Source organism: Pandoraea sp. ISTKB (genome assembly GCF_001721285.1).
GTDB lineage: Bacteria > Pseudomonadota > Gammaproteobacteria > Burkholderiales > Burkholderiaceae > Pandoraea > Pandoraea capi.
The window spans coordinates 57,672-115,342 of the sequence record NZ_MAOS01000021.1 but is presented as its reverse complement, the minus strand read 5'-3'; the positions used below and the strand labels follow the sequence as shown (position 1 = coordinate 115,342).

Annotated in this window: 53 protein-coding genes (2 of these 53 cut by a window edge); 21 read left to right on the top strand and 32 right to left on the bottom strand. The window is 62.9% G+C overall.

Features of this window, described 5'->3' with window-relative positions; translation table 11 throughout:
- From A9762_RS05395 to A9762_RS05350, 10 genes are all read right to left on the bottom strand, one after another.
- Positions 1-2,168, bottom strand: the 5' portion of a protein-coding gene (locus tag A9762_RS05395; protein WP_069341033.1) for a molybdopterin cofactor-binding domain-containing protein. Its footprint begins 85 nt before the window's first position; the window shows 2,168 of its 2,253 coding nt (coding positions 1-2,168); the start codon lies at positions 2,166-2,168; its stop codon lies beyond the left edge, outside the window.
- Between the two features lie 7 nt (positions 2,169-2,175).
- The gene (locus A9762_RS05390; protein WP_069341004.1) at positions 2,176-2,619 is read right to left on the bottom strand and encodes a (2Fe-2S)-binding protein; all 444 of its coding nucleotides are present in this window, start codon (positions 2,617-2,619) and stop codon (positions 2,176-2,178) included.
- 154 nt (positions 2,620-2,773) lie between these two features.
- Positions 2,774-3,715: an AraC family transcriptional regulator gene (locus tag A9762_RS05385; RefSeq protein ID WP_069341003.1), complete on the bottom strand. Its 942-nt coding sequence runs from the start codon at positions 3,713-3,715 to the stop codon at positions 2,774-2,776.
- Between the two features lie 311 nt (positions 3,716-4,026).
- Positions 4,027-4,662, bottom strand: coding sequence for a HutD family protein (locus tag A9762_RS05380; RefSeq protein ID WP_083253652.1), 636 nt, complete (start codon positions 4,660-4,662; stop codon positions 4,027-4,029).
- Positions 4,663-4,752: 90 nt separating this feature from the next.
- Positions 4,753-6,021: a glutamate-5-semialdehyde dehydrogenase gene (locus tag A9762_RS05375; protein ID WP_069341002.1), complete on the bottom strand. Its 1,269-nt coding sequence runs from the start codon at positions 6,019-6,021 to the stop codon at positions 4,753-4,755.
- A gap of 213 nt (positions 6,022-6,234) precedes the next feature.
- Positions 6,235-7,314: a DNA polymerase III subunit delta gene (gene holA, locus A9762_RS05370; RefSeq protein WP_069341001.1), complete on the bottom strand. Its 1,080-nt coding sequence runs from the start codon at positions 7,312-7,314 to the stop codon at positions 6,235-6,237.
- A 57-nt stretch (positions 7,315-7,371) separates the two neighbouring features.
- A complete protein-coding gene (gene lptE / locus A9762_RS05365; RefSeq protein ID WP_069341000.1) occupies positions 7,372-7,887 on the bottom strand; it encodes an LPS assembly lipoprotein LptE in 516 nt (171 codons plus the stop codon).
- 125 nt (positions 7,888-8,012) lie between these two features.
- The gene (gene leuS / locus A9762_RS05360; RefSeq protein ID WP_069340999.1) at positions 8,013-10,604 is read right to left on the bottom strand and encodes a leucine--tRNA ligase; all 2,592 of its coding nucleotides are present in this window, start codon (positions 10,602-10,604) and stop codon (positions 8,013-8,015) included.
- A gap of 372 nt (positions 10,605-10,976) precedes the next feature.
- Complete coding sequence (gene dapB / locus A9762_RS05355) at positions 10,977-11,774, bottom strand: 4-hydroxy-tetrahydrodipicolinate reductase (RefSeq protein WP_069341031.1); 798 nt, start codon at positions 11,772-11,774, stop codon at positions 10,977-10,979.
- A gap of 62 nt (positions 11,775-11,836) precedes the next feature.
- Positions 11,837-12,544, bottom strand: a complete 708-nt coding sequence (locus A9762_RS05350) for an outer membrane protein assembly factor BamE (RefSeq protein WP_083253664.1) — start codon at positions 12,542-12,544, stop codon at positions 11,837-11,839.
- A gap of 164 nt (positions 12,545-12,708) precedes the next feature.
- Here A9762_RS05350 and fur point away from each other — a divergent pair, with 164 nt between their 5' ends.
- Entirely contained in the window at positions 12,709-13,140 is a 432-nt protein-coding gene (fur, locus tag A9762_RS05345; RefSeq protein WP_039393197.1) for a ferric iron uptake transcriptional regulator, read from the top strand.
- 183 nt (positions 13,141-13,323) lie between these two features.
- Here fur and gap read toward each other — a convergent pair whose 3' ends face one another.
- Both gap and tkt read right to left on the bottom strand, forming a co-directional pair.
- A complete protein-coding gene (gene gap, locus A9762_RS05340; protein WP_044457102.1) occupies positions 13,324-14,334 on the bottom strand; it encodes a type I glyceraldehyde-3-phosphate dehydrogenase in 1,011 nt (336 codons plus the stop codon).
- 28 nt (positions 14,335-14,362) lie between these two features.
- Entirely contained in the window at positions 14,363-16,375 is a 2,013-nt protein-coding gene (gene tkt, locus A9762_RS05335; protein ID WP_069340997.1) for a transketolase, read from the bottom strand.
- Positions 16,376-16,572: 197 nt separating this feature from the next.
- Here tkt and A9762_RS05330 point away from each other — a divergent pair, with 197 nt between their 5' ends.
- The 4 genes from A9762_RS05330 (at position 16,573) to A9762_RS05315 (ending at position 19,601) form a co-directional block, all read left to right on the top strand.
- Positions 16,573-17,526, top strand: coding sequence for a hypothetical protein (locus tag A9762_RS05330; protein ID WP_083253650.1), 954 nt, complete (start codon positions 16,573-16,575; stop codon positions 17,524-17,526).
- 144 nt (positions 17,527-17,670) lie between these two features.
- A complete protein-coding gene (locus tag A9762_RS05325; RefSeq protein WP_069340996.1) occupies positions 17,671-18,093 on the top strand; it encodes a glyoxalase/bleomycin resistance/extradiol dioxygenase family protein in 423 nt (140 codons plus the stop codon).
- Between the two features lie 88 nt (positions 18,094-18,181).
- Positions 18,182-18,919 (top strand): 16S rRNA (uracil(1498)-N(3))-methyltransferase, encoded by a 738-nt coding sequence (locus tag A9762_RS05320; protein WP_069340995.1) that lies wholly within the window; start codon positions 18,182-18,184, stop codon positions 18,917-18,919.
- 49 nt (positions 18,920-18,968) lie between these two features.
- Positions 18,969-19,601: a YidB family protein gene (locus A9762_RS05315; RefSeq protein WP_069340994.1), complete on the top strand. Its 633-nt coding sequence runs from the start codon at positions 18,969-18,971 to the stop codon at positions 19,599-19,601.
- A gap of 207 nt (positions 19,602-19,808) precedes the next feature.
- On the opposite strand, the gene A9762_RS05310 is transcribed toward A9762_RS05315, so the two are convergent.
- The 3 genes from A9762_RS05310 to A9762_RS05305 all read right to left on the bottom strand — a co-directional run bounded on the left by A9762_RS05310 (position 19,809) and on the right by A9762_RS05305 (position 23,367).
- Complete coding sequence (locus A9762_RS05310; protein ID WP_069340993.1) at positions 19,809-20,357, bottom strand: barstar family protein; 549 nt, start codon at positions 20,355-20,357, stop codon at positions 19,809-19,811.
- Between the two features lie 7 nt (positions 20,358-20,364).
- A complete protein-coding gene (locus A9762_RS28000; RefSeq protein ID WP_083253663.1) occupies positions 20,365-20,760 on the bottom strand; it encodes a ribonuclease domain-containing protein in 396 nt (131 codons plus the stop codon).
- Positions 20,761-21,063: 303 nt separating this feature from the next.
- Complete coding sequence (locus tag A9762_RS05305; protein ID WP_069340992.1) at positions 21,064-23,367, bottom strand: NADP-dependent malic enzyme; 2,304 nt, start codon at positions 23,365-23,367, stop codon at positions 21,064-21,066.
- 348 nt (positions 23,368-23,715) lie between these two features.
- Between A9762_RS05305 and thiL the strand changes: the two genes are divergently transcribed.
- The 3 genes from thiL to A9762_RS05290 all read left to right on the top strand — a co-directional run bounded on the left by thiL (position 23,716) and on the right by A9762_RS05290 (position 25,911).
- Positions 23,716-24,720 (top strand): thiamine-phosphate kinase, encoded by a 1,005-nt coding sequence (thiL, locus tag A9762_RS05300; RefSeq protein ID WP_069341029.1) that lies wholly within the window; start codon positions 23,716-23,718, stop codon positions 24,718-24,720.
- Positions 24,717-25,238 (top strand): phosphatidylglycerophosphatase A, encoded by a 522-nt coding sequence (locus A9762_RS05295; RefSeq protein ID WP_069340991.1) that lies wholly within the window; start codon positions 24,717-24,719, stop codon positions 25,236-25,238. Before thiL ends, A9762_RS05295 begins: the two co-directional genes overlap by 4 nt.
- A gap of 169 nt (positions 25,239-25,407) precedes the next feature.
- Positions 25,408-25,911 carry a CinA family protein gene (locus A9762_RS05290; protein WP_069340990.1) on the top strand — a complete coding sequence of 168 codons (504 nt, stop codon included), beginning with the start codon at positions 25,408-25,410 and terminating at the stop codon, positions 25,909-25,911.
- Positions 25,912-26,127: 216 nt separating this feature from the next.
- Here A9762_RS05290 and pyrF read toward each other — a convergent pair whose 3' ends face one another.
- Together pyrF and corA are read right to left on the bottom strand one after the other, a co-directional pair.
- Entirely contained in the window at positions 26,128-26,940 is an 813-nt protein-coding gene (gene pyrF / locus A9762_RS05285; RefSeq protein WP_069340989.1) for an orotidine-5'-phosphate decarboxylase, read from the bottom strand.
- Between the two features lie 203 nt (positions 26,941-27,143).
- Positions 27,144-28,106 carry a magnesium/cobalt transporter CorA gene (corA, locus tag A9762_RS05280; RefSeq protein WP_069340988.1) on the bottom strand — a complete coding sequence of 321 codons (963 nt, stop codon included), beginning with the start codon at positions 28,104-28,106 and terminating at the stop codon, positions 27,144-27,146.
- A 367-nt stretch (positions 28,107-28,473) separates the two neighbouring features.
- Here corA and A9762_RS05275 point away from each other — a divergent pair, with 367 nt between their 5' ends.
- Positions 28,474-29,349 (top strand): mechanosensitive ion channel family protein, encoded by an 876-nt coding sequence (locus A9762_RS05275; protein WP_069340987.1) that lies wholly within the window; start codon positions 28,474-28,476, stop codon positions 29,347-29,349.
- On the opposite strand, the gene mtgA is transcribed toward A9762_RS05275, so the two are convergent.
- The 7 genes from mtgA to mpl all read right to left on the bottom strand — a co-directional run bounded on the left by mtgA (position 29,350) and on the right by mpl (position 37,401).
- Complete coding sequence (mtgA, locus tag A9762_RS05270) at positions 29,350-30,108, bottom strand: monofunctional biosynthetic peptidoglycan transglycosylase (RefSeq protein ID WP_069340986.1); 759 nt, start codon at positions 30,106-30,108, stop codon at positions 29,350-29,352.
- Between the two features lie 9 nt (positions 30,109-30,117).
- Complete coding sequence (gene aroE, locus A9762_RS05265; protein ID WP_069340985.1) at positions 30,118-30,990, bottom strand: shikimate dehydrogenase; 873 nt, start codon at positions 30,988-30,990, stop codon at positions 30,118-30,120.
- Between the two features lie 92 nt (positions 30,991-31,082).
- On the bottom strand, positions 31,083-31,979 hold the full coding sequence (lpxO, locus tag A9762_RS05260) for a lipid A hydroxylase LpxO (protein ID WP_069340984.1): 897 nt from the start codon (positions 31,977-31,979) through the stop codon (positions 31,083-31,085).
- 162 nt (positions 31,980-32,141) lie between these two features.
- Positions 32,142-33,101 carry an energy transducer TonB gene (locus tag A9762_RS05255; protein ID WP_240493452.1) on the bottom strand — a complete coding sequence of 320 codons (960 nt, stop codon included), beginning with the start codon at positions 33,099-33,101 and terminating at the stop codon, positions 32,142-32,144.
- Positions 33,095-35,287 carry a ribonuclease catalytic domain-containing protein gene (locus A9762_RS05250; protein ID WP_083253649.1) on the bottom strand — a complete coding sequence of 731 codons (2,193 nt, stop codon included), beginning with the start codon at positions 35,285-35,287 and terminating at the stop codon, positions 33,095-33,097. Before A9762_RS05250 ends, A9762_RS05255 begins: the two co-directional genes overlap by 7 nt.
- A 77-nt stretch (positions 35,288-35,364) precedes the next feature.
- Positions 35,365-35,976, bottom strand: coding sequence for a YqiA/YcfP family alpha/beta fold hydrolase (locus A9762_RS05245; protein ID WP_069340982.1), 612 nt, complete (start codon positions 35,974-35,976; stop codon positions 35,365-35,367).
- Between the two features lie 42 nt (positions 35,977-36,018).
- Positions 36,019-37,401: a UDP-N-acetylmuramate:L-alanyl-gamma-D-glutamyl-meso-diaminopimelate ligase gene (gene mpl, locus A9762_RS05240; protein WP_069340981.1), complete on the bottom strand. Its 1,383-nt coding sequence runs from the start codon at positions 37,399-37,401 to the stop codon at positions 36,019-36,021.
- Positions 37,402-37,541: 140 nt separating this feature from the next.
- Here mpl and A9762_RS05235 point away from each other — a divergent pair, with 140 nt between their 5' ends.
- The 10 genes from A9762_RS05235 (at position 37,542) to A9762_RS05190 (ending at position 45,782) form a co-directional block, all read left to right on the top strand.
- Complete coding sequence (locus A9762_RS05235) at positions 37,542-38,189, top strand: UDP-N-acetylmuramate--alanine ligase (protein WP_069340980.1); 648 nt, start codon at positions 37,542-37,544, stop codon at positions 38,187-38,189.
- Positions 38,190-38,321: 132 nt separating this feature from the next.
- Complete coding sequence (locus tag A9762_RS05230; RefSeq protein WP_069340979.1) at positions 38,322-38,846, top strand: thioredoxin family protein; 525 nt, start codon at positions 38,322-38,324, stop codon at positions 38,844-38,846.
- Between the two features lie 133 nt (positions 38,847-38,979).
- Positions 38,980-39,426 (top strand): type II 3-dehydroquinate dehydratase, encoded by a 447-nt coding sequence (gene aroQ, locus A9762_RS05225; protein WP_069340978.1) that lies wholly within the window; start codon positions 38,980-38,982, stop codon positions 39,424-39,426.
- 72 nt (positions 39,427-39,498) lie between these two features.
- Positions 39,499-39,957 (top strand): acetyl-CoA carboxylase biotin carboxyl carrier protein, encoded by a 459-nt coding sequence (gene accB, locus A9762_RS05220; protein ID WP_069340977.1) that lies wholly within the window; start codon positions 39,499-39,501, stop codon positions 39,955-39,957.
- A gap of 97 nt (positions 39,958-40,054) precedes the next feature.
- The gene (accC, locus tag A9762_RS05215; protein WP_069340976.1) at positions 40,055-41,416 is read left to right on the top strand and encodes an acetyl-CoA carboxylase biotin carboxylase subunit; all 1,362 of its coding nucleotides are present in this window, start codon (positions 40,055-40,057) and stop codon (positions 41,414-41,416) included.
- 28 nt (positions 41,417-41,444) lie between these two features.
- Positions 41,445-42,338: a 50S ribosomal protein L11 methyltransferase gene (prmA, locus tag A9762_RS05210; RefSeq protein WP_069340975.1), complete on the top strand. Its 894-nt coding sequence runs from the start codon at positions 41,445-41,447 to the stop codon at positions 42,336-42,338.
- A 65-nt stretch (positions 42,339-42,403) separates the two neighbouring features.
- Positions 42,404-43,555 (top strand): DUF3426 domain-containing protein, encoded by a 1,152-nt coding sequence (locus tag A9762_RS27995; RefSeq protein ID WP_083253648.1) that lies wholly within the window; start codon positions 42,404-42,406, stop codon positions 43,553-43,555.
- A gap of 32 nt (positions 43,556-43,587) precedes the next feature.
- Positions 43,588-44,088, top strand: coding sequence for a thiol peroxidase (gene tpx / locus A9762_RS05200; protein ID WP_069340973.1), 501 nt, complete (start codon positions 43,588-43,590; stop codon positions 44,086-44,088).
- A gap of 259 nt (positions 44,089-44,347) precedes the next feature.
- The gene (locus A9762_RS05195; protein WP_069340972.1) at positions 44,348-45,283 is read left to right on the top strand and encodes a carbohydrate kinase family protein; all 936 of its coding nucleotides are present in this window, start codon (positions 44,348-44,350) and stop codon (positions 45,281-45,283) included.
- A 19-nt stretch (positions 45,284-45,302) separates the two neighbouring features.
- The gene (locus tag A9762_RS05190; protein WP_069340971.1) at positions 45,303-45,782 is read left to right on the top strand and encodes a hypothetical protein; all 480 of its coding nucleotides are present in this window, start codon (positions 45,303-45,305) and stop codon (positions 45,780-45,782) included.
- A gap of 285 nt (positions 45,783-46,067) precedes the next feature.
- On the opposite strand, the gene A9762_RS05185 is transcribed toward A9762_RS05190, so the two are convergent.
- The 3 genes from A9762_RS05185 to A9762_RS05180 form a co-directional block, all read right to left on the bottom strand.
- A complete protein-coding gene (locus A9762_RS05185; protein WP_069340970.1) occupies positions 46,068-46,724 on the bottom strand; it encodes a histone H1-like DNA-binding protein in 657 nt (218 codons plus the stop codon).
- Positions 46,725-46,747: 23 nt separating this feature from the next.
- The gene (locus tag A9762_RS28850) at positions 46,748-47,053 is read right to left on the bottom strand and encodes a hypothetical protein (RefSeq protein WP_150719927.1); all 306 of its coding nucleotides are present in this window, start codon (positions 47,051-47,053) and stop codon (positions 46,748-46,750) included.
- Positions 47,054-47,441: 388 nt separating this feature from the next.
- The gene (locus A9762_RS05180; RefSeq protein WP_069340969.1) at positions 47,442-48,584 is read right to left on the bottom strand and encodes a ribonucleotide-diphosphate reductase subunit beta; all 1,143 of its coding nucleotides are present in this window, start codon (positions 48,582-48,584) and stop codon (positions 47,442-47,444) included.
- 567 nt (positions 48,585-49,151) lie between these two features.
- Between A9762_RS05180 and A9762_RS05175 the strand changes: the two genes are divergently transcribed.
- Positions 49,152-50,141 (top strand): aldose 1-epimerase, encoded by a 990-nt coding sequence (locus A9762_RS05175; RefSeq protein ID WP_069340968.1) that lies wholly within the window; start codon positions 49,152-49,154, stop codon positions 50,139-50,141.
- A 136-nt stretch (positions 50,142-50,277) separates the two neighbouring features.
- Here A9762_RS05175 and A9762_RS05170 read toward each other — a convergent pair whose 3' ends face one another.
- The 5 genes from A9762_RS05170 to A9762_RS05145 all read right to left on the bottom strand — a co-directional run bounded on the left by A9762_RS05170 (position 50,278) and on the right by A9762_RS05145 (position 56,752).
- Complete coding sequence (locus tag A9762_RS05170) at positions 50,278-53,229, bottom strand: ribonucleoside-diphosphate reductase subunit alpha (RefSeq protein WP_069340967.1); 2,952 nt, start codon at positions 53,227-53,229, stop codon at positions 50,278-50,280.
- A gap of 402 nt (positions 53,230-53,631) precedes the next feature.
- Entirely contained in the window at positions 53,632-54,261 is a 630-nt protein-coding gene (gene ampD, locus A9762_RS05165) for a 1,6-anhydro-N-acetylmuramyl-L-alanine amidase AmpD (RefSeq protein ID WP_069340966.1), read from the bottom strand.
- Positions 54,262-54,808: 547 nt separating this feature from the next.
- The gene (locus tag A9762_RS05155; RefSeq protein ID WP_069340964.1) at positions 54,809-55,321 is read right to left on the bottom strand and encodes a DUF1269 domain-containing protein; all 513 of its coding nucleotides are present in this window, start codon (positions 55,319-55,321) and stop codon (positions 54,809-54,811) included.
- A gap of 228 nt (positions 55,322-55,549) precedes the next feature.
- Complete coding sequence (locus A9762_RS05150) at positions 55,550-55,861, bottom strand: PP0621 family protein (RefSeq protein WP_069340963.1); 312 nt, start codon at positions 55,859-55,861, stop codon at positions 55,550-55,552.
- A 6-nt stretch (positions 55,862-55,867) separates the two neighbouring features.
- Positions 55,868-56,752 (bottom strand): inner membrane protein YpjD, encoded by an 885-nt coding sequence (locus A9762_RS05145; protein ID WP_069340962.1) that lies wholly within the window; start codon positions 56,750-56,752, stop codon positions 55,868-55,870.
- A 112-nt stretch (positions 56,753-56,864) separates the two neighbouring features.
- On the opposite strand from A9762_RS05145, the gene ffh reads away from it, so the two are divergent.
- Positions 56,865-57,671, top strand: partial view of a signal recognition particle protein gene (gene ffh, locus A9762_RS05140; protein WP_069340961.1) — the 5' portion only. Its footprint extends 558 nt past the window's final position; the window shows 807 of its 1,365 coding nt (coding positions 1-807); it begins with the start codon at positions 56,865-56,867; the stop codon falls past the right edge of the window.

Here is a 57,671-nt window from a genome sequence, read left to right as displayed (position 1 = left end):
CGTACACCTGTGGCCCGGCGAATCGCCTGCGCGACCGCCGGCGCCATCGGCGGCAGCGATACCTCGCCGCAACCTTGTGGCGGACGGTCGCTGGGCAGGATCACCGTCTCGATCTTCGGCATCTCCACGAGATACAGCAGCGGGTAATCGCCGAAGTTGCTTTGCTCCACGCCGCCGTTCGCAAACGTGATCTGGCTCTTGAAGGTGTTGGTCAACGCGAACCCGATGCCGCCTTCGATGTTTGCGCGGATGAGGTTGGGGTTGATCGACCGGCCGCAATCGACACCACACACCACGCGTTCGATCTTGAAACGATCGTTCACGATGCGCAGCTCCACAGCGACCGCGACGTATGTCGAGAAGGCCGCACCACGCCCGGTGTACGTGCAGTAGCCGAAGCCGCGATGCACGCCGGGCCGGGGCTTCGCGTGCCATCCGGCGGACGTCACGGTCGTCTCGATCACCCGGGTGGCCAGCGGATCGTGCCGGAGCAGACGTTTGCGATAGTCGATGGCGTCGATGCCGGCCGCGTCCGCCAACTCGTCGATGAAACTCTCAAGGAAGAAGACGCTCGACGTCGACCCGACCGATCGCATGAAACTCACGGGAATGTTCGGTTGCGGCACGTCGATGCCTTCGACCAGCAGATTCGGTACCGCGTAGACGAGGTCGTAAAGCCCGTCGAGCATGGTCTCGTCGTAACCCGCCTTCTCGTAGTGATCCTTCTTGATCACGTTGTACATCGACTGTCCGGCCACGCGCAGGTGCATCGCCCTGGGCAATCCGTCGTTGCCGAGCACGGCCTGGAAGCGACCCGAGGCACAGGGGCGATAGAAGCCGTGACGAATGTCGTCCTCACGCGAGCGAATCACCTTGACGGGGCGCCCTACGGCCGCCGACGCCACCGCCGCGTGAATCACGAAGTCGGGCACGTACTTGCGTCCGAAACTGCCGCCGAGGAAGGTCGTGTGCACGATGACTTTCTCCGGCGGCAGCTTGAAGATGCCGCCGAGCGCCCAGCGCACTTTGTCCTGCCCCTGAATCGGGCCCCAGACTTCGATTTCGCCTTTGTCCTTGCGTACGTGCACCGTGGCATTCACGGGTTCCATCGTCGCGTGGACGATGTAGGGCGTGTGATATTCCGCCGTCACGACCTTGCCACCCGCGGCGATCAGTCCTTGCGCGTCGCCGATGTTCGTGGCGACGCCGCCCCGGGCATGCATCAGCGCCTCGCGACGCTGCGCGAGAATCGTCGTGCTGTCGGCGGCAGGGCCGGCGTTCCATTCGACGTCGAGCGCGTCGCAGGCCCGCTTCGCGCGCCAGTAGTCGTCGGCCACCACGATCACGGCATCCTTGGCCAGCACTACGCCGTGCACGCCTTTGCGCGACTGGATCTCGTCGCGGTTACGCACCGACAGCGGCACGCCACCGGACGTCGGCGCCATGCGAATCGCGCCGCACAACATGTCCGGCACTTTCACGTCGATGCCGAAGACGGCCGAGCCGTCGACTTTCGGCGGAGTATCGAGACGCGCCACCGACTTGCCGATCAACGCATGCGCGCTATCGTTCTTCAGTCGCGGATGCGGGTTGAGTGGCAGTTTCGCCGCCTCGGTGACCAGTTCGCCGTAGCCGAACGAGCGGCCGGACTGCGGGTGCAGCACGCGGCCGTCTTTCGTCACGCAGTTGGTCGTGCGAACGCCGAAGCGCCGCGCAGCCACCGTGACGAGCGCTTCCCTCGCCTGCGCCCCGGCAATGCGCAGGCGCTCGTAGAACAGCGTCGCCGACATCGATGCGCCGACGAATTGCTGCAAGGCTTCGTTGGCGGCAGCAGTGCGATACGCATCGCGCGCCGTCACGAACTCAACGCGCACGCGCCGCCAGTCGGCATCCAGTTCGTCGGCCAGCACCTGAGGTAATCCGGTGTACACGCCCTGCCCGACTTCGCATTGCGACAGGCCGAGCACGGTCGTGCCGTCGGCATCGATACGAATCCAGTCGTTGATCTCGACGAGGGCGTCACCGGCGGCACGCGCTTCCGGGCTGGCGAGCCACGATGCGGATATCGGGATCATCAGACTGCCGACAGTCAGCGACATCCCCTTGAGCCAGTGACGTCGCGACGGCGAGGTCGGGGCATTCGTCGTCGCGCGCTCGGCGGCGATCATCGTCGGTTCAGCGTTTGGCTGCGTCATGGATCGCCTCGCGGATACGGTGATAGGTGGCGCACCGGCAAAGATTGGTCATCGCCTCGTCGATTTGTGCGCCGGTCGGCTTCGGGTGCTTGTCGAGCAACGCAGCGGCGGCCATCACCATGCCGGACTGGCAGTAGCCGCATTGCGGCACGTCCTTGGCAATCCACGCCTGCTGAATCGGATGCGAACGCGCAGGCGACAGGGCTTCGATGGTTGTGATGCGCTTGCCGGCCACTGCCGAGACCGGCAGGACGCAGGTGCGCGTGGCCACGCCGTCGAGATGTACCGTGCAGGCGCCACACGCGCCGATGCCGCAACCGTATTTGGTGCCGGTGAGGCCCGCCGCGTCGCGAATCACCCATAGCAATGGCGTGTCGTCTTCGCCGTCGAAGACGAAGGGTCGCCCGTTGAGCTGGAATTCCATTGACTCTCCCGTTGTGACTGCCGCCGGCTGCGCCCGAACGCTCGGGGCGCTGACAGATGGCGAGTGAATTCTCACAACGAGGAAATTGCCGGACAACGGCCGTGCGGCCCGAAAAGGATGCCGTTCGTCCAGAGACGGGAAAACCCTCAGGCGCTCAATGCCCCAGCTCGCAGCTCCGGAGATACTCGCGCGGTGGCAGGCCGTAGCATCGGCGAAAGGCCCGCGTAAAGGCTTTCTCGGAGGCGTAGCCAACGGCATCGGCCACATCGGAGACACGCGCACCAGCGCCCGCCAGACGCTCTGCGGCGAGATACATTCGGTGCGTGGTGAGATACGTCATCGGCGACTCGCCGACGAGTTCGCGAAAGCGCAGACAGAACTTCGATCTCGACATGCCCGCGATGGCAGCGAGTTGTTCGACGGTCCACGAGCGTTGCGGCGCCTCGTGCATGGACGCGATAGCCCGCCCCAGTTGCAGATTCGTCATCCCGCGCAGCCAATGCGTGCTCGCGCTGCCGTGCTTGCCGAGATACGCGCGCAGAATCTGCACGAACAGTACGTCGGCCAGACGCGCCACGGCCACCCGCCAGCCGGCGCCGCGCTGCATCGACTCTTCGATGAAACCGGCGATGGTCGTCGTCAGCAATGCCGGCACGGCGGGGTCGCCGGCACGAATGTGGATCACCGGCGGAAGCGATGCCAGCAGCGGATTGCGCACCCGCTCGCGGAACATCACGACACCGGTGTAAAGATCGCTCACTGCGCCGTCGCCGCCTGCGCGAAAAGCCAGTGGCGTGTCGAGGCGTGGCTCGATCCCCTGTGCCGACATCATGGCTTCGAAGACGACGGGCGTCTCGTCGAGCGACGAACACATCACATGCTCATGGCCGTGGGGCAACAGTACGCAATCCCCCGGTTCGACGCGCAACGGCGCCATGCCCGCCACGACGAGATAGAACGGCTCGCCCGTTGCCGTGCGAAACGGCGCGCCGTCGAGTGCCGGTTTGCGCAGTGACCACGGTGCCCCGAAGGTGAAACGGCCGGTGACGACAGCATCCGCGCGCAGGTCACCAAGGACGTCGCTCAGCGGGTCCATCGCGCCCTGCCTTGCGCAAAGTCATCGCTTAATTGTTTCATGGGTGGAACTTTGATTTATGGATGGATAAATCGAAGTATGCCGTTTTGCTGATCGGAAAAGTATTGGGATTGACCTGAGGGGCGCAAGGGAGCGCGTAGCCCGAAGCGGCTGATGTGCTTGGCGTCGGGATAGGGGGAATCGAGGAAGCGGGGAAGCGGGGAAGCGGCCGAGCGGCGAGTGACGTTGAGCAGTCACGTTGCGCAGCTTCGGCCTGTGCCATCGCTATGGCGCCGCATGGGCGCTCCGGCAAGGCCGCCGGATATCGAAGACTAGCGGCGAGCGACCGTCGTCAGGAAGACGTCTGCCAAAGGGGTGACCGCGCGCAGTTCGCAGACATCGGCGTCATCCGCGATCCCATCCGTCGCGCCTGCGTCGATACGGAGGGCGTGGCCGGCCGGCACGACAAGCGTCGGCCCATCGCGGAACGACACCTGCACGTCGCCTTGCGCGCAGTAGAGAAACGCGACGGCATCGACGGTATTCGGTAGCGTCCACGTCAGCGCTTCGCCTTCGAGACGATGCTGCGCCAGCGTGTGCTGCCAGCCGTCGCGACGCGTCATGACGTTGAAGTCGTCGATCGGCACGCCGTCCACTTCGAGCGACGGCGTGCTGCTGACCGCCAACTCGCCAGGGAAAGCATACGGCGACGTGCGCGTCGTGAGCGTGACGCCCGAACGCCCTTCGACCGCCAGCGTCAACGTGCCGCCACGCACGATGGCAAGCGAGCGATCGATGCCCGCGAACACCGAGAACGGCCCCGGCACGGCGACGGTCGCCGTGCTGATGCGCCAGTCGAAGCCGTCCTCACCTGCGCGACGCGATACCGCCAACTCCGTCGTCACACCCTGGCCGTTCTTCCACGGCATCTTCAGAAAATCGGCCGGGCCGAGTGCTTGCAGTTTCATTCGACGTATCTGGAAAACGAAGGGATCGACGCTGTGGCCGACACGGGGGTCGTTGATCGTGTCGACGAGAATGTCGGCGGTCGTGTCGAGTTATTGACGGACTTCGCCGTGACCGAACACGACATACTTCAGGCTCGTCAGCCCTTCGAGACCGACCGGGCCGCGCGCGTGAAGCTTGTCGTTCGAGATACCGATCTCCGCGCCGAGGCCGAACTCGAAGCCGTCCGCAAAACGCGTGCTCGCGTTGATCATCACGCTGGCCGAATCGACTTCACGCAGGAACTGCATGGCGTCGGTGTAGTTCTCGGTGACGATGGCGTCCGTATGGTGCGAACCGTAGCGATTGATGTGCGCAATGGCCGGGGCCATGCCGTCGACGATCTTGATCGCGAGCACCGGTGCCAGATACTCCGTCGACCAGTCCTCTTCCGTGGCGGCGATGGCGCCGCTCACACCGGCGTCCTGGAGTGCGGCGAGCGTGCGCTCGCAACCGCGCAGCTCCACCTGCTTGCTCTGGAACATGCGCGCAATGGCCGGCAACTGATCGATGGCCTGCTGATCGACAAGCAGCGTCTCCATCGTGTTGCAGGTGCCGTAGCGGTGCGTCTTGGCGTTCTCGCAGATCGCCAGCGCCTTGGCCGGATCGGCGAGACCGTCGACATAAACGTGGCAGATGCCGTCGAGGTGCTTGATCATCGGCACGCGCGCGTCCTGCATCAGACGGGCAATGAGGCTCTTGCCACCGCGCGGCACGATCACGTCGACATACTCGGTCATGGTGATGAGCTCGCCGACGGCAGCACGATCCGGGGTGCTCACGACCTGCACGGCGTCGCCGGGCAGACCGGTCGCGGCCAGTGCATCGGCGATGAGCGCCGCCAGCGCCGTGTTGCTTTCGATGGCTTCGGAGCCGCCACGCAGAATGGTCGCGTTGCCCGACTTGAGGCAAAGTGCGGCGGCGTCGATGGTCACGTTCGGACGCGACTCGTAAATGATGCCGATCACCCCCAGCGGGACACGCATCTGCCCCACCTGAATGCCGCTCGGCTGCACACGCACGTTGCTGATTTCGCCGATGGGATCGGACAGCCCGGCGATCTGGCGCAGGCCCTCGATCATCGTGCGCAGCGCTTTGTCGGACAGCGTGAGGCGGTCGATGAACGCCGCGTCCTGACCGTTGGCGCGAGCGCGTTCGAGATCCCGGCGGTTCACTTCCTGCAATTTCGCACCGTCACGCTCGATGGCGTCGGCAATCGCTAGCAGCGCGCGGTTCTTGGCAGCGGTGTCGGCACGCGCCATTGCGCGCGATGCTTCGCGGGCGCGTTGGCCCAGCGATTGCATGTAGGCTTTGATATCCATGTCGTCGGTTTCGGTTCGGCGAACGTGTCGCCAGAGTGTTCTGCGGATGGTCGAAGCGAGCGAGGCTCGCCAATTCGGGCGCCCCGGCATCGCGCATCACCGGTGTTGCGTCAGATTGTCCGTCAATTGCGGCAACCTTGCTGGCGCATCTCCCGTCGTCCGGGAGCGGAGACCTCGCGAAGCTTGCGGGGATTTGCAGGGGATGGGCGCGATCTACGCGTGTGCCGGACGCCCGGCACGGGTAGAGCGCGCCATCGGCGGTCGCTCGCCGGCGAGCAACAAGCCGAGCTGCAGCATGCCGTCCCAGGGATCGCCCGGCAAACCGTCGGCACGCAACCCCTTGACCTGCCGGTCCAGACGCGCAGCCAGTTGCAACGCCTGAGCGAGCATGGGCGCCGTGACGCGATTGGCCGCCTGTTCCATCAGCCGTTCGCGCGGCCCCCAGACACGATATTCGCGCAGCAGCATCGCGAGCGGTTTGCCCGACGCCATACCGCGTGTGATCTTGGCGAGCGTGCGGACTTCCTCCGTCAGCGCCCACAGCACGAGCGGTGCCGCCTCGCCCTCACCGCGCAGGCCATCGAGCATGCGCACGAGACGCGCCACGTCACCCGCCAGCACGGCTTCGCTGAGCTTGAAGACGTCGTAACGCGCCACGTTCAGCACGGCATCCTGCACCTGTTCGAACGTCAGCGCACCCGACGGATACAGCAGACCCAGCTTCTGAATTTCCTGATGCGCCGCGAGCAGATTCCCTTCGACGCGATCGGCAATGAACTGCAACACACGTCGCCCCGGCTCACCGGATTCGACACGTTGCCCCTGCGCACCGAGACGCTGGGCAATCCAGTCCGGCAGTCGGGCCCGGTCGACGGGATCGACCTTCACCGTGACGCCGACACGATCGAGCGAAGTGAACCAGTCGGACTTGTTGGCCGCGGCATCGAGCCGGGGCAGCGTGATGATGGTGAGCACGTCGCTGTTGGCGGCGTCGGCATGCGCCTTGAGCGCTGCGCCACCGTCCTTGCCCGGCTTGCCGCCAGGAATACGCAGCTCGATGAGCTTGCGATCGCCGAAGAGCGACATCGACTGCCCGGCGTTGGCCAGCGCGCCCCAGTCGAAGCTGCGCTCCACGCTGAGCACGTCGCGCTCGGTATAGCCGCCGGCACGCGCCGCAGCACGCACGCGATCTACCGCCTCCTGCACAAGCAGGCTCTCGTCGCCGTAGATCGTATAGATCGGCGAGAGTGTCTTGGCGAGGTGCGCGTCGAGCGCGTCGGGGCGCAGTTGCATGGCGGCGGGGATATCGTCCTGAGAAAGATTCGAGCGAAAGATTCGAGCGTTAGGGCGTTACTCTTCCGGCTTGACGTCAGGCATCTCCTTCACAGCTTCCATGCGACGGATGATCTGATCGACGGCATCTTTTTGCATATCGCGGTTGAGCAGCGCAGCTTCCGCGTCGCGCGCATTCGATTCGCTATCGCTATACGGGAGATTGCGGACGAGGCGGATCGTCGTCAACGGAATGATCGGTCGGCCATCGGGCGTGACAAGCTGGAACGTAAAAGCGCTGCGCATCTCGTATTCGCGCGCCTGACCGTTCGAGTCGAGGCTCACCGCCGTACGCGTGTTGGCAACGCTGATGATCTCCAAACGAGCGTCCGCATCCTTGGGATCGGTCACGACGATCGTGCCTTTACTGCCATAGCGGATATATCGGGAGATATCGACGGCCATCTGCCCACCGCCGGAAATGAACAGGCGATGGAACGCATACTCGCTCGCGCCGCGCAACTGGAAGCCGCAAGCGCTCAGCGCCAATGCAGTCGCCAGCAATGCGACCCAACCGAAAACCCTGCGCGTCATGCCGACGCCTCGTTGCGCGGATGTCATTTGCACGTGATGTGCCCTCTTCTCACCAAACGTCGTCAAATCGTCCGGGGCGGTATTCCACCGCCCCGTTTATCGGATCACACGGATCGCGATATGCCTCAGACCACCACGTTCACGAGTCGGCCCGGCACGACGATCACCTTCTTCACCGGCTTGCCTTCGCCAAACTTCGCCGTCATCTCGTGTGCGAGCGCAGCCTGCTCGATGGCCTCGCGCGAGGCATCCTTCGCCACGCGCACCGCGCCGCGGACCTTGCCGGCCACTTGCAACACGAGCTCGATCTCATCTTGCACGAGCGCCGCTTCGTCGACTTCCGGCCATGCGGCGTCGAGCAGATCCCCCGCTTCGGCGGCGTATCCCAGCTCCACCCACAGACCATGCGTGACGTGCGGCACGACCGGATACAGCACGCGCAGCAGAATGCCGTAGCACTCGCGCACAGCACCGGCGCCTGCGGCACCCTTGTCGCTTTCGATCGCGTTGAGCATCTTCATCGCAGCCGACACGACCGTGTTGTACTGCACGCGCTGATAGTCGTAGTTGGCTTGCTTGAGCACGCTGTGAATTTCGAGACGCAGTGCCTGCGCCGCAGGATTCGCCGTATCGATGGCCGCATCCGTCTGACGCAGCAACGCAGCCTGCGACTGACCGAAGCCCCACAGGCGACGCAGGAAGCGGCTCGCACCTTCCACACCGGCACCCGACCATTCGAGTTGTTGCTCAGGCGGCGCGGCAAACATCACAAACAGACGGGCCGTGTCGGCACCGTACTGATCGATCAGCGACTGCGGGTCCACCCCGTTGTTTTTCGACTTCGACATCTTCTCGATGCCGCCGAGCGCCACATCGCCGCCGTCGGCCTTCGACGTGGCGCCGAGCGGACGGCCCTTGTCGTCGAACTGCACCTGCACGTCGAGCGGGTTGAACCACGTCTTCTTGCCCGAGGTGTCTTCGCGATAGAAGGTCTCGTTGAGCACCATGCCCTGGGTGAGCAGGTTCTGCGCCGGTTCCTTGAAGCTCACCAGCCCCAGATCGCGCATGACCTTGGTCCAGAAGCGCGAGTAGAGCAAGTGCAGAATCGCGTGTTCGATACCGCCGATGTACTGATCCATCGGCATCCAGTAGTCGGTCCGCTCGTCGACCATGGTCTCGGCGTCCGGGCAGGCGTAGCGCGAGAAGTACCACGACGAATCCACGAAGGTGTCCATCGTGTCCGTCTCGCGGCGTGCGGGCTTGCCGCACTTCGGGCAATCGCACTTCAGGAACGCTTCGGACTTGGCGAGCGGATTGCCCGTGCCGTCCGGCACGAGATCCTCGGGCAACACGACCGGTAGGTCCTTCTCAGGGACCGGCACCGCGCCGCACGAGTCGCAATGAATGATCGGGATCGGCGTGCCCCAGTAACGCTGGCGCGAGATACCCCAGTCGCGCAGACGGAACGTGACCTGCTTGTCGCCCGCGCCCTTTGCCTTGAGATCGGCGGCGATGGCATCGATGGCGGCCGCGAAGCCCAGACCGTCGTACTTGCCGCTGTTGATCAGCGTGCCTTCCTTCTCGCCGTACCAGGCTTGCCAGGCATCGGTCGAATACGTCTGACCTTCCACGGCGACGACCTGTCGGATCGGCAGGTTGTACTTGCGCGCAAACGCGAAGTCGCGCTCATCGTGCGCCGGCACGCCCATCACGGCGCCTTCGCCGTAACCCATCAGCACGTAGTTGCCGATCCAGACTTCGACCTTGTCGCCGGTGAGCGGATGCGTGACGAAGAAACCCGTCGGCATGCCCTTCTTTTCCATCGTGGCGATATCGGCCTCGGCCACGCCACCCTGCTTGCACTCGGCGATGAAGGCCTGCAAGTCGGGACGGTCGGCCGCAAGACGCGTTGCCAGCGGATGCTCGGCCGCAATCGCGGCGAAGGTCACGCCCATGATCGTGTCGGCACGCGTGGTGAACACGCGCAGCAGCTTCTGCTCGCCATCGAGTTCGTACGGGAAGCCGAAGTTCACGCCGAAGCTCTTGCCGATCCAGTTCTGCTGCATCACCTTCACGCGCTCGGGCCAGCCGAGATCGTCGAGGTCGCCGAGCAATTCATCGGCGTATTCCGTGATGCGCATGTAGTACATCGGGATTTCGCGCTTTTCGACGAGCGCGCCCGAGCGCCAGCCGCGACCGTCGATCACCTGCTCATTGGCGAGCACGGTCTGATCGATCGGATCCCAGTTCACCGTACCGGTCTTCAGGTAGACGACGCCCTTTTCGAGCATCTTCAGGAACAGCCACTGGTTCCAGCGGTAGTAGTCAGGCTTGCAGGTGGCGACTTCGCGCGACCAGTCGATCGCCAGGCCCATGGCCTGCATCTGCTTCTTCATGTAATCGATGTTGTCGTACGTCCACTTGGCCGGCGGCACGCCGTTGGCCATCGCGGCGTTTTCCGCCGGCATGCCGAACGCGTCCCAGCCCATCGGCATGAGCACGTTATAGCCGCGCATGCGCATCTGGCGGTACATCACATCGTTGATGGTGTAGTTGCGCACGTGCCCCATATGCAGCTTGCCCGACGGGTACGGCAGCATCGAGACGCAATAGAATTTCTGTTTATCCGCGCGCTCGGTGGTCTTGTAGGCGTCGATCGCCTGCCAGTGAGACTGGGCGGAGGCTTCGACGTCGGCGGGAACGTATTTTTCTTGCATGATGGGTCGGCGGATAGGATTCGGCTCGGTTTCGGCCCCGCGCGTACGCGTCACATGGTGCGCGGTACGCAGGATTTACAGGGCGGATCCGGGGAAAACGATGATTATAACGCCGCCGGGAGTCGATTCGGCGTCACGTCGGCGAGGGGGTGAGGTCTTTGCGTCGCTTTCACTCGCTCACGGGCGGGCGAAGTGATCGGACTGGAACGACGCGCGCCTCAATGAAGGCGTAGGCACACCGGAGATGTCGTCCGGGGACGAAAAGTCCCGAAGCGCCCCGAAGGGAGCCGGTGAGGCCGGCGACGTCTCGAGGGAACACCCCGAACGGCGCCCGGCCGCACCATCAGTCACCCGGTGCAAACCCGCGCTGGATCAGCGTAGGCCGAGCACGTCCTGCATGTCGAACAGGCCCGTCTTGTGCTGTGCGAGGAAGCGGGCAGCACGCAGCGAACCCTGTGCGTACGACAGACGGCTCGACGACTTGTGCGTGATCTCGATACGCTCGCCGATGCCGGCGAACAGCACCGTGTGATCGCCGACGATATCGCCACCGCGTACCGTCGCGAAACCGATCGTCGACGGATCGCGCTCGCCGGTCACGCCTTCGCGGCCGTAAATGGCGCATTCCTTCAGATCACGGCCCAGCGCTTCGGCGACGACTTCGCCCATGCGCAGTGCCGTACCCGACGGCGCGTCGACCTTGTGACGGTGATGCGCCTCGATGATTTCGATGTCGTAGCCCGTGTTCAGGATCTTGGCAGCGATCTCGAGCAGCTTGAACGTGGCGTTCACGCCCACGCTCATGTTCGGTGCGAAGACGACGGCCACACGCTCCGCGCCCTTGGCCAGAAGGGCCTTGTCTTCCTCCGAAAAGCCGGTCGTGCCGACGATCATCTTCACGCCGTGCTTTTCCGCCGCCGCCAGATGCGCGAGCGTACCTTCCGGACGTGTGAAGTCGATCAGGTACTCGGCGTTCGCAAGCGCGGCATCGAGATCCGACGTGATCTTGACGCCCGTGTCGCGGCCAAGGAAAGCGCCGGCGTCGATGCCCAGCGCGGGGCTGCCCTCGCGGTCGAGCGCACCGACCAGTTCGGCGTCGTCCGCCGCGAGCACGGTTTCGATCAGCATCCGGCCCATACGGCCGGAGGCGCCTGCAATCGCAATCTTCATCATGGTGAGTCTTTCGTCTTCTTTCTGCTGGCTTTGCGCGGCTTGCCGCACCTTACCGCAACTTATTGCGGTGCGGAGAACAGGCCACCGCCGGAGGTCACGCGCGGCGACGGGACCAATCCCGTGCCGGTTGCCGTACCTGAGGCGGGAGCGCTGAGGGCGGGTGTAGCGGACGGTGCCGGAGCCGGCTTCGCAGCGGCAGCCACATTGGCGGCAGCATCCGTCGACACCGTCGCGACATCGGTCGGCGCCGGCGTAGCGGTCAGGGCAGCGGCTGCGGCATTGGGCGCCGGTGCGGCGCCCTCGGCGGCGGCGGCACTGGCCGTCGACGGGGCAGGCGCGTCCGTCTTCACGGTCTTGCCCTTCTGGCCGTCGATTTCCTGCACCAGTTGGTATTCCGTCGGCAGATTCTCGCCGCCTTCCCAACGGGCCAGCGTATCGCCTTCGAAATACACCTTCAGGTGACGCTCCTGCACCACCGACGCGTTGCCGCGCTTGAAGTAGAAGACGTAATCCCAGCGATTGGCGTGGAAGATGTCGGTGAGCAGCGGCGTACCGAGCAACTGACGAACCTGATCGCGCGTCATGCCGGGTTTGAGCTGATCGTAGGCTTCCTTCGACACGAAGTTGCCCTGGACGATGTTGATTCGATACGGCGTGACCACGCCGATCACTTTGTCGGTCACGCTGTCATACGTCGAGCAGCCGGCCAGCGCCAGGAATGCCGCCGCTGCACAGACGGAGAACGGAAGGGAGAGATAACGACGCAAATCTGACTCGCTTTCAAAAAAATCGAACTTGATCCGGCACGCCGTGCGCACCGCCACATCGCCCCCGTTGACGGCACTACCGTCCCGTTTGCCCCGGTTTGCGCCCGGGCAAGGCAAAAAGGCATTATTATTGGGGCTGTATTGTACTCTAGGGACGTAGAGCGATGCCGAATCCCGCCGATCTGAAAAATATCGGACTGAAAGCCACGCTTCCGCGCCTCAAGATTCTGGAAATCTTCCAGAACAGTGAGGTGCGCCACTTGACCGCTGAAGACGTATATCGTCATCTGCTCGGCGAAAATCTCGATATCGGTCTGGCCACGGTTTACCGTGTGTTGACCCAATTCGAACAAGCCGGGCTATTGTCGCGCAGCAACTTTGAATCCGGCAAGGCCGTTTTCGAACTCAACGAAGGCCATCACCACGATCACCTCGTGTGCATGGACTGCGGTCGCGTCGAGGAATTCTTCGACGCCGAGATCGAACGCCGTCAGAAGTTGATCGCCAAGGAACGCGGTTTCGCGCTCCAGGAGCACTCGCTAGCGATGTATGGCAGCTGCACGAAGGACCCTTGCCCACACCGCCAGAAAAACTAAGTATGAGATTATCAGAATGTCTTCTTATGAAGGCATTCTGGGAATCTTCCCGCTTCTTGCTGCCCGTTTGAATGAATCGGGGGCACGCGTCACCTCAAATCGCAGTCCGTCAATTGCGTCGAGGCAAAGAAAAAGCCGCCGTCTTTCGACAGCGGCTTTTTTACGTCGACAAGCAACAGCGACTTACTTCGCAGCCATCAGCGCGACGGTCGTGTCGAGCATGCGGTTCGAGAAGCCCCACTCGTTGTCGTACCACGAGCTCACCTTCACCAGGCGACCCGAGACCTTCGTCAGGGTGCCGTCGAAGTTCGACGATGCCGGGTTGTGGTTGAAGTCGACGGACACCAGCGGTGCCGTGTTGTACGTGGCGATCGCCTTCAGCGAGCCTTCGGCAGCTTCCTTCAGGATCGCGTTGACTTCGTCCACCGTCGTATCGCGCTTGGCGATGAACGACAGGTCGACGATCGACACGTTGATCGTCGGGACGCGGATCGCGTAGCCATCCAGCTTGCCATTGAGTTCCGGCAGCACCAGACCGACGGCCGAAGCAGCGCCCGTCTTCGTCGGGATCATGCTCATCGTGGCCGAACGGGCACGGCGGAGGTCTTCGTGATAGACGTCCGTCAGCACCTGGTCGTTCGTGTAAGCGTGAACGGTCGTCATCAGGCCCGTTTCCAGACCGATCTTGTCGTGCAGCGGCTTGACCAGCGGTGCCAGACAGTTCGTGGTGCACGAAGCGTTCGAGATGACCGTGTCGGTCGACTTGAGCACGCCTTCGTTCACGCCGAACACGACCGTTGCGTCCACATCCTTGCCGCCCGGGGCCGAGATGATGACCTTCTTCGCACCGCCCTTCAGGTGAGCGCTGGCCTTTTCCTTCGTGGTGAAGAAGCCCGTGCACTCGAGCACGACGTCCACGCCCAGCTCGCCCCACGGCAGTTCTGCCGGGTTGCGGTTGGCCAGCACGCGAATCTTGTCGCCGTTGACGACCATATAGTCGCCGTCGACCGTCACGGTGCCCGGGAACTTGCCGTGCGCCGTGTCGTATTGCGTCAGGTGGGCGTTCGTCTGTGCGTTGCCGAGATCGTTGATGGCGACGATTTCGATGTCGTGCTTCTTACCGCCTTCGTAGTGGGCACGCAGTACGTTGCGGCCGATACGGCCGTAGCCGTTAATAGCGACGCGAATGGTCATGGGGGTATCTCCGTAAGGTCTAACGAAATCAGCCAAGCACGGACTTGACCGTCGCGACCACGTGGTCGACGGTGAAGCCGAAGTGTTTGAACAGCACGCCGGCCGGGGCCGACTCGCCAAAGGTGTCGATGCCGACCACGCCGCCTTCCAGGCCGACGTACTTGTGCCAGAACGCCGTCACACCGGCCTCGACGGCCACACGCGGCACGCCGCGCGGCAGCACGCTCTCGCGGTAGGCCTTGTCCTGACGATCGAACACGTTGGTCGACGGCATGGACACGACACGCGCGGCAATGCCCTCGGCGGCCAATGCTTCAGCGCCCTTGAGCGCCAGATCCATTTCCGAACCGGTCGCGATCAGCACGATCTGCGGATTGGCCACGTCGCGCAGCACATAACCGCCACGACGGATGTCCGCGATCTGCGCATCGCTGCGCGAGACGAACGGCAGGTTCTGACGGCTGAGCACCAGACTCGACGGACCGTCGTGACGCTCGACCGCAGCCACCCAGGCGGCAGCCGTCTCGGTCGTATCGCACGGACGCCACAGGTCCATTTGCGGAATCAGGCGCAGGCTCGAGACGTGCTCGATCGACTGGTGCGTCGGGCCATCTTCACCCAGACCGATCGAATCGTGCGTGAACACGAAGATCGAGCGCAGCTTCATGAGCGCCGCCATGCGCAGCGCGTTGCGGCTGTAGTCGGAGAACGTCAGGAACGTGCCGCCGAACGGGATGTAACCGCCGTGCAGCGCAATGCCGTTCATGATGGCGCTCATGCCGAACTCGCGCACACCGTAGTTGATGTGATTACCGAACTGCACGCCCTCTGCGTTGGCGCGCACGGCCTTGCTGGCCTTCCAGTTCGTGAGGTTCGAGCCGGTCAGGTCGGCCGAGCCGCCCAGGAATTCCGGCAGCACGGCGGCAAGCCCTTCGATGGCCAGTTGCGACGCTTTACGCGTAGCGACCGTTTCGGCTTTCTCGTTGGTCTTGGCGATGAGCGCGGCAGCGGCCGACTTGAAGTCGCCCGGCAGTTCGCCCTTCATACGGCGCTCGAACTCGGCAGCTTCGGCCGGGAACTGGCTGCGATACGCGGCAAAACGCTCGTTCCAGGCAGCTTCGGCCTGTTGACCGGCAGCCTTGGCGTCCCACGCGGCGTAGACATCGGCCGGCACTTCGAACGGCGGCAGATTCCAGCCCAGCGCGGCGCGCGTCGCGGCGATTTCGTCGGCGCCCAGCGGAGCACCGTGCACGTCATGACCGCCTTCCTTGTTCGGTGCGCCCTTGCCGATCAGCGTCTTGCAGCAGATCAGCGTCGGACGATCCGATGTCTTGGCTTGCGCGATGGCGGCGTCGATGGCGTCGACGTCATGACCGTCGATACCGCGGATCACGTTCCAGCCATAGGCTTCGAAACGCTTCGGGGTATCGTCGGCGAACCAGTACTCGACGTCACCGTCGATCGAGATACCGTTGTCGTCGTACAGCGCGATCAGCTTGTTCAGACGCAGCGTGCCTGCCAGCGAACAGGCTTCGTGCGAAATGCCTTCCATCAGGCAACCGTCGCCGAGGAATGCATACGTATAGTGGTCGACGATGTCGTTGCCCGGGCGGTTGAATTCCTTGGCGAGCAGCGCTTCGGCGAGTGCGAAACCCACGGCGTTGGTAATGCCCTGACCGAGCGGGCCCGTGGTCGTCTCGACGCCCGGGGTGATACCCACTTCGGGGTGACCCGGCGTCTTGCTGTGCAGTTGACGGAAGTGCTTGAGCTCTTCGATCGGCAGGTCGTAACCCGTCAGATGCAGCAACGAGTAGATGAGCATCGAGCCGTGACCGTTCGACAGCACGAAGCGGTCGCGATCGGCCCAGTGCGGGTTCACGGGATTGTGCTTGAGATGGCGGCCCCAGAGAGCGACCGCGATATCGGCCATGCCCATCGGCGCGCCAGGGTGACCGGAGTTGGCCTGTTGGACCGCGTCCATGGAAAGGACGCGGATGGCGGAAGCCATCAGCGCAGCCGTAGCAGGAGAGGAGTTCGTCATGGTGACCAGCCGGAAGAGCGGGCGTGCCCCGTTGCCGCGAGCCGCCGCGCGAAATTCAAATGCAGGAAAAGACCGAGATTTTACCAGAATCGACCATCGCCCGGGTCGGTAACGGCGAACTTCCTCAGTCGACGGGAACGTGGAATCATGCGAAGAAGTGATGTGATCGGCACAAATTAGAGGAAGTTGCCTCGCCAATGACCGCCAAAACCCCCACCCCCGCGCGTGAATCCGGACAGGAAACACCGTCTCTGACACCCGCTTACGACACCCCGGCCTGGGCGCCGCTCGGCGCGTGGGCCCGCTATGCGTTCGCCGCGCGTGCCGTCTACGCCACGACCTCGGCACATCAGCACATCGAGATCGTCGATCTGCCCGCGTTCGGCAACCTTGGGCGGGCGTATCGGCTTGACGGCCGTTTCATGGCGTCACTGGCCGACGCGCACATTTGCCACGAATGCATGGTGCACCCGCTGTTGCTCGCGCACGGCCATGCGCAACGCGTGCTGATCCTTGGCGGCGGAGATGGCGGCTCCGCGCGCGAAGTCCTGCGACATGCCACCGTGAGGGAGGTCGTCGTCGCTGAGCTGGACCCTCAGGTCCCCGCCGTCGTCCTGCAATACATGCCGTCGCTGCCGGACGGCGCGTTCGACGATGCGCGCACGACGCTCGTCATCGGCGACGCCCGGGATCTCGTCGACGCGGCCCTCGCGAAAGGTGACCGGTTCGACGCGATCGTCTTCGATCTGACGGAGGCGGACGGCGACGCGGCGTCGCTGCACGATGCGCCTTTTTTCGAAAAAATCCGCGCGCTGCTCGCACCTCGCGGCGGCATCGCCTTGCAACTTGGCGCACCGTGGTTCGAGGCAGCGCAAGTGCGCCGCATGCTTGATGCGCTGCGTTCGGTGTTCCGCCATGTCTCGCCGATGACAACCTACGTGCCGCTCTACGGTACCCAATGGGCGCTTGCGCTCGCCAGCGACACGCTCGATACCCATGACCTCGATGCGTTGACGTCCCTCGCGTTGCCGCCTACGCTGGACGGGTTGCGGCACTACTCACCATCGCGCCATCCCGCGCTATTCGACATTTCGCCGGAACTGCGCGGCATCTTCGGCGATATCCCGCCGTCGGCGCCCCGGTCCCGCTAACGTCATGACGCATTCGCGCGCCCGCACCGAAATCGCGACGGAGATGAACCGCCCACGTGTTCCTTGTATATTGAGAACTTGTCACGACGACTCGCCGGCCTCCCCATCGACCCTCACCACCGGCGAACTCAACGGAGCACCGTCATGTCCGACCCCCGCCCATCCCATGTGCCGTGGCTGACCCCCTATCTGACCGTGCGCGATGCCAGAGCGTCGGCCACGTTCTATGAGCAGGCGTTCGGCTTCGCGGTACACGACATGGTGGACGACGATGGCGCCGTCATGCACGTCGAAATGTTCTATCAGGGCCAACTGATCCTGATGTTCGCCCCCGAAGGGGCCTTTGCGACGACCGCTCGCACGCCACGCACCTCAGGCGTCGAAGCGCCGCAGAGCTTCTATGTGTACACGGAAGATGTCGACGCCCTGTACGCCCGCGCAACGGCCGCCGGCGCCAAAGGATTGATGCCGCCCAGCGACCAGTTCTGGGGGGATCGCTTCTGCCAACTGGAAGATCCCGACGGCTACCGCTGGGGATTCGCCAGACCGGTCGCGCCACGAAGCTGACGACGCCAGGCGTGTGTCCCCCGAGCGTTGGGGTATGCTTCTGTCCCCAGCGCCATCCCTCCGGTCATCTTTCGTCCGCCCTCTCCGAATGCCTCGCTTTTTTATCGATGCGCCACTGCATGCCGGCGCCCTTCTCGATCTTCCCGAGTCCGTCGTGCGTCACGTTCAGGTGTTGCGCCTGAAGACCGGTGATTCCTTCACGCTATTCGACGGTACGGGCGGAGAATATCCGGCAGTGCTGAGCACACTGGAAAAACGTCATGCAACCGCACAGCTCGGCGAACATGACACTCGCGAAGCCGAGCCGCCCTACCGCATTACGCTGGCTCAAGGCATCGCGGGTGGCGACAAGATGGACTGGCTGATCGAGAAGGCTATCGAGCTGGGGGTGACGGAAATTCAGCCGCTGGCCACGGAGCGCTCTGTGATTCGCCTGGAAGGGGAACGTGCGGCAAAGCGCGTTGCGCATTGGCAAGCGCTCGTGCAAGCGGCATGCGAGCAATGCGGACGAAACCGCGTGCCGCGCGTGCTGCCGATTCGCCCTATCGGGGCATGGCTGGGCGATGAGGATGTCACAAAGGGTGACGTATGGCGTGTGCTATTGTCACCTCGAGCAGACAGCGGATTCGATTCGCTACCGCTGGAAGCGCCGTCTCAGCCCGGCGTGTTGCTCTTCGGCCCGGAAGGCGGGCTGGCACCGCAGGAGGAGGCGCTCGCACAACAGCGCGGATTCACGGCAATCCGTCTGGGTGAACGCATCCTTCGCACCGAAACGGCGGGCATTGCCGTGCTCGCTGCGTTGGCCGCTCGCTGGGGCGGTTGGTAAGCATCGATGATCGAGAAAATGGCCTCACAAGCCTAAAGGAGTAATCGTCATGGGTATCCTGGACAGCATTCTCGGTGGTGGGTCCGGCAATCAGGCCGGTGGTGGCGGTTTCAACACGAAGACATTGCTCCTGATGGGCTTGCTGGCGATGATCGCCAGCCGTTCGGGTAACGCTCAGGGACAAGAGGGCGAAGGCGGCGGTTTGCTCGGCTCACTCGGCGGCGCCCTCGGTGGCATGCTGGGCGGTGGCGGTGCCGCAGCAGGGGCCGGCGGCCTTGGCGGCCTGCTCGGTGGGTTGCTCGGCGGCGCACAAGCCCCGGCCGCAGGGGCTGGCGCGCCCGCGACGTCGCCCGGCGACCTGATCGGTTCGCTTGGCGGTTTGGGCGGACTGACGCAGGTTCTCAATCAGGGGGGGCTCGGCGAGGCCGTGAATTCGTGGATTGGCACCGGCAACAATCAGGCCGTCAGCCCGGATCAGGTCACACAAGCGCTCGGCCCGGGCGGTCAGTTGCAACAGCTCGCCAGCACGGCCGGGGTTTCCGAAAGTGAAGCCGCGCAGGAGCTGTCGGCGCTCTTGCCGCAGGTGGTCAATCACCTCACGCCGAACGGCTCGGTCCCGCAAGGACAATTCGATCTGGCCTCGCTGGCGCAGCAATTCCTCGGCGGCGGGCACAACGGTTAATCGCAGTCGGTCCGCAGTCGGTCGACGCAAAACAAAAAAGGTCCGCAATGCGGACCTTTTTTCATGAACAGCTATCGGGCAATACGCAAATACAAGAACTCGCCAACAAAAGGCACTGCGATCACGCCTGCATCGTCAACCTCACGCTCGATGCAATTCAGATACCTGATTCAGATACCTGATTCAGATACTTTATTCGGCTACCGATCAGGCAAACGAATAGAAAACGCGGAAGGTCACGCGCCGCTCGCCCCAGAACTCAGCGGCATCGCGGAACACGTCGAGCAGCGTCTCGCGCCCGTCCTTGTCAAACTTTGTCACGACCGGCAGTCCCTCAAGCACCACGACGAATCCGGGTTGCGGACCACAGTGAGAAACGAGATCGGTCAGACAATCGCGCAAGGCGTCGAAGTTCTTCCCGAAGTGTTTCGGGAACAGGAACGACGATGCGATGGTGTCCAGCACTTCGGCCTTGCTTTGTGCATTCGCACAGTTGGCGTACAGGAAGTGTTGCCCGAGTCGCTCTGCCTCCGCCGCCAGGTCCGCCACGCGGAATGCGCGGATCGACTGCACGATATTCGGCCTCACGGCCTGGAAAAGACTCATATCTCCCTCTTCCGATAGGCTACGGCGATGGCCGGCCCGCGCAACAGCATGCAGGCCCAGCACCTGCTTGAACAAGTTGCCATCGCCCGCACCGAATGGATCTGCCATAAGATCTTTCCCGTGTTCTTGTGCGAAAACCGGCTCACTCATACTGCTGTCATTCCCTTATGCGTCTAAAGCTGTTGTAGTGGTCTTGGGTGTAGTAACACGGTTCGACCATGCGTTGGTTACCCCCACAGATGATGCGCCTGGCACCTCTATTGCGGGCACCGGGAGTCGGCACCGTATATTCATGGTAATAGCCACGCGGCATTTTGGGCAGACGCTTTTCGTAGTTTCCGAACGTGATGCCATCCTTGGCATAGGGAAACGGCCCGCCCTGGGCAATCAGCGACAGCGTACGCTGCGCTTCGCGAGGTAACTCGGCAACGGAAACCGTTGCCGTTTGATCCGTGACGTATGGCGCGGTTTCACGCGCCACAGCATTGGCCCCCAGAAAGACACTACCCGCCGCAGTCAGTGCCACGATGCTCCGGTGAAGCCAACGTGCCATTGTCATAGCTAGCTGTCGCCCGGCGCGGTCTTGCGCTGCAGGCCCGTTCTGGTGGGTGAAGCCGTAAGGTTATCGCTATTGGTCGCGAGAATCAATGCCAGCTTACATTTCGCAACCAAAGGCCTTCGAGAATTCACGACAACACACGCTTTTTCACGACAGTAAGTGCCCACATGGAAATATACGATGCACAAAAAGCGTCACCGGAATAACAAAACGCCGCCCGTTTGAGGGCGGCGTTTTGTTTACTTCGTCGGCTAACGTGCGTGAAACGGTGCCAAATCCATCACCGCGCCAACCCGATCACAGACCTTGTTGTTGCGCCGCCGCATCGGCCACGACGAGTGCCGCCATGTTGATGATGCGACGCACCGTTGCAGACTCCGTCAGGATATGTACCGGCTTGGCAGCTCCCAGCAGAATCGGCCCGATCGCCACGTTATTACCGGCGGCCGTCTTGAGCAGGTTATAGGCGATATTGGCAGCGTCGATGTTCGGCATGACCAACAGATTGGCCGCCCCCGTCAACGTCGAATCCGGCATGATGCGCGCACGCAATTCCGGGTCCAGCGCGCAGTCGCCGTGCATTTCACCGTCAACTTCCAGATCCGGCGCACGTTCTTGCAGGATTGCCAACGTTTCGCGCATCTTGCGGGCGCAATTGGCATCGCTCGTACCGAAGTTCGAGTGTGACAGCAGCGCGACCTTCGGCTGAATGCCGAAACGGCGAATCTCTTCAGCAGCCATCAGCGTGATTTCCGCCAGTTGCTCTGCCGTCGGATCCTGATTGATGTGCGTGTCGACCAGGAAGATCTGACGATTCGGCAGCACCAGCGCGTTCATTGCGCCGTAGACATTCCCGCCGTCTCGCTTGCCGATCACGCGATCGATGAAGTGCAGGTGACGGCCCGGCGTCGACACCGTGCCGCAAATCATGCCATCCGCTTCGCCCTTGCTCACCAGCATGGCGGCGATCAGCGTCGTACGGCGACGCATTTCGACGCGTGCATACGACGCCGTCACGCCCTTGCGATTCGTCAGACGATGATAGGTCTCCCAGTAATCGCGATAGCGCTCATCGTGTTCCGGGTTGACGACGGTGAAGTCCACACCCGCCGTCAGACGCAGGCCGTATTGCTGAATACGATGCTCGATCACGGCCGGGCGACCCACAAGCACCGGCGTCGCGACGCGTTCGTCCACGAGGACCTGAACGGCGCGCAGCACGCGCTCCTCTTCCCCTTCGGCGAAGGCAATGCGCTTCTTGTCGGCAGGAACGCTACGCGCCACCGAGAACAGCGGCTTCATCAGGCCGCCGCTGTGATACACAAATTGCTGGAGCGATTGCGAATAAGTGTCGATGTCTGCGAGCGGGCGCGTGGCGACGCCTGCCGCCATCGCCGCTTCGGCCACTGCCGTGGCCACCTTGACCAGCAGACGCGGATCGAAGGGCTTCGGAATCAGATATTCCGGACCGAACGACAGATTCTTGATGCCGTAAGCCGAAGCCACGATATCGCTCTGTTCCTGACGCGCCAGCTCCGCCAGCGCGTTCACGGCGGCGATCTCCATCGAACGCGTGATCGTGGTCGCACCCACATCGATGGCGCCGCGGAAGATGAACGGGAAGCAGAGAACGTTGTTGACCTGGTTCGGATAGTCCGTACGACCGGTCGCCATCACGCAATCCGGGCGCACTTCTTTCGCGAGTTCCGGCGTGATTTCCGGATTCGGGTTGGCCAGTGCGAAGATCAGCGGCTTGTCGGCCATCGTCTTGACCATTTCCGGCTTGAGCACGCCGGCAGCCGACAGTCCGAGGAACACATCGGCGCCACCGATCACTTCGGCCAGACCGCGCGCATCCGTCTTTTGCGAGAAGCGAATCTTCTCCGGGTCCATCAATTCGGTACGGCCTTCATACACCACACCCGCCAGGTCCGTCACCCAGATGTTCTCGATGGGCAGCCCCATGTCCACGAGCAGGTCCAGACACGCCAGCGCAGCCGCGCCAGCACCGGACGTCACCACCTTCACCGATGCGAGATCCTTGTCGACCACCTTCAGGCCGTTGATGAGCGCTGCCGCCACCACGATGGCCGTGCCGTGCTGATCGTCATGGAAGACCGGAATCTTCATGCGCTCGCGCAGCTTGCGCTCCACGATGAAGCACTCGGGCGCCTTGATGTCTTCCAGATTGATGGCACCGAACGTCGGCTCAAGTGCCGCGATGATGTCGACGAGCTTCTCCGGGTCCTTCTCGGCGATTTCGATATCGAACACGTCGATATTGGCGAACTTCTTGAACAGCACGCCCTTGCCTTCCATCACCGGCTTGGAGGCCAGCGGACCGATGTCGCCCAGCCCGAGCACGGCGGTGCCGTTCGTGATCACTCCGACCAGATTGCCCCGCGCCGTGTAGCGCGACGCATTGAGCGGATCGATGACGATTTCCTCACACGCGGCAGCAACGCCCGGCGAGTACGCCAGCGCCAGATCGCGCTGGTTCAGCAACTGCTTGGTCGGCGCGATCGCGATTTTGCCGGGGGTGGGATGTTCGTGATACTCGAGCGCAGCTTCGCGCAGTTTCGGGTCGATCGGCGTGGGCATGAGGGGAAGCTCTTGGCGAACAGGAGAGATCAAAATTTCAGTGCGAATTGTAGCCCTATTTATTCACGTGATTTATGCAAAAAACGGATAAGGGTCACACCCGCACTGAAGCAATTCCATGCCGATAGTGGCGAAAAATCAGCGTGAATTCAACGCTGCATTGCACCATCGCCGCCATTTTCAGACAACAGATGCCTCACGGGTCAGGTGTTGTCCGAATACGGCATGAGACGCTGCCTGAAAACCGCGAACAAACCGCTTTGCCTGCTTGGGAAAGCCGCAGCGGCCTCTTAGAATAGGGGTTTGCGTGGCACCACCGGCTGCTTCGCCCACCGCCTCTCGTTGCTCATGACCACGACCTCCCCGACCGCTTCGTCATCACTGTCCGAGTTCTCGCTGATCGATCGCTTCTTCGCCCGGGCGACGCGACAGGGCGAGCATGTCACGCTCGGCATCGGCGACGATTGCGCGCTGTTGCGTCCTCCCGCCGGAGAGCAGTTGGCGATTTCGACGGACATGCTGGTGGAAGGCCGACACTTTCTCGCCGAAGTCGATCCGCAAACACTCGGCCACAAGACCCTTGCCGTCAATCTCTCGGATCTGGCGGCCATGGGTGCACGGCCGCTCGGATTCACGCTGGCGCTCGCATTGCCCGACAGCGATCCGGCCTGGCTCGGCCCTTTCGCGCAAGGTCTCGCCGAACTCGCCGACCGCTATGCCTGCCCGCTCATCGGAGGAGATACCACCCGTGGGCCACGCAATCTCTGCGTTACGGTCTTCGGCAGCGTGCCCGGCGCGCAGGCGTTGCGCCGTGACGCGGCGCGCCCCGGCGACGACATCTGGATCTCGGGAACGTTGGGAGATGCGCGGCTCGCGCTCGGCGCGTTACGCGATGAGTGGCCGCTATCCGAAAGCGATCTCGCGATGGCACGCCGCGCGATGGATGTGCCCGAACCGCAAATCGCTTTGGGCCTCGCACTGCGTGGCGTGGCGCGGGCTGCACTCGATATCTCCGACGGCCTGATCGGCGATCTCGGTCATATTCTCGAGCGCTCGACCATGAGCGCACGCATCGATGTCGATGCGTTGCCGCGATCCGCCTTGCTCGCTGCACAACCGAGCGAAATTCAACGGCTTTGTACGCTCGCAGGCGGAGACGATTATCAGCTTTGCTTCTGCGCCGATCCCTCGCAGCGCGCGCGGATCGAGGCGATCGGCAACGAACTCGGCATACGAGTCACGCGTATCGGTACAATAGCGCTTCCCGACGCGCGCCACACGATGCTGCATCTCCATGACAATACTGGCGCGAGCGTCGCTGCCGACTTCAAAAGTTTCGACCATTTCCAATGAGCACTGATCAAACGGCCGCCATCAATCCGGGCAGCGGCCCGCGCCGGCCGAACTCGCGTTTCCTGCTGTCGCACCCCGCACATCTGTTTTCGCTCGGCTTCGGCACGGGTCTGTCGGCGTTTGCGCCTGGTACGGTGGGAACGTTATTCGGCTGGGCGTCGTATCTGGTGCTCAACCTGTATCTGACCGTCACAGGCTGGGCCGTGCTGATTGCAGCGTCCATCCTCGGCGGCATCTGGATTTGCAGCTTTACGGCACGCAAGCTCGGCGTTCAGGACCCGAGCGCAGTCGTGTGGGATGAGATCGTCGCGTTCTGGATCGTGCTGCTGCTCATCACGCCGTCGAGCTTCGTCGGCCAACTCGTCGCGTTCGTGTTGTTCCGTTTCTTTGACGCCGTCAAGCCGCCGCCGATCAGCTACTTCGACCGCACGGTCAAGGGTGGACTCGGCATCATGCTCGACGACCTCGTCGCTGCGTTCTGTACGTTACTCGTGATTGCGCTCTGGCGTTCGATCTGATCGCCGCACAGCGCGACACTGTCGGTCTGATGGTGTCGACCTGATTCGTCGTCGCGTCACGACAAGCGCCCGGCACGGTAGAGCGCCGACGCTCGGCGCCCTGAAGCCCGCTGGCGTGCGTCGTACCTGGCTCGTATTCGTTGCATAGACTTCTTGAAGGCGTCGTCCCGTGGTCTCCGAACAAAATCTTCTGGCCCAACTGTCGGTGAAAGTCGGCAATCGTCTGCGCGACGAACGTCTGCTGCTGACGACGGCCGAATCGTGCACCGGCGGCCTTGTCGCCGCTGCAATCACCGATATTTCCGGCAGCAGCAACTGGTTCGAGCGCGGCTTCGTGACGTACTCGAATCAGGCCAAGACGGAAATGATCGGTGTGCCGTCCGAGCTGATCGAAAAACACGGCGCGGTGAGCGAACCCGTCGCGCGTGCCATGGCCGAAGGCGCCCTGCTCAACAGTCGCGCGCAAATCTCTCTGTCGATCACGGGCGTGGCCGGCCCGGGTGGCGGCACCGCCGACAAACCGGTGGGCATGGTCTGCTTCGGATGGAGCAACCGCGTGACGACCATCGTCGAGACGAAGCACTTCAAGGGCGATCGCACCCAGGTCCGCAGTCAGGCAGCGCAATACGCCCTGCGCGGGGTCATCGAATTGCTCGACAAGGCAGAAGCGTAATTACGCTCGCGCGTCCGGTATCGCGTGTGTTGCCGCTACGACGTGGCGAAACTCGGCCTGGACGTCACATCAGGCTATCGCTTGTCCGGCAACGCTAACGGACAGCGCGAGAACGACGGCACACGGCGTCTTGCTCGCGCATAAAAAAACAGCGCCTGCGAAGTTGCGAGGCGCTGTCTTTTTGTCACACGGTGACGCCGACATCCGGCGCCAGGATCAGCGATAGGCGTTGATGCTGTCGCGTGTTTTCTGGGCAGCTTCGGCAGCGGCCTGTGCGAAGTTCTCGTCACGGCCCGCATAGATAATGGCGCGCGACGAGTTGATCATCATGCCGGTGCCATTGGCGGTACGACCCGCCGTAACCGTCGCCTCGACATCGCCCCCCTGGGCACCGACACCCGGAATCAGCAACGGCATATCACCCACGATGCTGCGCACGGTCGCGATTTCCGCCGGGAAAGTCGCGCCGACCACGAGCCCGATCTGACCGCTCGTGTTCCACGGTCCCGCCGCCAGTCGCGCGACCGTCTGATACAACGGCTTGCCGTCGACGTCGAGAAACTGGAGGTCGCTGCCGCCGGGATTCGACGTACGGCACAGCACGATCACGCCCTTGTCCGCATGGGCCAGGTACGGCTCCAGCGAGTCGAAGCCCATGTACGGGTTCACCGTCACGGCGTCGGCACGATAGCGCTCGAATGCCTCGCGCGCATATTGCTCGGCGGTGCTGCCGATGTCGCCACGCTTGGCGTCCAGAATCACCGGCAGTCCCGGATGATCGGCGTGGATGTGCGCAATCAGTTGTTCGAGCTGGTCTTCGGCGCGATGCGCCGCGAAATAGGCAATCTGCGGCTTGAAGGCACTGGCGTAGGGCGCGGTGGCGTCCACGATCTGGCGGCAGAACTCGAAAATCGCGTCCGGCTTGCCTTGAAGATGCGCGGGAATGCGCGACGGCTCGGGGTCGAGGCCCACGCACAGCAGCGAGTTGTTGCGCGTCCAGGCGGCGTTGAGAACTTGGGTGAATGTCATGACGAGGTTCCGGCGGGATTCCGACGGTGGTAATCCGACGGAGGATGTTTCGGGCAAGGCCGCCATTTTACCTGCTTGGCGCCCCGGTCCTGCGCTGTCGTTATCGCGTCGCACCACGCCAACGGTTTCACGTCCGCAGCGACGCCGAAGACGACGTCTTTCCGAAACGCGGCGTGCCGCACGATGTCACGCGCCCGCGATGGTCAATCGAGCCAGCCGCGATGACGGAAGTACAGGAACGGCGCAATCGCCGAGAGGATCATCAGCCCGATCGCAAACGGATAACCGGCTTCCCACGTCAGTTCCGGCATCATCCGGAAGTTCATGCCGTAAATACTGGCGATGAGCGTCGGCGGCAGGAAAGCCACGGCGGCCACCGAAAAGATCTTGATGATCTTGTTCTGGTTGATGTTGATGAAACCGATGGTCGCATCCATCAGGAAGTTGATCTTGTCGAACAGATAGGCGGTGTGATTATCGAGCGACTCGATATCTCGCATGATCTGCTTGCCTTCCTGATACTGCTCATCCTTGAGCATTCGCGCCCGCATGAGGAACGACACCGCGCGCCGCGTATCCATGACGTTACGCCGGATGCGCCCGTTCAAGTCTTCCTGCGCGGCAATGCTCTCGAGCGCCTTGGCGGCATCGGCATCGGTGAGGTTCTTGCCGAGCACGCTTTTGCTGACCTCTTCGAGCGCGGCGTAAACGCTTTCGAGCGAATCCGCCGAGTATTCGGCGTCAGTGGAATAGAGGTCGAGCAGTACGTCCATCGCGTCGCGCACGGAGCCAGGACGAATCCGGGCGCGCATACGCACCAGGCGGAAAACCGGCAGGTCTTCGTCGTGCACCGAAATCAGCAGATCCTTGACCACCACGAACGCGACCGGCACGTTGCGCGATTGCTCTTCGTCGTCGAGCAGAAAGTCCGTGCGAATGTGAAGCACGCCGTCGTCGTCTTCGTAATAACGCGCCGACGCCTCGATATCAGTCACTTCGTCACGTGAGGGCAGTTTGACCTTGTAGGCCTCTTCGACCCAGCGGCGTTCCTCTTCGGATTCGCTGTGAAGATCGACCCAGACCGGCGTAACGCTGGCCAGATCACTGGGATGGTCACAAGTCACCTGTTGCAGGCGGCCGTGATGGATGACGAAGGCATTGATCAAACGAGGTTCTCCCTGCTACAAGGCGACGCCAAGTGTAGCAGCCGCGCCACAGTCACGCCAATGGCGGCACATCCGCCACCATCGCCCGCTACGCCATTGGCGCAGCCCCCGGTGCCGCCCGTGTCGGTCGGCACCGGAATCGTTCGTAGGAATATTCCTAAAACCGTTGAATCAGTCGGTTTCGCGCGGAAACGATGGCAAGCTGGGCGAACCAATCTACGCACTTTGCGTCAATTTTGATATCGACGCTTGGGTGAGTGCGCTGCATTGCGCGCCCCGGATCTGCGTTTTTCTGCTTATACATTCATCGACGTTCGCTCCGGTACTTTCTTGTACCGGAACGTCACGCGACAGGGAGAATTGAACCATGGCGGAAGTCACTGCCCCGCTCACATCTTTGGACGCCGTCACCGGCTTCCTCGCCGCCAACGCGGTTCACTACGGCCTGTCGTTCGTGCAAGCCGTGCTGATTCTGCTAGTCGGCTTCTGGATCGCCAAACGGTTGTCACGCTTCGTCCACAAGACCCTCAGTCGTTCGCAGCACTTCGACGCCACGCTCAAGCCGCTCATCGAGTCGGTAGTGCTGTGGTCGGTGCGCATCATCACGATCATTGCGGTGCTCGCGCAGTTCGGTGTGCAGACGGCGAGCATCATCGCGGTACTCGGCGCAGCCGGTCTTGCCATCGGGCTCGCCCTGCAAGGCACACTGCAAAACATCGCGGCCGGCACGATGCTGCTGGTGCTGCGTCCGTTTCGCAATGGCGACTATGTGACGGCGGGGTCGGCTGTCGCGGGTACCGTGGAAGAGATCGGCCTGTTCACGACGACGCTGACGAATGCCGACGGCATCTACGTCTGCGTACCGAACAACCAGATCTGGGGGCAGCCGATCACGAACTACAGTCGCAACGCGACGCGTCGCATGGAAATCACCGTCGGCATTGCGCTCGACGATGATCTCGACGCCGCAATGAGCGCCCTGCGCGAGCATGTGACCGACGACGACCGCGTGCTCAACACGCCAGCGCCGGAGATCATGGTCAAGCAAGTGAGCGACAGCGCCGTCATCGTCAACGTTCGCGTGTGGTCACTGCTCGGCAATTACTGGGGGCTGTACTGGGACCTGCAACGTAACGTGAAGGAGACGGTCGAGGGTGTCGGTTGCTCGTTGCCCTATCCGACGCGCACCGTCATGCAAGTGCCGACACAGACCATTCCCGACGCGGCCCAACCGCGACACTGATCACTGCGGCAACTCCGCCGCCCCCATGCGGCGGGCGATCACCCCGGCGCGCTGCGCGAGGTACGGCGAATTGCGGTGGGTATCGAAGTAGCGCGGACGCGGCAGCATCACCGCCAGCCGCGCCGCCTGCCACGGCGAGAGCTTCGATGCAGGAATGCCGTAGTAGTAGCGCGCGGCGGCTTCAGCGCCGAAGACGCCCTCGCCCCACTCCACCGAGTTGAGATAGATCTCGAAGATCCGCTGCTTGTCCATCCAGAATTCGAGCATCCAGGTGATGGTGAATTCTTCGGCCTTGCGCAGATAACTCTTCTCGCTCGAGAGGAACAAGTTCTTGGCGAGTTGCTGCGAGAGGGTGGAGCCGCCCGCCACGATACGTCCCTTCTTCTGATTCTTCTCCCACGCGCCGAGCATCGCGTCGATTTCGTAACCGTCGTGATTGACGAAATTCGCGTCTTCGCTGGCGATGATCGCGCGCTTCAGATTGCGCGAGATCTGGTCGTACGGCACCCATTGGTGCTTGAGCGTGGCATTGGGATCGGTCTCGCGCAAACGCGTTTCCGCCGCTCGCATGAACGCCGTCGACTGCGGATTGAAGCGCACCCACCAGCCGATTTGCAGGAAATAGTAGAGCTGCGTCGCGAGCACCCCCACGATCAGCAATGTAATGACGTAGCCCGTCCATTGCCACGGTCCCCAGGCACGCTTGCGGCCCGAGCCTTTCGTACGCGGCGTGTGCGAAGTGCGTCGTTGCGCAGCCATCGGCGCGAATCAGCCTTTTGCCGCAAGCCGGGCGCGCAACGCGGCGCGCACGACGTCGGTCGACGGACGCACACCGCGCCACACGGCAAACGCTTCAGCCGCCTGCTCGACGAGCATGCCCAGGCCATCCGCCGCGCGATCGGCACCGGCTGACAGCGCGTGCGTCATGAATACCGTCGGCTGTGCGCCATACATCATGTCGTACGCCAGCGCCCCGGCGGCATAAGTGCCGGCGGGCAACGGTGGGACGTCTCCCTGAAGACTGCCTGCTGTCGCGTTGATGACGACGTCGAAACTGCCCGGAACCGCATCCCAGCCACCGCCGGCGAGCGACACCGCCTGGCGTTTGGCCGCATCGGTGAAACGGCCGACGAGTTCGTCGGCACGCGCCGCCGTGCGGTTCGCGATGAACAGCGCCGCCGGCTTCGCTTCGATCAGCGGCAGCATCGCACCGCGCGATGCGCCCCCCGCACCGAGCAACAGCACACGACGCCCCGCTAGCGACACGCCAAGCGGGCCTTCGATGTCGCGCACCAGTCCGACACCGTCGGTGTTGTCGCCGGTAATCCCATCCGCATCGAACACCAGCGTGTTGACCGCACCAGCCGCCTGGGCACGCTCGGTGAGCCGATCTGCCAGCGCGTGCGCTTCGAGTTTGAAGGGGACGGTCACGTTAGCGCCGCGCGCACCGTGTTCGATGAACGTGCGCACCGTTGCGGCGAACGCGTCCAGAGGCGCGAGCAAGCGCTCATAAGTGAGGCGCTGCGCCGTCTCGCGCGCGAATTCCGCGTGGATGAACGGCGATTGGCTATGTTCGACTGGATGGCCGATCACGGCGTAGCGATCGGCGGGCAAGTCCCCGGCAGGCGTTTGGTTTGTCATCGTTTTCAAAGACGCGGCGCCTGGCTTTCGCTCAGGCGCCGTGATGTCATGCAGCAAAGTCAGGCGTTGGGCCGTAATTCAGCGGGCGCCGGTCACCATAGTATCCACAGCAGGATACCGCCGAACAACGCCCATTTCACCGCATAGTACACGTGCCGGTTCCACGCCTTGAGGCGTTTGCCGACGATGCGGATCGAGTAAATATACTTGAAAGCCTTGTTCAGCCCGCCGGTTCGGTCGCCCGCATCGTTCGGCGAGGCGGCGGCGCCGACCAGATGACGTCCGAACCAATGGTTGATCGCCTGTGACCAGCGATACCTCATCGGACGCTCCACGTCGCAAAACAGAATGATACGGTTCTGGCCGCTCTGGTTCTCGGCGTAATGGATATACGTCTCGTCGAACACCACGCCCTCGCCGTCGCGCCAGCTGTATCGCTGGCCGTCCACGTCGATGTAGCAACGATCGTCGTTCGGCGTGACCAGCCCAAGGTGATAGCGCAACGACCCGGCATACGGATCGCGGTGACGCACCAGACGGCTGCCGTGCGGCAACTCGGCGAACATGGCGGCCTTGATCGAAGGAATCTGGCTCACGAGGCCGGTCGTCACCGGGCAGAGGTCGCTGGCGGACGGATGCGCATCGTCATACCACTTGAGATAGAAGCGCTTCCAGCCGCTTTTGAAAAACGAATTGAAGCCAACGTCGTTGTACTTGTCGGATGCCTTGATGCGGCTCGCCTCAAGCAGCGTCACCGCTTCGGCACGGATGACTTCCCAGTTCTGACGCAACGGTTCGAGCTCGGGAAAGTTGTCGGTCTTCAGATAGGGCGTCGTCGGTACGCGAGAAAACGCGTACATGAACACGTTCAGTGGCGACAAAAACGTCGAGTGGTCAGAGAGCTGACGGAAGAATTTGTGGCGGACCTTACCGCGGAAATGCACGTACACAGCGCAAGCAGCAATGATCGCCAGGATGATCCATTTCATGGCGGATTTTTCAGTTCAGGAGAACCCCGCAATTATAGAAATGTTTGGAAAGTTTTTCCGGGCACGTCCCAAAGCGACGCGATGTCCGTGATCATGAAAGGGTGAGGCGCAGGTGTCGTCACCTGCCGTGGATCGACACCGTCTATCGGTGTCTGCGAAGGCTCACTGCACCGCACCGCTCGCCGGTGCGGCAAGCGTTTGTGCCTGAACGCCCTGACGCGTGAACGTCATGCGCGTGACGATTTCGAGAATGTCGTATCGCTGCTTCATTTCGGGCGAGAAATCGCCGAACGGCGCGCTCGCCTGCACGATGGCAACCGCGCGGCGATCCAGATCACGATTGCCGGAACTGCGCGTGACTTCCACGCCGACAACGTTCCAGCCATCCTTGTGATACCCGAGTCCGCCACGTTGATTGACGTTAAGCGTGACGATCAGCTCACCGTACAGGCGATCGTTGCCGATCTGCGGAAAATGCTCGGTGCCGTATCGCTCGATGCGATGACGCAAGGTGTCGAAGTAACGCGCGTAAGCCACTTCTCGCGTATTCGCCGTGACCTGCCCACGTTTAGGGCGTGTCTGATAAGCACGCAACTGTTTGTCGATTTCCGCCTGCAAGCGCGCGATCTGCTGGTCAACGGTCTGGTCGTCAAGCCCCTGCCCGCGCTGCGGCGAATCGGTCCGGTTGCGTTGCGCTTCCGGCGTGGCCGCGTATTGGCTGCGAAGCTGCGAGAGCAGCTTCTCCTGCGTAGCCTCCAGATCGCTCACATTGCGCTGCATTTGCGCGATGGGCGCCCCCTCGCGATCGACCGAACGCGAGGTTAGCGGCGACGTCGCGCGCTCACCGTCATGCTCGCCACCGCCCACGAGGTTGGCCTGCGCGAGCGCAGTCGCCTTGTCCGGCGCATTGGCCGACTTCGCGTTGACGAGCACAACTTCGAGCGGCGTGTCCGCGCTATGCAAACGGAAACTGTCGGGGGCCACGAAATGCACGGCCAGCGCGAGCAGATGCACCACCGCCGAGAAGATCAGACCGGTGGCCAGCGGATGCTCGCGCATGAGCGACCAGCCGCGGCGACGCGCCGCGACCAGATTGCCCGAAGGAAGTGCGGGTTTCAGCACGCGGGGCTGGCCGACGCGTCGTGCGCACCCGCCGCCATCAGTGCAGCCGCCATCGGCGAAGTGCTATCGGTAGCATTGGCCGATGACGAAGCCTGCGGTGCATCGTCGGCCACCGCCGACTCCGCGTCAGCCTGAGCGCTCACGTCGCCTTGCGTGCCATCGGTGCCTTCAGTGCCATCGGGAGTCCCTTCAGCACCGTTGGCGCCGTCGTTACCTTCACCGCCCTCACCACCTTCACCACCGTCGCCCGCACCGCCGTCGCCTTCGTCATCGTCGTCGGCAAGCGCGGACGGCACAGCACCGAGCACCTGCGCGATGCGCACCGAAATGCTGAGCGTGACCACGTCGAACGAGAGCACATCGAGCATGATCTGCGTACCCCGTGCGTGCAGCCCCAGCCCCGGCACGATCAGCGTGAGCGGAATGTCGTTCAGACGAACCGTATCGCCCTTGAGCACACTCGCCTGCACCTGCGACTTGTTCTCCTGAATCAACCAGCGCATGCACCAGTAGCGCTCCATGCGGCTCTGATGCTCACCGTACGCTGCGTACGCGGCTTCGAAGCTCGACACGGTGACATACAGATCGGCGTCTTTCGGTTTGAAAGGCGCCGCGAGCTTTGCCGTCACACCGTGACGTACACAGGCGATCAATTGCCACTGATTGACCAAGTCGACGTATCGACGCAGCGGCGACGTGCTCCACGCATACTGCTCGACACCAAGGCCTTCATGCGGCGCAGGCGACGTCTGCATGCGCGTACGATTCACGCCATACGCACGCTGAGCACGATAGATGCCCGGCACGCCGCATTCGGCCAGCAGACGACCCCAGCGGCTGTTCGCGAGAATCGCCATTTCGGCAACGATCAGATCGAGCGGTGCGCCACGCAGGCGCTGCTTGATCGTCACATGTTCGCCGTCGACGTAGAAATTGAAGTCGGTCTTGTTCTGCGTTTCCGGACGCAGGCCATAGCCCACGCGCGCGGCCTGACGCTTGTCGTACAGCGACTGCGCGAACGGCCACAGCAAACGCAGCTCTTCCTTGTGCGGGTATTCGCCACTGCCGTCGGCCAGCGCCTCGGCGGTAATGATCGCGTCGAGTTCGTTGTGACGCAGGTTCGCCGAGATCGGCACCCGCTCGGCACGCGTCTCGGTCGTCACGATTTCATAGGTGTCGGCCTTGACCACGACGTACAGCGACAGCGCCGGACGCGCGCCCCCTTCGGCGAGCGTATAGGCTTCGACCACCGAGTCGGGCAGCATCGTGATCTTCTCGCCGGGCGAGTAGACCGTCGACAGGCGCACGCGCGCGATCTCGTCGATGGGGTCGCCACGCGTGATCCCCAGCGCCGGCGCTGCAATGTGGATGCCCACGCGCAGCAGCCCGTCGGGGAGCAGTTGCACCGAGAGGGCGTCGTCGATTTCCGTCGTCGTCGAATCGTCGATGGAGAACGCCTGAACATCGGCGATCGGCAGATCGTCGGCCGGCAACGGCGTCGGCCCGAGATCGGGGAAACCGGTGCCGCGCGGGAAGTGTTCGTAGAGGAACGCAGCCTCGTGATAGGCGCGCGGTGACGCGATACCGCCGCACGCGAGCATCACTTCGGCATGGGTCTTGCCCAGCGCGATGGCGGCAGCATCGAGCGCCTTCCATTCGATGGCGTTCTTGTCGGGACGGAACAGCAACTGCAATTCCTTGCCCTTGAGGGCGTCCGGCAACTCACCCGCAATCATCTGATCGGCATAGGACGCCTGCAACTCGGCCTGCTGCTGCTTGCGCGCCAGCCCGGCGAGCGCGGCTTCCAGTTGCTCCTGCGCAGCACGCTGGTACTGACCCCGGCCCTTGCGGCGGAAATAGATAGGCGACGCCTGCAACGCCAGCGCCAGACCGGCCTGCTGGGCAACGCTCGCGCCTTCGCCGAAATACTCGGTGGCGAGCACGGGAAACGGAAATTCGTCGGCCGGCGCGCATTCCCACAGGAAACTCATGTCGATGTCCTGTGCTGCGGCCTGCGCCTGCGCGATCAGCTCGGCAGGCGTGGGCGACTCGAAACGCAACAGGACATCGCGTCCCTTGATCTTGCTGCGACGCCCGCCAGGCAGTTCCACCTGATACGACTCGCCCTGCTGCGACAACACCGTGCCAGCCTTGAAGCCGCCGGATTCCTCAAAAAAAATGTTCATGAAACAGCCATCGATCGCAATAGGCGATATTGTAGCCCGCCAATGTACGGCGGTTTAGAGCAGAACGGGCAAACGCGTTATTCGCCCGCGGACGGGCTTGCTGCGCCTGGGGAAGACGGTACGTCGATGCCGGCAAAGCGCAGCACGTCGTCCATATAGTTGGCGAAATCGGAAATCCCGTGGTCGCTGCCCTCAATCAGCGTGAGCTTCGCCCCGGGGTACTTCGCCAGCATGTCGCGATAGTCGAGCGTCTGGTCGCCGGTCGCGGCCACCAGGTAATAGCGCTCGGGACGCGTGATCTGTGCCACGTCGATCATGCGCAGTTCGTCCAGATGACGGGGCTCGACGACGATGGAGCCGCCGCCATGCCACATCGGCTGCTCGCCGAGCCACTTGTCGAGGTCGTCGTACGGGTGCGTTGCCGGATTGAGCAATACGGCCCGGCATCCGAGCTTCTCCGCCAGATACGTCGCGTAGTAACCGCCCAGCGAGCTTCCCACGATAGTCAGCGCATCGGGCGTCACCCCCGCGAGCAAGCGCTGGGCATCGACGACGGCCGCGAGCGGCGATGGCGGCAATTGCGGGCACGCCCAGGCGTGACCGAGGCCGAGCCGGTGCATGCGGGCAGCCATCAACTGCGCCTTGAAAGATCGCGGCGACGAACGGAAGCCGTGCAGATAGAGAATCATGTGAGTCCCGGGAAAATCCATTCGGTGAATGCGACGACTCGCTCAGGCTCGCGCAGCAAGCGCGTCGAGCAATTTCTGATGAATGCCGCCGAAGCCGCCGTTGCTCATCACCACGATCTGGTCGCCCGGTTGTGCCGCCGCCGTGACCGCGCGCACCAGTCCGTCGATATCGCTGAACGCCTGTGCTCGCGCGCCCAGCGGGGCGAGGGCTTCCGCCAGATTCCAGCCAAGGGCATCCTTGCCGGACGGCGCGCCGTAGCCGAACACCAGATCGGCATCGGCCAGACTCGCCGGCAACTGTGCCTTCATCACGCCGAGCTTCATCGTGTTCGAACGCGGCTCCAGCACCGCCAGAATGCGTGCGTTGCCCGCCCGGCGGCGCAGGCCGGCGAGCGTGGTCTGGATGGCGGTCGGGTGATGGGCGAAATCGTCGTAGACCGTCACCCCATTGGCTTCACCCCGCACTTCCATGCGACGCTTCACGTTCTGGAACTTGCCCAGCGACGCCGCGCCCTGCTCCGTCGGCACCCCCACGTGACGGGCGGCAGCCAGTGCCGCCAGCGCGTTCATCCGGTTGTGCTCGCCCTGCAGCGACCACTTCACTTCACCGGCCGCCTTCGGGCCCTGATGGACCCAGAAGGCTTCCTGTCCCGGCGCCAGCGTCTCGTTGGCTTGCGACACGTGCCAGCCGTCTGCCACGCCGAAACGCTCGACCTCGCTCCAGCAGCCACGGGCCAGCACACGTTCGAGCGCCGGTTCCCGACCGTTGACGATCAGACGGCCTTGGCCCGGCACCGTACGCACCAGATGGTGGAATTGCGTCTCAATGGCCGCCAGATCCGGGAAGATGTCGGCGTGATCGAATTCCAGGTTGTTCAGGATGGCCGTGCGGGGGTGGTAATGGACAAACTTGGAGCGCTTGTCGAAGAACGCCGTGTCGTACTCGTCGGCTTCGATGACGAAGAAATCGCTGTCGGTCAGCCGCGCCGAGATACCGAAGTTCATCGGCACGCCGCCCACGAGGAATCCGGGGTTGTAACCCGCGTCTTCGAGAATCCAGGTCAGCATCGACGTCGTGGTCGTCTTGCCATGCGTGCCGGCCACCGCCAACACCCACTTCTTCGACAGCACATGCTCGCCGAGCCATTGCGGGCCTGACGTGTAGGGCAGATTCCGATTCAGGATCTCTTCCATCAGCGGGTTGCCGCGCGACACGACGTTACCGATGACGAACAGGTCGGGCTCCAGGGACACCTGATCGGCGTCGAAACCCTCGATCAGACGAATACCCTGCGCCTCGAGCTGCGTGCTCATCGGCGGATAGACATTGGCATCGCAACCCGTGACGGTGTGACCGGCCTGACGAGCGAGGACCGCCAGACCGCCCATGAACGTGCCGCAGATGCCAAGAATATGAATATGCATGGATGGGGAGCGTGTTGAAAACGGGCCGAACCCGTGCGGGAAATGGGAGTGCCAAGGGGGTGCCAGCGAAGTGCTGGACGCCAAGGCCTCCATTGTACCTGCGGCGCGAACGGCAATGCCTTTCGGGTATCATCGTCCGCATGACACGCAAATCCTGGACCGACGCCCAACGCCTGCGCGAAGAAATCGCCCTGGCGGCTGCCCGCCTCATCGCCGAGGAGGGGGCCGACTACGCGAGTGCCAAACGCAAAGCGGCCAAACAGGTCACGGGCGAGACGCGAATTGCCGGGGAATTGCTGCCGGATAACGACCAGATCGAAGCGGAAGTCCGGGAATACGTGCAGACGTTCCTGTCCGACACGCAGCCGGCCGAGCTGGCGCACCTGCGTCAGGTCGCCCTCACGGTCATGACGGAGCTGGCCCGCTATCGGCCGTACATTACCGGCGCGGTCTACAACGGCACCGCCACGGCGCTATCGGACATCTATTTGCAGGCTTTTTGCGATAACCCGAAGGATGTCGCGATTGATCTACTGAATAGAGGGATCGATTACGACGTGTCCGAAAGCCGCCATTTCAATGGCCGGGGGATGGTCGAGACGCTGAGCTTCCTGTGGCGCGAGCGTCGTCAGGCGGGCGAACCGGCCGGCGTGCATCTGTCGCTGTATTCCATGGATGACATGCGCGGCGCGCTCAAGGCGTCCGACGGCAATGGACGTCCGGTACGGACCGACGCAGACGGCCTGCGTGCGCTGATCGCAGAGACCGAGGCCGCCCAAAGTCACTGACCTTCGGGCGGTTAACAGCATAATCACCGCATGATCACGACCGAATCGCGGCACAATCGCCACTAATTCTTCGCAATTACCCTTCGTCTTTCGTTTACTGTCTAGTCCGGAACCTCCGGCCCCTCGCTCATCATGGCAAAACGCATTGTTATTCTGGTGATTCTGGCGCTCGCGGGATTGGCGGCCGGTTTTTGGCTCGGCCATCGAAACCAGCCGACGCCCGATGCCTCCGACGCCGCCGTCGCTCAACTGCTCGCCACGCGCCTGCCCGACCTGAAAGGTAACGATCAGGCAGTCTCGCAATGGAAGGGCAAGACGCTGGTCGTCAACTTCTGGGCGCCGTGGTGTGGACCCTGCGTCGAGGAAATGCCCGATTTGCAGGCGCTATCGACCGAATTCAGCGGGAAAAACGTTCAATTCATCGGCATCGGCATCGATACGGCACAGAACATGATCGCCTTCGAGCAAAAGGTGAAAGTCGACTATCCGTTGCTCGTGGCAGGTTATGCAGGCACCGATCTCGCCCGTGCACTAGGCAACAAGGCGGGTGCCCTGCCGTTCACCGTGGTGATCGACCCGCAAGGCCGTATGCACTATGAAAAGCTGGGCCGCATCACGTCGGACGAGGTGCGCAGCGCCCTCAAACCGCTGATCTGACCCTACTGCGGGAATCGAGGGTTCCCGGGAAGCCCCGCCGGACGTGACTGGCGGGGTCCCATTTTCGCCCCACTGGACAAAATCCACCAACTGGCGTTTAATTGCGCCCAATTTCGTGAAATTTGATTCGCCGATGCCTCACCGCATTCTCGTGCTCCACGGCCCTAACCTGAACCTGCTCGGTACTCGCGAGCCGGAGGTGTACGGTCGCACGACGCTGGCCGACATCGATGCCGCGCTGACAGCGCAGGCGCAGACGGCGGGTGCCGAGGTGGCGACATTTCAAAGCAATCACGAAGGTGCATTGGTTGACCGGATTCAGGCGGCACGCGGTGAGTCGATCGACTTCATCGTCATCAACCCTGCGGCTTACACCCATACCAGCGTGGCCATTCGCGACGCGTTGGCCGGGGTAGGCATCCCGTTCGTCGAGGTTCACCTCTCGAACGTCCATGCGCGCGAAGCCTTCCGGCATCACTCGTACTTTTCCGATATCGCGCAAGGTGTGATCTGCGGCCTGGGCTGGCGCGGGTATACCTATGCACTCGATTTTGCCCTGCGGCGACTCGCCGGCGGGTAGTCCTCTTCCACACCCCATTTCCTCTCGCGGGACGTTGCGCCCGCGTCGATACAGAATCAAGGAGCTTCCTTCATGGATTTGCGCAAACTCAAGACGTTGATCGACCTCGTGGCCGAATCGGGTATTTCCGAACTCGAAGTCACGGAAGGCGAAGGCAAGGTCCGCATCGTCAAGGCGCCGCCGCAAGTGATCGCCGCCCCGATGCAGATGGCCATGCCGGCCATGCCGCAAGTCGCTGCGCAAGCTCCCGCCGCCACGGCCGCCGCTGCTGCACCGGCAGCGCCGGCAGTGCCGCAAGGCCATATCGTGACGTCGCCGATGGTCGGTACGTTCTACCGTGCCCCGTCGCCGGGCGCCGATCCGTTCGCGCAAGTCGGCGACTCGGTCAAGGAAGGCCAGACGCTGTGCATCATCGAAGCGATGAAGCTGCTCAACGAGATCGAGTCGGACAAGGCCGGCGTGATCAAGGAAATCCTCGTCGAGAACGGTCAGGCCGTGGAATACGGTCAACCGCTGTTCGTGATCGGCTAATGCCGGTTGTCGGACGCTTCGCTCGCGCGGCCGTGCGCCGCCGCGACACCGGGTGTCCGGCCCCGCTCCTCTCCCCTTACGGGCAGGACTGCACATAATGTTTGAAAAAATCCTCATCGCCAACCGCGGCGAAATCGCTCTGCGCATCCAGCGCGCGTGCCGCGAGATGGGCATCAAGACCGTCGTGGTCTATTCCGAAGCCGACAAGGAAGCGAAGTACGTCAAGCTCGCCGACGAAGCGGTTTGTATCGGACCGGCCCCGTCGCCGCTCTCCTATCTGAACATGCCCGCGCTGATCAGCGCTGCGGAAGTCACCGACGCCCAGGCCATCCACCCGGGTTACGGTTTCCTTTCCGAGAATGCCGACTTCGCTGAGCGCGTCGAGCAATCGGGCTTCACGTTCATCGGGCCGCGCCCCGAAACCATTCGTCTGATGGGCGACAAGGTGTCGGCCAAGCAGACCATGATCAAGACCGGCGTGCCGTGCGTGCCGGGTTCGGAAGGCGCGTTGCCCGAAGATCCGAAGGAAATCGTGCGAATTGCACGTCAGGTCGGCTATCCGGTGATCATCAAGGCCGCAGGTGGCGGCGGTGGTCGCGGCATGCGCGTGGTGCATACGGAAGCGGCGCTCGTGAACGCGGTCAACATGACCCGTGAAGAAGCCGGCCGCGCCTTCGGCAACCCGGAAGTCTATATGGAGAAGTTCCTCGAGAACCCGCGCCATATCGAAATCCAGGTGCTCGCCGACAAGCACAAGCAAGCCATCTGGCTGGGTGAGCGCGACTGCTCGATGCAGCGTCGTCACCAGAAGGTGATCGAAGAAGCGACCGCACCGCTGATTCCGCGTCGTCTGATCGAGCGCATCGGCGATCGCTGCGCCGACGCCTGCAAGAAGATGGGCTACCTCGGCGCCGGCACGTTCGAATTCCTGTTCGAGAACGGCGAGTTCTACTTCATCGAAATGAACACGCGCGTGCAGGTCGAGCATCCGGTCACGGAAATGATCACGGGCGTCGATATCGTGCAGGAACAGATCCGCATCGCGGCCGGCGAGAAGCTCGCCTACCGTCAGCGCGACATCCAGTTCCAGGGTCACGCCATCGAGTGCCGTATCAACGCCGAAGATCCGTTTAAGTTCACGCCGTCGCCGGGTCGCATCACCGCCTGGCATATGCCGGGTGGCCCCGGCATTCGCGTCGACACGCACGCTTACAACGGCTACTTCGTGCCGCCCAACTATGACTCGATGATCGGCAAGCTGATCGCTTACGGTGCAACGCGTGAACAGGCGATCCGCCGCATGCGTGTGGCGCTGTCGGAAATCGTGGTCGAAGGTATCCAGACGAACATTCCGCTTCACCGCGAATTGATGCTCGACGCCAAGTTTGTCGAAGGCGGCACGAGCATTCACTATCTGGAACACAAGCTGGCGCAGAAGTCTGCCGTCGGTGGCAATTAAGTCAGTCAATCAGCAGGAATCACTCGCTATGTATCGCGAACTCGTCGTAGAAGTTGCCCGCGCCCAGGCCGAGGCCCTGTCAGACGCCCTGCTCGATCTGGGCGTGCTGTCGGTCTCCGTCGAAGACGCGGACGCCGACACGCCCGACGAGCAACCGATGTTCGGCGAGCCGGGTCTCACCCCGCCGGACACCGCGTGGCAACGCTCGCGCGTGGTGGCGCTGGTCGGGGAAGATCAGGACGCCGCCGTGCTGCTCGCGGCGGCGGTCAACGAACTGGGACTCGCCGAGTCGCCCGCCTTCACGTTGCGTGATGTGGAGGAACAGGACTGGGTGCGTCTCACGCAATCGCAGTTCGAGCCGATGCAGATCGGCCAGCGCATCTGGGTCGTGCCGTCGTGGCACGACGCGCCCGACACCGACGCTCTCATCCTCGAACTCGATCCGGGTCTGGCATTCGGCACGGGTAGCCATCCGACCACGCGTCTTTGCATGGAGTGGCTGGAGCAGCACGTGCAACCGGGCGGCTCGCTGCTCGACTACGGCTGCGGATCGGGCATTCTGGCGATTCTTGCGCGCAAGTGCGGCGCCGACCCGGTCATCGGTATCGATATCGACCCGCAGGCCGTCGAATCCGCCCGTTACAACAGCGAACGCAATCACGCGCCGGTCGAGTACGGGTTGCCCGACGATCTGCGCGACGGTCAGTTCGATATCGTGGTCGCCAACATCCTGTCGAATCCGCTCAAGCTGCTCGCGTCGATGTTGACGTCGCGCGTGGCACCGGGCGGACGGCTCGCGCTGTCCGGCGTGCTGGAACGACAGGCCGACGAGGTGATCGCGGCTTACGCGCCCTATATGAAGATGTCGGTCTGGCGCGCTCACGACGGCTGGGTCTGCCTGCACGGGCAGGCGACCGGTTAATTTGCGCCGATTGTCACCACTGCGTGTCGCATGAGGCGCCGAGTCCACAGAGTCTTCCAGGCCACATGACCCAGTCCTCACGCGTTCTCGCCACTCGCTGCCCTCACTGCCATACGGTCTTTCGCGTCGTCGCGGATCAGCTCAAGCTGCGCGACGGCCTCGTGCGCTGCGGCCACTGCCGGGAAGTGTTCGACGGACGCGCCTATCTGTGCGATCCCCCCGCAGACGATCACGACACGCCGACAGGCTCCACAGCCAGCGCGGAAAACGCGGCAAGCGCAGCCGATGCGAACGCCGCTTCCGCGCCGGCCTCGATTACCGCTACGGCCACCCCGCCCGGTCTGAGCGCGACGCCCAGCATCGGTGCGACCTCCGGCATCGCCGCCGCGACCACAGGATTTCCCGCGTCATCCACCGTGTCGTCCAGCGATAGCGCTGCCGCCCTCAGTGGCGACCGACCGGTCCCCGAGATGCTCGCCCCCAAGGCCATCGCCGCCCTGCTCGGCTCGCCGGACGAAAGCCGCGCGCGGATGCAACATGGCCCGGGACGCTATATGGATGACGACGATCCCACCGTGCTGAGCGCACCGACGGCGTCGCCATCGCGTGCGCAGGCGACGTCTGCATCCACCCTCGCCACGACGCCGAAGCGCCCCGGTGCGGCACGCGTCATCTGGTGGGTACTGATGACATTGGCCGTCGTCGCCGTACTCGGGCAATGGGCGTGGATCGAGCGTGCGGCGCTCGTCGACCGCATGCCGGCATTGCGTGGCGTGTTCGCCGCGATCGGACGTCCGATGCACGTGACGATCGGTCTGCCGCGTCAGCCCGACCAGATTCAGATTTCCAGCGTGACGCTCGTCACCGACGACACCGGTACCGCCACCAACGCATCGACATCCGGTCCGGACACCGCTACCGATGGAGCCGCCAGCGGCGTCACGGCAGCGCCTGCCGACACCGTGCCCATGACGCTCACCGTCTTCATGCGCAATCAGGCCGTGCATGCGCTGGCCTGGCCGTCGCTCGAACTCACGCTTTCGGATCTCGACGGCAAACCAGTCGTACGTCGCGTTTTTTCAGCGAACGAATACGTCGTCGAGCCAGCCGTGCGCGAAGCGGGGCTAACGCCACGCAATGAACGCACGATTCGGTTACGATTGTCGGCGCAGGCAGCGCTAGCCAGTAATTACCGGGTGCTCGCGTTCTATCCCTGATAGCGCTGTTGCACTCAACCTAGGAGATATAGATGTCCCAAGTCACGCTCGGGGGCAACCCCATCGAAGTCGGCGGTCAGTTCCCGCAGAAGGGTCAGACCGCACCGGCACTGAAGCTGGTCAACGCCAAGCTCGCAGACGTCACGCTCGACGACTTCGCTGGCAAGCGCAAAGTCCTCAACATCGTGCCGAGCCTCGACACGCCGACCTGCGCCACGTCCACGCGCAAGTTCAACGAAGCCGCCGGCAAGCTCGACAACACCGTCGTGCTCGTCATCTCGGCCGACCTGCCGTTCGCGATGAGCCGCTTCTGCGCCACCGAAGGCCTGAACAACGTGGTGACGCTCTCGACCATGCGCGGTCGTGAGTTCCTCAATAACTACGGCGTGGAAATCAAGACCGGCCCGCTGGCAGGCGTGACGGCTCGCGCCGTCGTGGTGCTCGACGCCGACAATCGCGTCGTGCATGCCGAGCTGGTGCCGGAAATCAAGAACGAACCGAATTACGACGCTGCGCTCGCCGCACTTTCGTGATCTCGCGATGACGTAATTCGTCGCCGCGATTCGGGACCGCGCATACGTGCCGCCCCGGATCGCAGCGATGGCTGTACCCCGTACGACGCGTGCCATTCCTGTGCAATTCGTACGCTTTGTACAACGCGTAATTCCCGCGCCGATGCAGACGATGCACCGGCCTGTTTTTTATCCAGCGGCCTGCGACATGACGACGGCCCGTCCTCGTCAGCCGTCTTCCGTTGGCTCTCCCCCGCTTACTTTTCGCAAGGACATTCCCGTGACTACCGTGATCTGCGGCTCGCTGGCCTACGACAACATCATGACGTTCGAAGGCCGCTTCGGCGAGCACATCCTGCCTGATCAGGTGCACATCCTGAACGTCAGCTTCCTCGTGCCGACCATGCGCCGTAACTTTGGCGGCTGCGCGGGCAACATCGGCTACAGCCTGCATCTGCTGGGCGGCTCGCCGGTCGTCATGGCCACGGTGGGTGAGGATGGCGCGGCTTACCTCGAGCGCTTCCAGTCGCTCGGTATGACGACGGAATTCGTGCGCACGGTCACGGACAGCATGACGGCCAACGCGATGATCACCACCGATCTGGACAACAACCAGATCACCGCCTTCCACCCGGGCGCGATGATGTTCTCGTCGCGCAACCGCGTGGGCGACGCCAAGGGCGCCACGCTGGGCATCGTCGCGCCGGACGCGCCCGACGCGATGCTCACGCACGCCGAAGGGTTCGCCGCTGCCGGCGTGCCGTTCGTGTTCGATCCGGGTCAGGGTCTGCCGCTGCTGACGCCTGAGGCACTGCGTCGCATGGTGGAACTCGCAACGTATCTTGCGGTCAACGACTACGAAGCCAAGCTCCTCTGCACGAAGACCGGATTGTCGATGGAAGACCTCCAGTCGCGTGTCGAGGCACTTGTCGTCACGCGCGGAGAGCACGGGGCCCAGATCTTCGCCGGCGGCAAGCAACACGACATTCCTGCCGTGACCGCCAAGCGTGTCGTCGACCCCACCGGTTGCGGCGACGCATTCCGTGGTGGTTTGCTGTACGGTATCGAAAAGGGCCTCGACTGGCCGACCACCGGCCGTCTGGCCAGTCTGATGGGTTCGCTCAAGATTGCCGAGCAGGGTCCGCAGACTTATGCACCGACGCGCCCGGAGATCGAAGCGCAATATGAAGAAGCGTTCGGCCACCGCTTCGAATGATTTAAGGAAAGGCACAACGATGGCACGACTTACCACACCGCTCATTATCCTCACCGCTGCGGCGTCGCTCTCTCTGTCCGCCTGTACGGCGTTCGGTCCGAGCAACTCGGCAAGCGTCTACAGCAGCCGTCAGGCACAACGCGAGCAAGTTGTGCGCATGGGCACGGTCGAATCGGTGCGTCCGGTCACGATCGATAGCAGCAATGGCGACCCGGGCATTCTGGGTATCGCCGGCGGCGGTGCACTGGGTGCGATCGGCGGCAGCGCCATCGGTGGCGGTCGCGGTTCGATCGCGACGGGTATCGTCGGCGGTCTGCTCGGCGCCGTTGCCGGACAGGCGATCGAAAGCCGGGTGAGCAAGAAGGCGGGCCTGGAGATCACCGTTCGCCTCGACAACGGCGAGCTGCGCGCCATCACGCAGGATGCCGACGAGGCATTCCAACCGGGACAGCGCGTGCGCCTGCTCTCGAGCGGCGGCGTGACCCGTGTGACGCACTGAGTTCACCACGCGTTTCGCCCCGGGACATCGAGAACACATCGATAACGTTACGGTGTCCTGAAGCACACCCGGCAGACATGCCGGGGAAGGGGCTGTCGCGGCATACCGACGACACCGCTTCAAACGCGAGCATCACCCCGGCGGGCGACTTCACGGTCGCCCGTTTTCTTTTGGGCCATGAAAAAACCCGCCGTGACGATCGCTCATCACAGCGGGTTTCGGATCGAGTAGGCCTACTCGATCAAAAGACACCTAAGTGCCTTGGTTCCTGCATCGGCACTCGGATTACGGACGGCTGCCGGTCGGGAACGGCCATGCCGCTGCCGGGTTCAACGCCGTCTTCGGTGCTGCGGGTGCAGCGGCCGGTGCGGCTGCGGGAGCAGCAGCAGGCTTGGCAGCAACCTTCTTCACTGCCGGCTTCTTGGCAGCAGGCTTCTTCGCAGCGGCAGGCTTCGCAGCAGCCTTCTTGGCAGCGGGCTTCTTCGCAGCAGCAGCCTTCTTCGCAGCAGGCTTCTTGGCAGCGGCCTTCTTCGCAGCCGGCTTCTTGGCAGCAGCCTTCTTCGCGGCCGGCTTCTTGGCAGCAACCTTCTTAACTGCTGCCTTCTTCGCGGCCGGCTTCTTGGCGGCAACCTTCTTCACTGCGGCTTTCTTGGCGACCGGCTTCTTGGCGGCAACCTTCTTCACCGCTGCCTTCTTGGCGACCGGCTTCTTGGCAGCAACCTTCTTCACTGCAACTTTCTTGGCTGCCGGCTTCTTAGCGGCGACCTTCTTCGCTGCCGGCTTCTTAGCGGCAACAGCCTTCTTCGCTACCGGCTTCTTGGCGGCGACAGCCTTCTTCGCTACCGGCTTCTTGGCAGCAGCGGCCTTCTTGGCAACCGGCTTCTTAGCAACGGCCTTCTTGGCCGCCGGCTTCTTGGCAACAGCTTTCTTGATCGTAGCCATGACAAACTCCTTAACGTGAGAGATCACTCAAACGAAACTACCTGAGAAGGAAACCCGACCACCGTGCGGGAACCGCCGGCGAGCGGGCTATTCATCGGCGTACGCATCGGACTTCGACGGCTTACGCTAATGAATTCGGCGCTGCGCGCATGACGCTGACCGTGTGTGGTCACGCGCGCAAAAAAATTGCCGGCGACATTGCCGCCAGCAATTCGATTGTCTTGAGAAAGGGAGTTCGCCAGATTCTTCGGGGGGTAGCTTGCCTGTCCCGTCATCGGGATGGAGGAGATTGCGATAGCGGATAAGCGATACTGCTTGCTATGCACCAAGGTTTTTACGCTCCGTAACTACCAGCTCTCTGTCGCGGGAGGAAAGCAGTGAGTGCTTTCGTGTGTTCATCGAGACTGCAATTTATTTGAGCGAATAATAATTCTTTTGTGATGCGATGTTAATACTTTGTGCGTAAAAAAGCGCACATCAATCGTAACGAAGAAGTCAATCTGTTGTATTTGATGCACATCACACTCGCATGTCGATGCGTGCGATGCGTTTGCGAAGCGAGAACTTCATCGTGCGAGTGAGGATGATGCGTGTGATCTGCGCCGCTTCTTCGACTTCTCTTCGCGTCAGTCACGCGTGCAACGCACGCTCACATCACCCTCTCGAAACCCGCATGGATGCTCGCTTTGCGCGGAGCATCCATTTTTCACTCAACGCTTAGTCCCAGCTCAGTGCACCACCGGTCTGGTACTCGATCACTCGCGTTTCGAAGAAGTTGCGTTCCTTCTTCAGGTCGATCATCTCGCTCATCCACGGGAACGGATTCTCTTCGTTCGGGTAGAGCGCTTCGAGACCGATTTGTGCGCAGCGACGATTCGCGATGAAGCGCAGATAGCTCTTGAACATGCCTGCGTTCAGACCGAGCACGCCGCGCGGCATCGTATCTTCAGCGTAGCGATACTCAAGCTCGACCGCCTTCTGGAACAGTTCGCGAATCTCTTCGCGGAACTCCGGCGTCCACAGGTTAGGGTTTTCCAGCTTCACCTGGTTGATCAGGTCGATGCCGAAGTTGCAGTGCATCGACTCGTCGCGCAGGATGTATTGATACTGCTCCGCAGCACCGGTCATCTTGTTCTGACGACCCAGCGCCAAGATCTGCGTGAAGCCGACGTAGAAGAACAGACCTTCCATGATGCAGGCGAACACGATCAGCGAACGCAGCAGCTTCTGGTCAGCTTCCTGCGTTCCCGTCTTGAACGACGGATCGGCGACCACTTCGATGAACGGCAGCAGGAATTCGTCCTTGTCGCGGATCGACGCCACTTCGTGATACGCGTTGAAGATCTCGGCTTCGTCCAGCCCCAGGCTCTCGACGATGTACTGATAAGCGTGCGTGTGGATCGCTTCTTCAAACGCCTGACGCAGCAGGAACTGACGGCACTCCGGCGCGGTGATGTGGCGGTAGGTGCCCAGCACGATGTTGTTCGCGGCGAGCGAGTCGGCCGTCACGAAGAAGCCGAGGTTGCGCTTGATGATACGGCGCTCGTCTTCGGTCAGACCGTTCGGGTCCTTCCACAGGGCGATGTCGCGCGACATGTTGATTTCCTGCGGCATCCAGTGGTTCGCGCAACCGGCCAGATATTTTTCCCACGCCCACTTGTACTTGAACGGCACCAGCTGGTTCACGTCCGTCGTGCCGTTGATCACGCGCTTGTCCGAGGCGCTCACGCGGCGCGTCGACTGCGAGGCGATGGTGTGCGGCGTGTCGTCCTGCGTGCCCAGAATGTTCGAAGCCGGTGCGGCCGGCGCAACAGGCGCGGCGGACTTGGCGGTAGAGGTGTCTTCTTCCCAGTTAAGCATAGGGTCTCGGTCCGTTCAGGTTGATGCGATTCACGCCCTGGGGCGCACATCGCCGAAGTGACAGATCAGCCGTTCGCGTACGAAGGCCGACGAAAAAATTGCCGATAGTGCAGCCGTCAATCTAACGATGACGACGAAAAATCCGCTGAGGGTAACGCTTGATTTTGGGGGTAACGCAGAGTCGCTTTCGCGCTGATTTGAACGACGACGCCGATTCGGAAGCTGCAATCTTTGTCTTGCAACATCATGACCTCCCGACGTCGATCGAATGACTCCAATTTAGCACAATACTGTCACTCGTTCCAGCCCATCGACACCATATATTGTGTCGAGTTTTACAGCCACCACAATACCTAGTGTTTTCGAGCATACCGGGCGCAGCGTACGTCCAGCCTCGCGGGACCGGCATCTTGCCACGAAACGAGGCCGCACGACAGGGTTTGCAGTGCATCAAAATGACGCGCACCCACAATGGCGTATCCTGTGCGGCAAGCGTCACGGCGCCAGAGCGGAGCGACAGACTCCGGCGAACGCCATCCACCGACGCCAATGAAGGAGATATCGACGATGACACCCTCAGGCGCCGATGGCGCACAGGCACCGGCCGGCCGACCGGGACCGACACCCTCAGCCTCCTCAGGCCCCGCCACCCCACCCGTACTGACACCCGGCAAACCGATCCGCCTCGCACGAGGCGCCCTCATCGCCGAGGTACAGCCCGGCTGCGGCGCACGCCTGTCCCGACTCGCACGTCGCGACACACGCGGCGATCTGTTCGACTACCTCGTGCCACTCGGCAACGAGCCATTCTCCTCCGACGAATGGCCGAAGGCCGGCGCGTTCCCAATGCTGCCGTATACCAATATGTTGCGCGACGACACGCTGCACTGGCGTGAGCGCACCCTCACCGTTCGCGAAGCGCCCGTCGCATCGAGTTCGCTGCACGGCTGGGGGCTGCGGCGCGAATGGGAAGTAGTCGACGAAAGCTCACATTGCTGCGTGCTTCAACTCGACTGCCCTGCCCAGCCGGAGTGGCCCTGGCACTATCAGGCCTACCTGTCCGTGACGCTCGACGAGCACGGCCTCGACATGCAGCTCTCGCTCACCAATCTCTCGACGCAGGAGATGCCTGCGGGACTGGGTCTGCATCCGTACTTCCGCTGGCCGGCGGGCGCGCGGCTGACGTTCGAATCCGAAGCGCTCTGGCGCTCGCCGTCGGAAGACATTCGCTGGCCGAGCGAACAACGTGTTCACGTCGGGCCGATGGAAGTGGTGTCGGTCGGCGGCGGCCTCGACACCGGCGGACGTTCGACCTGGTTCGCCGAAGTTCCCTCCGAGTCGGGACGCTTCGACGCCCGCATCGATTACGCGGGCGGACTGCGCTCCGCCACGGTACGCAGCGACAACGCTACCTGGCTCGTGCTGCACTCCCCCGCCGGACGCCCCTACCTCTGTCTTGAGCCGTCGACACACCGTGTCGGCGAGTTCGACAGCGATCACGTCGTGCTCACGCACGGTCAGACGCTCGACCTATCGATGCGCATCGATCTGGGCTGAGCGCGCCGCCGCCCACATCGTCCGCCGCTTCTGATTCTCTCAAGCCAAAGAAAAACCCCGTCGTCCTCTCGGACCGACGGGGTTTTCCCTATGGAGCGACGCCGCGTGACACCTGCGGCATCGCTTCACGACCACCTTACTGGCAAGCCTCGCACTCTTCGAAGCCCGGGTCGCCCGGACGCATCGTGCAGACCGCGCCTTCGGCTTCCGGCATCGGCTGGGCCAGCGGCGAGGTCGGCTCGGCCGAGAAGCCACCCGACACACCGCCCGAGCTCGGCACCGCGTTCAGCGCGCCGTGGCTCACCGTCGACTTCTCGACGTGCGTTGCGGCCATCGTACGGAGGTAGTACGTGGTCTTCAGTGCGCGCGTCCAGGCCAGCTTGTATGTCTCGTCGAGCTTCTTGCCCGATGCGCCAGCCATATAGATGTTGAGCGACTGCGCCTGATCGATCCACTTCTGACGACGCGACGCTGCCTCGACCAGCCACTTCGGCTCGACTTCGAACGCCGTGGCGTAGATCTCGCGCAGATCGGCCGGCACGCGGTCGATACGAGCGAGCGAGCCGTCGAAGTACTTCAGGTCGGCGACCATCACTTCGTCCCACAGACCGCGGGCCTTCAGGTCACGCACCAGGTACTCGTTGACCACCGTGAACTCGCCCGACAGGTTCGACTTCACGTACAGGTTCTGGAACGTCGGCTCGATACAGGCCGAGACACCGATGATGTTCGAGATGGTCGCGGTCGGGGCGATCGCCACGCAGTTCGAGTTGCGCATGCCGTGCGAAGCGATGTGCTTGCGCAGGCTGTCCCAGTCGAGCGTGCTCGACAGGTCGACGTCGACGTAACCACCGCGCTCTTCGGCCAGCAGCTTGAGCGAGTCTTGCGGCAGGATGCCACGATCCCACAGCGAGCCCTTGTACGACGAGTACTGACCGCGTTCCTTGGCCAGCTCGGTCGATGCCCAGTAAGCGTAGTAGCAAACCGCTTCCATCGAACGGTCGGCGAACTCGACGGCAGCGTTCGACGCATACGGCGTACGCAGCAGGTGCAGGCAGTCCTGGAAGCCCATGATGCCCATGCCCACCGGACGGTGATGCAGGTTCGAGTTACGTGCCTTCGCCACCGCGTAGTAGTTGATGTCGATGACGTTGTCGAGCATGCGCATCGCCACACGAACGGTGCGTTGCAACTTCTCGTGATCCAGCTCGTAGCCGTTCGCCGTCTGCTTCAGGTGAGCCACGAGGTTCACCGAGCCGAGGTTACACACGGCGATTTCCGTCTCGCTCGTGTTGAGCGTGATTTCCGTGCACAGGTTCGACGAGTGCACCACGCCCACGTGTTGCTGCGGCGAGCGGATGTTGCACGGGTCCTTGAACGTAATCCACGGATGGCCGGTTTCGAACAGCATGCCCAACATCTTGCGCCACAGCGCTTGGGCCGGCACCTTCTTGAACAGCTTGATCTCGCCGCGCGCGGCCTTCTCTTCGTAAGCCGTGTAAGCCTGTTCGAAAGCCTTGCCGAACTTGTCGTGCAGATCCGGGCAGGTCGACGGGGAGAACAGCGTCCACTCGGCGCCTTCCATCACGCGCTTCATGAACAGATCGGGAATCCAGTTCGCCGTGTTCATGTCGTGCGTACGGCGACGATCGTCACCCGTGTTCTTGCGCAGTTCCAGGAATTCTTCGATATCCAGGTGCCACGTTTCCAGGTAGGCACAGACCGCGCCCTTGCGCTTGCCGCCCTGGTTCACGGCCACGGCCGTGTCGTTGACCACCTTGAGGAACGGCACCACGCCCTGGCTCTTGCCGTTCGTGCCCTTGATATGGGAGCCGAGTGCGCGAACCTGCGTCCAGTCGTTGCCCAGACCGCCGGCGAACTTCGAGAGCAGTGCGTTTTCCTTGAGCGCTTCGTAAATGCCTTCCAGATCGTCCGAGACGGTCGTCAGATAGCACGACGAGAGCTGCGAGCGACGCGTGCCCGAGTTGAACAGCGTCGGCGTGGAGCTCATGAAGTCGAAGCTCGACAGGATCTGGTAGAACTCGATCGCACGCGCTTCGCGCTCGACTTCGTTCAGCGCCAGACCCATGGCCACGCGCATGTAGAACGCCTGCGGCATTTCGATGCGATGGCTATCGATATGCAGGAAGTAGCGGTCGTACAGCGTTTGCAGGCCGAGGTAGTTGAATTGCAGGTCGCGGTTGGCGTCGAGCGCCGCCGCCAGCTTGCCCAGGTCGTACGAGAGCAGTTGCTCGTCGAGCAGTTCGGCGTCCACACCCTGCTTGATGAAGCGCGGGAAGTACTCGATGTAACGCGCGGCCATTTCACCCTGCGGCACTTCTTCGCCGAGGATTTCGCGGCGAATCGTGTGCATCAGGATACGGGCGGTGACCTGGCTGTAAGCCGGTTCCTTCTCGATGAGCGTACGCGAGGCGAGGATCGCCGAATCGTAGACCTGCGACAGCGGCACGCCGTCGTACAGGTTCTTGATGGTCTCGGCAAGGATCGGCTCGGCGGAGACTTCGCTACCGAGGTTTTCGCACGCGGCCTTCACCACGCCGCGCAGGGCAGCCATGTCGATCGGACGGGTCACACCGTTGTCGGTGACATGCAGCACCGGGGTGTCGGGCGTTGCGGCTTCCTGCGTGGTCTCGACGGCGCTGGCGCGCTCTTGCGAACGCTTTTCGCGATACAGCACATAAGCGCGGGCGACGTTGTGCTCGCCTTCACGCATGAGTGCGAGTTCGACCTGATCCTGAATGTCTTCGATGTGGAACGTACCGCCGTTCGGGCGGCTGCGCACCAGTGCGCGCACGACGTTCTCCGTCAACTGTTCCACGAGCTCGCGTACGCGCGCCGAAGCCGCACCTTGTCCGCCGTTCACGGCAAGGAACGCCTTGGTGACGGCGATCGCGATCTTCGACGGCTCGAAACCCACCACCGTGCCGTTGCGTCGAATCACTTTGAAGTCGGCGTTGGTCGCCGGTTCGAATGCGCCCGTCGTCTGGGGCGCCGACGCACCCGTGCCATTGCCGGCATTCGCGGCGGGCGTCGGGTTCGGGCGGGTGAGGTTTTCGTTAGTCTGCATGTAAAAACTCCCGTTCCAATGAAATGGTGCTGTTAGCGCACTTCCACCAGCCAATCACTAAGAATTCAGTCGGTAAAAAGTACGCCCTGGGGGCGCCGATGGAGCGAAGTGCTGAACACCGCACGACCGACGGACGGCCAAGGGTTCGAGGTGTCCGCTGCACGGCTTTGCTGCTGTACCGCCTCCCAAAAATACCGAAAGGAGGTACGGTTAGATGGTTGCTCACAACCACTACATGTAGTGGTTGGTGGCCGAATTGGCACTAAGTATAGTGGAGATGACGCACTCCGCAAACTCAAAAATTTCATTCCCGGGGAGGCCCGCGCCATGCCCGTGTCAAGCAAAACCTGTCACGGGGTGAGGGTTAATCGTCCCCCTCAGCGTCCCCCTTCTGTGTCCCGCTCAACCCTGCGAGTCACCGCCCGCGTCACCGGCAGCGGACGTCTGAAACGGCAACACTTCGGATGCCAGTCCGGCCATCCGACGCAATCGCTGCCACTCGAAATGGGGCCCCGGGTCCGTCTTCCGACCAGGTGCTATATCGGCATGTCCGGCCACGGCTTGAATCGGATAACGCTCACGCAAGACACGCGTGAGCGCCGCCAGCGTCACATACTGCGCCGCGGTGAACGGCAGGTCGTCAGTGCCTTCCAGTTCAACGCCGATTGAGAAATCGTTGCAGCGCGTACGACCTTCGAACGACGACGCGCCCGCATGCCATGCTCTCGCATCGCACGACACGAACTGTTGCAACGCACCATCGCGTCGCACCAGAAAATGCGAGGAGACGTGCACACCGCGAATCTCGTCGAAGAACGGATGCGCATCGTGATCGAGCCGATTCTGAAAGAACGCAGGGATCTCGTCGCCGCCGAACTGACCCGGTGGCAACGAGATGTTGTGCACCACGAGCAATCCGATCGGCATGTCCTGCGGACGCACGTCGAAGTTCGGCGACGGCAGACGCTCCGCTTCCCGAATCCAGCCTTCGGCGTCGAGCGTGAGGACCGGCAGTTTGTCCGGCGCGTTCATGCGTCACCCCACAACGGCGCGACGCACACGTCGAACGTATCGATGCACACGACCTGTCCCGACAAGACCGACAAGACGGGCAGCGCAGGCGACCGGAGCGCAACGTTAGGGGACGCAGATGACTGGAGCATGACGGGCACAGCGAACTCCCGTAGAGCGAGGGGTGGCATTGTAGCCCACTTGGCGTGACGTCGCCGGTCGTCGGCCCGGCTTGCGATGCGCACGTCAACGTGGCGAGCGATCAGTGTCACGTGGGGCATCGTCCGAAACAAGTCAAAAAATAAAAGGCAAATTCCCAAAGAAGAAGCCTCTCGCACGACTTGGCCGAGAGGCTTCCGTGGGCGTGTCCACGCCCGGGGATGGCGCCGCTCTCGCATCCTGCGTTGCCCGCAGAACACGCACACCATCCCGCGCCGCTCACAGGTGCGGCGCCAATGGCCGTTGCCGGCCGGTAAAACCCTGCACACGCGTCTCCCGCGCTAACCCCATTGTCCCCACGGCCTCCATTGTCGCTACCGTCACGTCCCTCCGATCGCATTGCACTCGATCAGGGGAATACCGGAATCGCAGCTTCGACCCCTTCCATATGCGCCTCGGGATGATGCTCCTTGAGCATCTCGCGAATCTCGTCGACGCGGCTCTCGCGCACATCCACCATCAGCAGAATCATGCCCCGCTCCAGCGGCTCACGAAACGCTTTGAGACGCGAGTTCGGCACCGACACGCCGATCATGCTCGACACCCAGGCACCGAACAGCGCACCGAGCGGCGCCGTCACGATCATCAGTTCCCACTGGGGGCGCGTGCCCACGATGGGGAAAAACGCGGCGACTGCACCGACTGCCAAACCACAGAAGCCACCGATCACGAGCCCGGCTTCAGCGCCGTGCACGATATCGGAAGTCTGTAGCAGGTTAGCCTCGTGCAGTCCCTCCAGGTCCATTTCGTCACGCGCCATGAAGTGGATGTGACGTTCCTCGATCCGCGCGAGCAACAAGTCGCTCATCGTGCGCTGCGCACTCGCCAGATCGGGAAGAAGGAAATACATCCGTCTGCGCATTAGCATATTGCGCCCTCCTGTCGTCGTCCCCGATTTGCCGCCTGTTTGTTATTGATCTTCTAGATGGGGTAGGTAACTGTGTTTTAGTGCATGCGACAGTCATGCGCAAGCCGACGCGGCCGATTGGGCATCGGCCGGCACACGACAGCAAGGAGCGGAAGACGACCGCGATGCGCGCGGTGGCGCACCTGAGCGGTATCGCTGCGCGGTGCGCCCGCGCAGCCGGGATCAGGCGCGGTGTTCGCGCGCGAGATGGGCGTCGCGATGCGCGGCGCTGCAAAAGTGCTTGTCGCCGGGGCCGGCGAGCGATTCGCTCTCGGGAAGATAGGTATCGCACTCGCTGCAACGCACCATGCGCTCGGCCGGCGGCAACGACTGACGGGCCGTGGTGCGGCCCCCGCTACCGGGCGACGTGCGCATGCGCTCGTCACGTTCGTTGCGTTCATTCCGCTCGGGGCGCTCCATGCGCTTGCGCTCGTTGTGGCGCATCCACCACGTCCCGGCAATCAAGAGCAACAGTAACAGCAGGATATTGCGCATCGCGCTTCAAGTCTCCGTCATGCGATGCAGCACCACCTCAAGCACGAAGCGAGAACCGACATACGCCAGCAACAGCGCCACGAACGACGCCAGAACCCAACGCAGCGCGACCTTACCGCGCCACCCATAAAAATGCCGTCCGAGCAGCACCGCGCCGAACATCAGCCACGACACCACCGCGAACACGGTCTTGTGATCGATGCGCACCGCGCGCCCGAAGAGCGCCTCGGAGAACATCACGCCCGAGATGAGCGTCAACGTGAGCAGCACGAACCCTGCGCCGATCAGCCGGAATAGCAGCTTCTCCATCGTGAGCAGCGGCGGCAGCGTTTCGAGCCAGCGCGACAGCCAGCCGTTCGCATCATGGCTGCGCGACGGATGCAACTGACGCTCAGCATAGAGCATCAGCAACGCGTGCAGCGCCGCCAGTGCGAACAGCCCGTAGGCCATGTTCGCGATGATGAAGTGCGCCTTGAAAGTCGGATCCGCCGCAAAGCCGAGAATGCGCACGTCCGGGAAAACCGCTGGCAACAGGCAGGCGATGGCGGCCACGGGTGTGACCATCAGTCGCAGGCTGTCGAGCGGGAAGAAGAAGCTTTCGATCCAGTAGATGCCGACCGAGAGCCACAGCATGGCCGAGAGCATGTACGCAAAACCGAAGTGCATGCTGTCCGCGCGGAAGATGGTCTGATGCAGCAACACCCCGTGCAGCAAGAGCGCGGCGAACAGCGAAAGCTGCATCGGCCAGCGCGAGGGCGTGCCCGTGACCGGCGCAGGCGCGACCGCGCCGCCCGCGAGAGCGAGCGCGGCGTCGCGCCGGTAACCTTGCCACGAACAAACCGCCAACCCGGCGTAGAGGATGGCGGTCAGCGCATACAGTAAAATAGTCATGTTTGAAGTTTACACCAGCCCATGAGGGGCGCGCTGCCGTGCTTGCCATCCGCCGTCCCCCGGCCGATGGGCGGGCAACCAAGGCCGCTTCAGGTCTTACAGGATACGTTTCATGCTCGACAATCTCACTACGCGCCTGGCCAAAGTCGTCAAGACGCTGCGCGGCGAAGCCCGGCTGACCGAGGCCAACACGCAGGAAATGCTGCGCGAAGTCCGTCTCGCCCTGCTCGAGGCCGACGTCGCCCTGCCGGTGGTACGCGATTTCATCGCCAAGGTGAAGGAAAAGGCCCTCGGTGAGGAAGTCATTTCCAGCCTTTCGCCCGGTCAGGCCCTCGTCGGCGTGGTACAACGCGAACTGACAGCCCTCATGGGCGGCGACTACGAAGGTCGCGCCGCCGAACTCAATCTGGCCACCACCCCGCCCGCCATCATCCTGATGGCCGGTCTGCAAGGCGCCGGCAAGACGACCACCGTCGGTAAGCTCGCTAAGCTGCTGCGCGCCCAGAAGAAGAAAGTCCTCACGGTCTCCACCGACGTCTACCGCCCGGCCGCTATCGCCCAGTTGGAGACGGTGACCAAGCAGGTCGACGCCGACTTCTTCCCGTCGCAACCCGATCAGAAGCCGGTCGACATCGCCCGCGCCGCCGTGGACTGGGCGCGTCGCCATCACCATGAAGTGCTGCTCGTCGACACGGCCGGCCGTCTGGGTATCGATGAAGCGATGATGCAGGAAATCAGCGCCCTGCACGCCGAGCTGAAACCGATCGAAACGTTGTTCGTCGTCGACGCCATGCTGGGTCAGGACGCCGTCAACACCGCCCGCGCCTTCAACGACGCCCTGCCGCTCACCGGCGTGGTGCTCACCAAGCTCGACGGCGATTCGCGTGGCGGTGCCGCGCTGTCGGTGCGTCACATCACC

Coding starts and splice junctions, on each gene's coding strand:
- A9762_RS05390 (WP_069341004.1), bottom strand. CDS start 2,619: ATGGAATTCCAGCTCAACGGGCGACCCTTCGTCTTCGACGGCGAAGAC.
- A9762_RS05385 (WP_069341003.1), bottom strand. CDS start 3,715: ATGGACCCGCTGAGCGACGTCCTTGGTGACCTGCGCGCGGATGCTGTC.
- A9762_RS05380 (WP_083253652.1), bottom strand. CDS start 4,662: ATGAAACTGCAAGCACTCGGCCCGGCCGATTTTCTGAAGATGCCGTGG.
- A9762_RS05375 (WP_069341002.1), bottom strand. CDS start 6,021: ATGGATATCAAAGCCTACATGCAATCGCTGGGCCAACGCGCCCGCGAA.
- holA (WP_069341001.1), bottom strand. CDS start 7,314: ATGCAACTGCGCCCCGACGCGCTCGACGCGCACCTCGCCAAGACACTC.
- lptE (WP_069341000.1), bottom strand. CDS start 7,887: ATGACGCGCAGGGTTTTCGGTTGGGTCGCATTGCTGGCGACTGCATTG.
- leuS (WP_069340999.1), bottom strand. CDS start 10,604: ATGCAAGAAAAATACGTTCCCGCCGACGTCGAAGCCTCCGCCCAGTCT.
- dapB (WP_069341031.1), bottom strand. CDS start 11,774: ATGAAGATTGCGATTGCAGGCGCCTCCGGCCGTATGGGCCGGATGCTG.
- fur (WP_039393197.1), top strand. CDS start 12,709: ATGCCGAATCCCGCCGATCTGAAAAATATCGGACTGAAAGCCACGCTT.
- gap (WP_044457102.1), bottom strand. CDS start 14,334: ATGACCATTCGCGTCGCTATTAACGGCTACGGCCGTATCGGCCGCAAC.
- tkt (WP_069340997.1), bottom strand. CDS start 16,375: ATGACGAACTCCTCTCCTGCTACGGCTGCGCTGATGGCTTCCGCCATC.
- A9762_RS05330 (WP_083253650.1), top strand. CDS start 16,573: ATGACCGCCAAAACCCCCACCCCCGCGCGTGAATCCGGACAGGAAACA.
- A9762_RS05325 (WP_069340996.1), top strand. CDS start 17,671: ATGTCCGACCCCCGCCCATCCCATGTGCCGTGGCTGACCCCCTATCTG.
- A9762_RS05320 (WP_069340995.1), top strand. CDS start 18,182: ATGCCTCGCTTTTTTATCGATGCGCCACTGCATGCCGGCGCCCTTCTC.
- A9762_RS05315 (WP_069340994.1), top strand. CDS start 18,969: ATGGGTATCCTGGACAGCATTCTCGGTGGTGGGTCCGGCAATCAGGCC.
- A9762_RS05310 (WP_069340993.1), bottom strand. CDS start 20,357: ATGAGTGAGCCGGTTTTCGCACAAGAACACGGGAAAGATCTTATGGCA.
- A9762_RS28000 (WP_083253663.1), bottom strand. CDS start 20,760: ATGGCACGTTGGCTTCACCGGAGCATCGTGGCACTGACTGCGGCGGGT.
- A9762_RS05305 (WP_069340992.1), bottom strand. CDS start 23,367: ATGCCCACGCCGATCGACCCGAAACTGCGCGAAGCTGCGCTCGAGTAT.
- thiL (WP_069341029.1), top strand. CDS start 23,716: ATGACCACGACCTCCCCGACCGCTTCGTCATCACTGTCCGAGTTCTCG.
- A9762_RS05295 (WP_069340991.1), top strand. CDS start 24,717: ATGAGCACTGATCAAACGGCCGCCATCAATCCGGGCAGCGGCCCGCGC.
- pyrF (WP_069340989.1), bottom strand. CDS start 26,940: ATGACATTCACCCAAGTTCTCAACGCCGCCTGGACGCGCAACAACTCG.
- A9762_RS05275 (WP_069340987.1), top strand. CDS start 28,474: ATGGCGGAAGTCACTGCCCCGCTCACATCTTTGGACGCCGTCACCGGC.
- mtgA (WP_069340986.1), bottom strand. CDS start 30,108: ATGGCTGCGCAACGACGCACTTCGCACACGCCGCGTACGAAAGGCTCG.
- aroE (WP_069340985.1), bottom strand. CDS start 30,990: ATGACAAACCAAACGCCTGCCGGGGACTTGCCCGCCGATCGCTACGCC.
- lpxO (WP_069340984.1), bottom strand. CDS start 31,979: ATGAAATGGATCATCCTGGCGATCATTGCTGCTTGCGCTGTGTACGTG.
- A9762_RS05250 (WP_083253649.1), bottom strand. CDS start 35,287: ATGAACATTTTTTTTGAGGAATCCGGCGGCTTCAAGGCTGGCACGGTG.
- A9762_RS05245 (WP_069340982.1), bottom strand. CDS start 35,976: ATGATTCTCTATCTGCACGGCTTCCGTTCGTCGCCGCGATCTTTCAAG.
- mpl (WP_069340981.1), bottom strand. CDS start 37,401: ATGCATATTCATATTCTTGGCATCTGCGGCACGTTCATGGGCGGTCTG.
- A9762_RS05235 (WP_069340980.1), top strand. CDS start 37,542: ATGACACGCAAATCCTGGACCGACGCCCAACGCCTGCGCGAAGAAATC.
- A9762_RS05230 (WP_069340979.1), top strand. CDS start 38,322: ATGGCAAAACGCATTGTTATTCTGGTGATTCTGGCGCTCGCGGGATTG.
- aroQ (WP_069340978.1), top strand. CDS start 38,980: ATGCCTCACCGCATTCTCGTGCTCCACGGCCCTAACCTGAACCTGCTC.
- accB (WP_069340977.1), top strand. CDS start 39,499: ATGGATTTGCGCAAACTCAAGACGTTGATCGACCTCGTGGCCGAATCG.
- accC (WP_069340976.1), top strand. CDS start 40,055: ATGTTTGAAAAAATCCTCATCGCCAACCGCGGCGAAATCGCTCTGCGC.
- prmA (WP_069340975.1), top strand. CDS start 41,445: ATGTATCGCGAACTCGTCGTAGAAGTTGCCCGCGCCCAGGCCGAGGCC.
- A9762_RS27995 (WP_083253648.1), top strand. CDS start 42,404: ATGACCCAGTCCTCACGCGTTCTCGCCACTCGCTGCCCTCACTGCCAT.
- tpx (WP_069340973.1), top strand. CDS start 43,588: ATGTCCCAAGTCACGCTCGGGGGCAACCCCATCGAAGTCGGCGGTCAG.
- A9762_RS05190 (WP_069340971.1), top strand. CDS start 45,303: ATGGCACGACTTACCACACCGCTCATTATCCTCACCGCTGCGGCGTCG.
- A9762_RS05185 (WP_069340970.1), bottom strand. CDS start 46,724: ATGGCTACGATCAAGAAAGCTGTTGCCAAGAAGCCGGCGGCCAAGAAG.
- A9762_RS05180 (WP_069340969.1), bottom strand. CDS start 48,584: ATGCTTAACTGGGAAGAAGACACCTCTACCGCCAAGTCCGCCGCGCCT.
- A9762_RS05175 (WP_069340968.1), top strand. CDS start 49,152: ATGACACCCTCAGGCGCCGATGGCGCACAGGCACCGGCCGGCCGACCG.
- A9762_RS05170 (WP_069340967.1), bottom strand. CDS start 53,229: ATGCAGACTAACGAAAACCTCACCCGCCCGAACCCGACGCCCGCCGCG.
- ampD (WP_069340966.1), bottom strand. CDS start 54,261: ATGAACGCGCCGGACAAACTGCCGGTCCTCACGCTCGACGCCGAAGGC.
- A9762_RS05155 (WP_069340964.1), bottom strand. CDS start 55,321: ATGCGCAGACGGATGTATTTCCTTCTTCCCGATCTGGCGAGTGCGCAG.
- A9762_RS05150 (WP_069340963.1), bottom strand. CDS start 55,861: ATGCGCAATATCCTGCTGTTACTGTTGCTCTTGATTGCCGGGACGTGG.
- A9762_RS05145 (WP_069340962.1), bottom strand. CDS start 56,752: ATGACTATTTTACTGTATGCGCTGACCGCCATCCTCTACGCCGGGTTG.